The organism is Thermobifida cellulosilytica TB100 (assembly GCF_001517975.1).
GTDB lineage: Bacteria > Actinomycetota > Actinomycetes > Streptosporangiales > Streptosporangiaceae > Thermobifida > Thermobifida cellulosilytica.
The window spans coordinates 314,615-372,285 of the sequence record NZ_KQ950180.1 but is presented as its reverse complement, the minus strand read 5'-3'; the positions used below and the strand labels follow the sequence as shown (position 1 = coordinate 372,285).

Sequence of the window (57,671 nt, the reverse complement as noted above, 5' to 3'; positions counted from 1 at the left end):
GAGGTGGAACCGGGTGTCCTGGAGGAGGCAGCGGGCCCCGGACCTCCGCAGGACGTCGGCCACGGCCCGGGTCACGAAGTCCTCGTACACCTGCCACATGGTCAGGACCAGGCCCTCCACCCGCACCCGGGTGCCGTCCTCCAGTTCGCAGGACTCGCCGTCCAGCACCAGGCGGGCCAGCTCGAGCACGGAGTGGTAGCGGGCGTTCAGCCGGGTGGGCTGCCAGGCCGGGGACGACCCGGGAGGCAGCGGGGTGACCCCGTCCAACCGGATCAGCACCCGGCGCAGCAGGGACCGCGCCGCCTCGCCGATCCCCCGCAGGGCCAGCAGGCGGAGGGCGGCGGTCAGCAGGATGCGGTTCTCCGCAACGTCGGGGGTGTGGTCGTCGTAGCCGACCTCCACCGGCGGCGCGACCCCGAACCGGCGGCGCACCTGCTCGGCCACCCGGATGCGGCCGCGCACCACCGGCAGCGGCTCCTCGACCGACCGGTACCCTCTGAGCACCCCCTTGGCGAGGACACGGTCGGCCATCCTCCCGAACACGTGCGCGAGGGCGGGCAGCAGGCCGGGTTCGGCGCCCACCGGCACCTCGTCGATCCGCCAGTCCACGCCGCGCCGGGCGTAGCCGACGAGGAACAGCAGCCGCTGGATCGGCAGCTTCGGCTCGATGCGAAGCTCCACCGCGCCGGCGCCCCTGCCGAGCACGACCGCGCCCGCCACCCCCTGCTTCACGGTCACGGTCCAGGTGCCGTCCCGCTGCTTCCGCACCGAGGACACCAGTTCCGACGAGTCCAGGGTCTCCCTCTGCTCGGGAGTCAGGGACACTACCGAGCACGACTTGTTCTCGGCGACCGATATGAGCAGCGGAGGCATCAGCCCTCGTCCCCGGCGAGCTGCTTCCGCAGCGCGGCCAGCCCGTACCGCCCGGCCACGTCGGTGCCGTCGCCGTAGTGGTGCTCCTGGAGCAGCGGCAGGATCTGGTGCTCCCACACCCGCTCCAGCCCGCGCGGATGCTCGTGGACGGCGGGACGCATCAGGTAGGCGGGGCCGATGCGGAAGTCGCGGTCCTCGATGCGTTCGTTGAGGGCGGCCAGCAGGCGGGCCGCGTCCTCGTGCACCGGCTCGCCCGCGGACGCGCGGGCGGCGATCCAGCGCTCCAGGACGCCGGCGGCCGGTTCGGTACTGGGGTGCAGCTCCCGGAACCAGAACCGGCGGCGCATCGCCGCGTCGATGAGCGCGATGGAGCGGTCGGCGGTGTTCATCGTGGCGAGCAGGACGAGGTTCTTCGGCAGGGTGAAGCCGAGGCCGCCGTCGGAGCCGTAGAGCAGGTTGACCGACCGGTCGCGGTACTCCAGCAGGAAGTACAGCTCCCCGAAGACCTTGGCGAGGTTGCCGCGGTTGATCTCGTCGACGATCAGCACGAACGGTTCGTCGGGGTGCTTGCGGGCGGCGTCGGCGAGGGTGCGCAGCGGGCCCGGCACCAGCTCGAACCCGCCCGTTTGGCCGTCGCCGCCGGGCCGCGGACGGTAGCCCTCGAAGAAGTCCTCGTAGGAGTAGGCGGGGTGGAACTGCACGAGCTGCATGTTCTCCGGCTTGCCGCCGGTCAGGTGTTTGGCCAGCGCCTGGGCGACGTAGGTCTTGCCGGTGCCGGGCGGTCCGTAGAACACCAGTTGCGGCCGGTCGCGCAGCAGCTCCACGCACTCCTGGAGCCACTCCTCGGGCAGGTGGAGCTCTGCGGCCAGCGCCCCGGTGGCGTCGGGAAGGGTGAACGGCCGCGAGGTGACCGGCTGCTCGGGCTCCTTACCGAGCAGCTTCTCCAGGTCGCCGACGAACTCGGTGAGGTCGACGACGGTCGTGTCGGGGTTGGCCATCCGGTTGGCGGCGTCGGCGGGCAGCGCGTCGGCGTAGTCGAGCGGGCGGCGCGGGTTGTGCCAGGAGACCGCGCGTTGCAGGTTGGCGCGGTTGCCGCTGCTGGCGGTGAAGCTCGCGGGGCCGCCGACGACGCCGATGTAGACCGCGGAGCCGTCGTTGGTGAGCACGATGTCGCCGGTGCGCATGCGGGTGAGGAAGGCGTGGTACTCCACGGCCAGCCGGGAGCGTTCGGCCGCGCTCAGGTGCGCGTAGTCCTCGGCGACCGCGGCCTGCACGTCCTCGCGGCTGCTGCCGGCGGGCAGCTCCCGCAGCCGGGAGGCCGCCAGGGAGCACACGCCCTGCGGCAGCCACAGGGAGCGCACCAGGTTCTCGCCCTGCACGTTGGAGCCGCGCACCAGCCACGCACGGCGCTTGGCCTCGTCGGAGCCGGAGGTGTCCTCGGCGTCCAGGTACTGCGCCATGTCGGCGAGGTCGAGCCGCCGGTGGAGCGGTGCGCGGCCGTCGGGACCGGCTGTGCCGCTCTCGACCAGGAGCTTCTCGAACTCGGCCCGTTCGGCCGGGGTGAGGTGGGCGTCTTTCGGGGGAGTGCCCTCAGGGTCGAGGACCCGGTACCAGCCTTCCGGCTGAAACCGGTGCAGCCGCTGGACCAGCAGTTCCTTGGAGACTCCCAGTTGAGCGGAGAGGGCGTCGGCGCTGATCTAGGAGTCCTCGGGGAGCGAGGAGAGCAGTTTCTCGGCCTGCTCGAACCGGTCGCGTTTCCTGCTCCAGTCCTGGTAACGCTGGTCGATGGCCGCAGCCCAGGCGTCCAGGGACGGATACTCCTCCAACGACCACCGCCCTGCCCCGGTGATCCGCCAGTGTCCCCAGCCGTCTTTGTAGAGCCAGCCGATAGTGGACAGTCCCGAGGAATGCCAGGTCAGAAAGACAAATGGGCCGCTCTTGGCATTGGCGTGCCTTGCCCAGTCCCGGTCGACTTCGGGGTAACGCTCCTTGACCTGGCGCCAGAGGTCGTCCTTGTGCACTCCTCTGCTGTCATCCGATTCGGCGAGTATCTCCATCGCCGTCCGAGCGATCCTGTTCCTCACCTGCTGGTTCGGTGTCAGCACGCGTGGCTCCAACACGGTTGCCGGGGGTTCAGAAGCCGTAGTTGTCGGCATTCTTCACGAAATTCCTGCTCGTGGTATCCGGCCTCAGATAACCAGACGGTGACGACTGTTTTGGAGCCGTTGCGCCGTTCCCACAGGTTCGCCCGCATCACAGGAAGAGCGCTCGGGGCAATCCCCGGCTGCTCCCGTCCGGCAGGACGCGCCGGGGACACATCACGGGCCTGTCCAGGAACAGCCAGGGCTGCTGTGACCAGGGCTGGACGATGAAGCCGGGATCACCTGCTGGGCCAGGAGCCATGGGTGCTGGTGCTGACTGCGGGGAGCCGAGAGAGGCTCAGAAGAGAGGTCCAGGCCCTCGCATCTCCCCGACATCGCGAAGGATGCGATGAACGGTGGGGGCGAAGGCGGCTCAGTGCCGGGAAGGCTTTCGGAGGAGCCCGGAAACACCACTGGAGTGAATGGCTCACCGGATACCTTGGGACTTGACGACGCAGTTTCGCGGTCATTGGCAGGGACGTGATCGAAGAGCTCGGTGGGACGCTGCTGCCCGATGCCAGAGGCGCGGTGAACAAACAGAGCGCCATGCGCATTCCGTTCAATGCCCCGGCAATGATCAGGAAAGACATCCCGGAGGAACAGATGCGACCACCCGGTTGGGCAGTGGACCGCGGCAAGCGGCTCGACCTCGACGCTTTTGCTTCGGAGTTCTCCCGCGCCTGGGCGCAACTGGGGAGGCGGTTCCTCAAGGTCGAGTGCTGGCAGTCCTACCGGGAGAACGTCAACAGCGCCTCCCAGCGCGCCTACGAGCAGGGAGAGTACGACCGGGCCGTGGAACTGCTGCGGGAGGAGGCCGAGGCCGACCGGCCGCTGTACGAGGACGTGCGATCCCGGGGGATCGAGTTCGCGCGCATCCGGGTGCTGCGGGAGCCGCTGACCGACTACCTCCGCTACGAGCTGCTGGCCTACCGGATCCGCGCCCGCATGGGCGAGACCGTCGAAGTGGTGCGCGCCGCCCCCGGCGTGCCGCTACCGAGCCGCGACTGCTTCGACTTCCTGCTGTTCGACCGGGATGTTGCCCTGGTCCACGACTACGGGGAGGGGCCGGTCGGCGAACAGACCGGCGGCTGGCTGGTCCGCGCTCCCGACGCGGTGCGGGAACTGGAGGCCAGAGCCCTGGAACTGCGGGCCGAAGCGGTGCCGCTGTCCCGTTTCCTCACTGAAGCGGGGCTCTGACCACGTCGACGCGCCCCGGCTCTGTCGGCACCGGAAGCGGCCCCGCCGCTCCTGGCCGGGGTCAGCGCCGTGGGCCGCCGTCCGGTGCAGCGGAAAGCCATCCGCTGAGCGCGAGGCTGCTCAGGGAGAAGCTGTCGGTGATGCGGCCCGCGGCGATCAGCGCGGGCACCTCTGCCAGGGCGACGACGCGGGTGCCTTCGAGGTCGTCCCCGCTGTGGCGGGTGGTGGCGGAGTCGAGCAGGGCGTCGTCGACAGTGGCCGAGTAGACCCACACCGACTGCGGGGTGAGGCCGGGGCAGCCGCGGAACACGCCGTGGCAGCGCAGGTCGCCGGGGCGCAGGGTGAGGGCGGTCTCCTCGGCGAGCTCCCGCAGTGCCGCCGCCACGGGCTCCTCGCCGGGATCGATGCCGCCCATGGGCAGTTCCAGGGAGAGCTCCCCGGTCGGATACCGGTAGGTGTGGACGAACAGCAGCCGGTCGCGCTCGGAGCGGACGAGCAGCACCACCGAGTCGGCGCGTTCCACCACGGCGTAGCGGCCGGGCTGGTCGCCGCGGACGATCTCGTCCTCGAACAGGGTCAGCCACGGGCTGGTGTAGACGGTGGTGCGGGAGACCCGTTCGGGGCGCGTCAACGCTGCTCTTTCCCTTCAAGGACGCTGAGGAGTCCTGTGCCGCACACCGCTTCGAGCGTCAGGCCGACGCAGGCGAGCGACTGGGGTTCGAAGTCCTCCGGACGGATGCGGCACTGCCGCCAGGCGCGGGCGACAAGCTCCGGGCAGGCAGGGACCACGAGGTTCTTGTAGGCCCAGACGTATTCTTCCAACGTTTGGACAGCAGCGTCGAACACGGCGCGCTGACAAGAGGTGACCAGACGCATCTGTGCGCTGGCGGGTCGATTGAGGGTCCCCACCCCTGCCTGTCCGGTGTGGAAGCCGGAAGGGGAGAGTCCTCTGCCGCTCTTCTGCCCGCCACTGTTCTCCGAGGAGCCGGCGTGCGGACCAGGGCTTACGGGAACTATGAGCACACCGGAACGGGTGAGGGCTGTCGACTGAGGAGAGCAGAACGGCAAGGAATGTAATCGTTTTGGTCCCGGATGCTGCTGTCATCGTGTGGAATGGAGCCGTTAGGATCTCCGGGGCGCAAGAAGCAGACTTCTGTGCTGGTATGCGGCATCTGCTTCCAGGGTGGCCGATAGTGGACATCCTGGGGGAATCCTTGTCAGACCGGTGGGCAACAGTGCTAGTTGCTTCGGTTCTGGGTAGAACCCAAAAAGAGATGCTCGTCAACACGGCGACACGCCTGAGCGCAGAGTGACTAAGTCAGTCCTCTAGGTCATTAACTGGCCTCCGGAGGTGTACCCCACGCACGGCGAGGAGGGCGACATGGCTGCGACCGCGGACCACGTCAGGGCACTCGTTCGTGCACACGCCCGAGACGACGACCAGGGCTTCTACTCGGTCGCGCTTCAGGTCGCGGCCAAGGCGGCACGGCAGGGGCACACCCGGTTCGCCGCGGATCTGCGTGAACTCATTGACGCTGCGCAGTCCAGGCCGACAGCCCGCAGGACGGGGCCCATACCGGTGGTCAAGCCGAAGGGGGAACTCGCCGAACTCGTCACGGCCGAGTACCCGGAGATTCGGCTCAGGGACATGACGCTTGCCGACGGAGTGCGGGCGCGCCTGGAACGAGTGATCCGTGAGCAGCGGCAGCGGGAGCGCCTGGAGGGCTTCGGGTTCGCTCCCATGCACCGACTGCTGCTGGTGGGGCCGCCCGGGACGGGCAAGAGCATGACGGCGGCCGTCCTCGCCAAGGAGTTGGGCCTCCCCCTCTTCACCATCCGCCTCGACGGTCTGATCAGCCGTTTCATGGGGGAGACCTCGGCTAAGCTGCGCGTGATCTTCGACGCCACGGTTCAGACCCGTGCGGTCTACCTGTTCGATGAGTTCGACGCGCTCGGCGGTGAACGCGGGGCAGGAAACGACGTGGGCGAGGCGCGGAGGATTCTCAACACGTTCCTGCTCTTCCTGGATGAGACAAGTCCGGAAAGTCTAGTTGTAGCGGCGACAAATCATCCTGATCTACTGGATCGGGCGCTTTTCCGGCGCTTCGACATGGTTGTCGCTTACGATCGTCCCAATGCGGAACAAGCCGTGCGGGTGCTCCGTGGACGGTTGGCCGTCATGGACACCTCGGGCGTCGATTGGGAACAGTTGCATGACCACGTGGACGGCCTCAGCCATGCCGAGCTCGTACGAGCAGCGGAAACCGCCGCGAAGAACGCTATCCTGAGCGATTCGGAATCTGTCACCAACACCGATCTGATCAGCGCTCTGGATGAAAGGCGCCTGGCTCACGCATGACCGAGAACCCCTCCGGGGGCTCCCGTTGGTCGGGGCTCCCGCACCTTGTCGTTCCTGGAACCGGCCAGGACAGAGCCTATAAACCCGGTGGGGGAGGACGACCCCCGGCCATACGTCCGATCACGGATCGGCGAGGACACGCCCGCAGTCTCCGTACGCAACTCACCCGTGTCCAAGAAGAGGTACAAGAACGAAAGGCCAGTGTTCCCACCGAGATTCAGGACAAAGGGATCACCGTCTCCGTTGTGGGCTGTTCGGGTTACCAGTTCTCATTGGGAGGGCTGGACAGCACCAGAGCCGACGGCGGAAGACTGCTGGTGGAGCACCCTCAGACCAAGGACGCCCCTCAGCGGGCAGTGGTCTGGCTGCCACCGAAGGCGCAGGAGGATTTCCTCAAGCGGCTCGACGAGTTCGCCACAGAAGACCGTCCGAACGGCAAACCCAGGCACGCCGAAACCGTCGCTCACATCCAGCAGTTGATGACCGCGGCTCTCCGTGACTTCTGGGTGGAGGAGGCGGAGTTCCCCGATGAAGACGTCCCTCTCTGGTGGGAGGTGTGGCTGCTTCGCCGCTCACCGAAACACCAGCCGTTGAAATCGCTGCGGATCGCGGCCCAGCGGTACGGGTGGACGGTCAGCGGAGCGCTCACGATCCACGACCATGTCATCGTCAACGTCTACGCCAGCGCCCGTGACCTCGCCCCGATCGTGGCCACAGACGCCTCCCTCGCCGAACTGCACCGGCCCAGCGAGATCCACGAGCTCGCCGGAGCCGACACCGACCTGCGACGCGAACTTGTCTACGACCTGGCGAGAAGGCTGACTCCACCGGACCGACGGGCGCCGGCCGTCTGCCTCCTCGACACCGGGATTCTGGGGGAGCACCCGCTGTTGCGGCCGTTCCTGGCCCACCCGCCGCTCACCGCGCTGCCGGATACCACTCCTGCGGACGGGGGTAACTACCACGGAACCCGTATGGCCGGTCTCGCGCTGTTCGGGGATAGCTTGGACAAGGCATTGGTGGGATCCGAGGCACCCCTCATACGCACTCTTCTGGAGTCGGTCAAGATCGTCGATGCGAGACGGGCGACGGAACTTCCGTTGTACGGGGAGGTGACGGCTGCGGGGACCGCACTGGCGGAGGCAGCGGACCCGGAACGCAGACGAGCTTTCTCCCTGCCCATTACCGACTTCAAAAGCCCCGCGACACAAGGACTCCCGACCGCGTGGTCCGCATCGCTTGACGCACTGGCGTTCGGTACCGACGTTGCGCGCAGTGACAACGGGATTGAGCTGCTCGGAGACCCCGATCCCGAGGCAGCGCGACTCTACGTCGTCTCTGCGGGAAACGTCGACAACAACAGGTACAGCAGAAACCACGGTTTCAGCGGGGACGACTATCTGGACGTCAATGTCACGTCAGTCATCGAGGCTCCAGCTCAGGCGTGGAACGTCCTGACGGTTGGCGCGTACACGGAACTCATGGGAGATCCGAGCGTTCCGGAGCTCCAGGGCTACACGCCGCTCGCTCCCCGAGGTGAACTGTCACCTTGGAGCCGGACCGCGGTCGAGTTCAGGAAGCCGTGGCCCAACAAGCCCGACATCGTCCTGGAAGGCGGAAACCTCCTGCGGGACAAGAACTTCACCCATGCAGTCGATCACGAGTCGGTGAGCCTGGTGACCACGGGGCCTCCACCGGATCTGCTGCACACGGCGAACGCCACCAGCGCGGCCACAGCTCAGGCCGCCCGCCTCTGCGCGCTCGTGTGGGAACGCTATCCGAAGCTGTGGCCGGAGACCGTGCGAGGACTCCTCGTGCACGCCGCAGAGTGGACCGAGCCGATGCAGGCCAAGTTCAACGGCGCGAAGAGGAAGACGGACAGGAAGCAGTTGCTGCGACAGTACGGCTGGGGGGTCCCACGGGAGAAAGCCGTCCTCAACAGTTTCCGCAACACCGTCACCATGCTGATTGAGGACGAGTTCCACCCCTTTGAGAAAAGCAAGTCTGGCAGGTTCTCCATACGGAAGTTCCGTCTGCACGAACTTCCCTGGCCGGCTGAGGTGTTCCGGCAGTTGTGGGACGTACAGTGTCACATGAAGGTGACGCTCTCCTATTTCGTGGAACCGAACCCCTCCCGCCGAGGTTGGCGAGGCCGCTACAGCTACGCTTCCCACCAGTTGCGTTTCGCGGTCAAAAAACCAGAGGAATCCGATGAGGACTTCGTGAAGCGGATCGGCAGAGAAGCCTCTGATGAGGAGAACAGTCGCTCCAAAAAGAGTCAGGGGGAGGACAAGAACTGGTTTATCGGCCCGGAGAGTCGGAATAAGGGATCCGTGAGCTGCGACATCTGGAGCGGGACCGGGGCTCAGTTGGCAGAGTCGGGCCTTATCGGTGTCGTTCCTGTCAACGGGTGGTGGAAGGAGACCAAGCTCGGCGACCGCCGGGAGCGTGCTGTGCGCTACTCCCTGCTGGTGTCGTTGTCGGCTCCGGACGTCGACGTGGACATCTACACGCCGATCACCAACCAGATCAGCGTCCAGACGCCGGTCGAGAACCGGGTGTGACCGCGTTTCACCGGCGCTCACCCAGGTGGGGCTGGATGCGGGTGTGGACGGTGGTCTTGCCGAGGCCGACGGACCGGGCGATGGAGGCGAGGGACTCGCCCGCGAGGTAGCGGCGGGCGAGCTCGGCGTCGGGGACGCCGACGTCCTTCCTGCGGGGGCCGCGGGGCCGGGGCGGGGTGTCGCGCTGGGCGCGGCGGCGTTCGCGCAGCCGCAGGACGGTTCCGGTGACGGTGCGGGTGGTGGGCTGCTTGCCGCGCACGTCGTGGCCCCAGGGCCGGGACGGGGCCTCGTGCTCGTGCCAGAGGGCGAGGAAGGCGCGCCGGGCCCGCGAGATGCAGGACACGAAGCTGTGGTACTTCAGGCCGACGGCTTCGGCGGCGCGGGTGTAGTCGTCGTGCACGGCCAGGGCGAGCAGGAGTTCGCGGTGGCGGGGGCGCAGCCGGGGCCAGATCTGGGCGAGGGCGAGGCGTTCCACGACGGCGGCCTCGGGGCTGGGGTGCGGGTTGGCGCTCAACGCCCAGTAGCGCTCGAAGCCGGGGCGGGTGACCGCCTCGTAGCCGGGCTGCCAGCCGCGGAAGGCGCAGTCGGCGCGGGCGGCCTGGCGGATGGCGTTCCAGGCGACGGTGAGCAGGGTGTGGCGGGTGGGGGCCTGGTCGGTTGCGTAGAGGTGGGTGGTGATGGCCTCCCAGGCGGTCTGGACGCGGATGTCGCGGTTGAGGTGGCTGCGGTGGTGGACGGTGGCGGCGGCGGTTGCGGCGATGTCGTCGAGTTCGGTGAGGGTGTAGCCGAACCGTAGGGGTTCGTGGCGGGGGTCGGACACGTCGGAGCCGGATGCGGGCGCGGTGTGGGCGGTGTCGGGCATGGCGTCGGTGTCGGGTGCGGTCATAGGCGGACTTCCGGAACTGCGGGAAGGGCTGGGAAGGCGGGCCTCTCAGGGGCCGGGGTGAAAGGTCCTTGAGCTGGCCGGTGTGTGGTCCTTGGGGTGGGCCTGGGATGGGTGTGGAGAGGGAGGGGTTCGAATCCCTCCCGGGCCCGGGGCGACCTCAGGGCTGCCGCGCCTCGCGGCCGAAGCAGAGGGATCGGGTTTCCGGTTGGGGAACCCAAGGTTTTTCGGGTGCGGGTGGGTTTCGGCCGGGAGGCCCGGCAGCCCTGACCTGGGCTGGGGCGCGGGAGGGATCGGGAAGGCGGGCGTTTCCAGAGGGCTGGGGCCTGGGTGAAGGCCCTTTTGGTCGGCCGGGTTGGGGCCTGGGTGTGGTCCTTGGGGTGGGGCGAGGGCGAGCGGCGCGGACGGCTTACGCGCGGGTGCGGCTGCGTGGAGGCTCGCCCCGGCAGGGGACACCGTTGGTCTGGTGCGGGTCCTTGGTGGCGGGTGCGGGGTCAGGGGAGTTGGGTGGGGGTGGTGGTCGGGGGTGCGAAGACGGCCCAGACGGTGGTGCCGCCTGCCTCGGTGGTCCAGTGGCCCCAGTGGGTGGCCAGGGAGGCGACCAGGAGCAGGCCGCGCCCGCCCGGGGTGAGCGGATCGGTGCTCGGCCGGCGGGTGTGGGGGATGTGCGGGAGGCCGGTGTGCGGGTCGGTGTGGGGGCCCTGGTCGGTGACGGTGATGAGGACCAGTCCGGTGCGCAGGGCCGACAGGCTGACCGAGACCGTGCCTTCCTGGCCGCTGCGGGTGTGGCGGCAGGCGTTGGCGAACAGTTCGCAGGCCACCAGTTCGGCGTCGTCGACCAGGTGGGTGAAGCCTGCCAGGCTGGTGCGGACCCGGCGGCGCAGGTCGGGGCAGAGCGCCGTGTCGCCGGGCAGCTCCCAGAACTTCGAGACCGGGCACGGATGCCCAGGGCTGGGCCTGGAGGTGCTGGCGTCGGTGTCGGGGGTGGTGCTCATCAGGCCGCTCCCCTCAACGAGGAACGGCGCGCGGCCACCAGGTTCCGGCGCGGCGCGGAAGCGGTGTCGGCGCACAGCGCCGCAGCGGCCCCTTCGACGTGGCTGACGGGCGCCTGACCGGTGCGGCCCCAGATGAACCACCAACCGCCGGTGATCCCCTGCACCACCACGACCGGCACGAGGCGGTCCGGGGTTCGGACGTAGAGCACCGGGTGTGCGGTCGAGGACAGGGCCAGCAGAGCGGTCCCCCCGAGGGACCGGACCGCCTCGGCGAGCCGGGCGAGGCAGTCGGTGCGGGGATGGGCTTGCAGGCGGTTGACCTGCGGTGTTGTGAGTGAGAGGGCGCTGTGGGCATGCATGGGCGGAGCCATGTCTCCTCCAGGAGTGCTCTGAGCTGTTAGACTCCATTCATAATGGAGTGGAATCTACTTTGCTTCAAGGGAATCCACTAAAAAGGTCGAAGGAGGTTGCCCTAGACTCGCTCCCATGTCCGCTCCCTACAGTCCGACTATCCGTCGACGTCGGCTCTCGGCAGAGCTGCGCCGCCTCCGAAAGTCGCACGGCCTGTCCCTGCAAGAGGTGGCAGAGAAGACGGGGATCAGCAGGTCCAACCTCAGCAAGATCGAGTCGGCGGAGTCCAAGACTGTCTCTGCGGAGATCCTGGACAAGCTGCTCAAGCTGTACGGGGTCACCGACAAGGAAGATCGCGAGAACCTGCATGAGTTGGCCAGGCTTGCCGGTGAGCGTGGCTGGTGGGCCAAGTACAGGAGCATCTTCCCCACTGACTTGGTCGACTTCGAAACGGAAGCTTCAGCGTTCCGTGTCTACGAGGCGCAGGTGGTGCCAGGGCTACTCCAGGTGGCTGGATATGCAGAGGCAGTCATCGGTGCGGACAAGACTCGGTCGGTTGACGAGGTCATGCTGCGAGTCGGTGCCAGGATGAGACGGCAGCAGATCCTGGACAGGGTTGACCCGCCGCTCTACCAGGCTGTTCTCGATGAAGCTGTGCTACGTAGGCCTTTCGGGTCAAAGGACGTAATGCTTATGCAGCTTCGGCGTCTGACTTACATGGCCGTGCGTCACAACGTGGAGATCTACGTCCTGCCCTTTTCAGCGGGGGCGCACCTGGCAACCGAGGGTAGTTTTCTGATCATGGATTTCCCTGATCCGCGGGATTCAAGCGTTGCTTACGTGGAGACGCCTGTGTGTGGCCTTTTCCTGGAAGAAGCAGGAGAACTGGAGTACTTCAACTCCATGTTCTACAACGTCAGGGATTCCTCCTTGGACCAAGAGCAGTCGCTGGCCTTCATCAACGATGTCATCCGGTCATTGGGAGGAGAAGTAAGTGATTGACCGGCGGATATGGAGAAGAAGTAGATACAGTGGCGCGAACGAGAACTGTGTTGAAGTTTCTCTGCCGCACTGGCGCAGGAGCAGCTACAGTGGCCAGCACGACAACTGCTTTAAAGTCGCCAACCTTCCCGGCACCACCGCCCTCCGTGACTCCAAGCACCCCGACGCCGCCGTGCTGACCTTCCCTGCCGCTGAGTGGAGGGCCTTCGTCGCCAGCCTCAACCGGGAAGAGTTCGAGAGCTGACGTTGCCGGACAGCCGCGCAGCCGAGTACCCGCACTCGGCTGCGCGGCTGTCGTGTGTCTGAGGTCGGCCTCAGTCCCGCGCAGGGTGGCGGGGACCTTCGCCGGGGGGCGGGTCGAGGACCGTCTGATATGGCTCACCGGTCTCGATGGCCTTCACCATCGCGTCGTAGATGTCGAGGATCGTGTCCTTGGTGCGATAGAACCGCTCGGGATCATTGTTCCGAAAAGTTCGGAAGCTGTCGATGATGAAACCGACGTCGTTCCGCTCAATTCCATACAGATGAAAGAAAGCAGCGTCCATTTCGCAGCGAATCAGGAACCGTCGTTCGCTGTTCCAGATGAAAGGGGGCATGGAGTCTCCGAGGTCGCGCGCGAAGAGTTCCAAATCCCAAGCGGTGTAAACGAGTTCGAGCACCCGGGAAACGATCCACTTTCGGTCACTAAGAGCAAAATCAGTAAAATTATTTATAGATTCCTTTGTGGGAACTGCTATCTGTTCTGATGTTCCTTGGGGAATGCTTGGTTGGCTAAGGGAATTTCTTAGTAGGTAATCGTAGGGGAGTGAATTGTAGATCGCGGAGAGAGTGGCGAGGTCACATGCATCGGGGCCAGAGGTGATGATCCACCCGTACGAGGCTGCCCCCCATGGAATGATTGCCGATATCACGGTCCGCTCATCGGTGTCACGAGCGACTCGTCGGTGGCCCAGGAGTCCAGATTTGCAGTGGAATTTTCGCCGAGACAAGCGGTTGGTGGTTTCCTTTTCGGATACCCAATACTCAGGCCAAGCAACAGTCTCTGCTGAGAGAAGCTGTTCTTCGCTGATTTTCACCTCGTCGTGTTCGATAGATGTAAAGCGGTGGTTGAACTGGTGTCCCATTCTTCCTTCGTAGAGCCGAAGCATCCGCTCCTCGCCTCGGACGAAGACGTTGCCCTCCAGGCGCCAGCCGTCGGCCTCCAGGTCCTCACGGGTCTTGAACAGGTCGGAGTCGTTGGACATGTCGAACATGCGCATGAACGACACGCCCCACGGATTTTCCTCCTCTTCCCCACGCTTGATGAGGACAGGGGCCTTGTCGTAGATCTTCAACGTGATGTCGGCATCGCGGCGGGAACGGAAGACCGGGCAGGTTCCGGTGTTCGGGTTGAGTTTCAGGATCTCCTCGGCGCTGAGAGTGAAGACCTTCTCCGGGTCGCTCAGTTCGGCTGTACTGTGCAGGAAGAACGCGAACTCGGCGCGCTCAACGTTGGCTGCGCGTCCAGCCAGGGTCAGCAGGGTGAACTTCACGCGGCTGTCAACGGCAGGGAAGATTTTGCTTCGGTTCTCAAAGTCGTAGACAGTCGCCAGAACCCGCCGCTTCACGACGTCCTTGAAGAAATGCTGGGTGGTGGCGTCGGTGACGATCCCGGTGGGAACAATGATGCCGAGCCTGCCGCGAGGGTGAAGCAGCTCCCTGCCGTGTTCCGTGAACACCGAGTAGGTGTTGACGTCGCCGCGTCCGTTCAGCGGGTACTTCCCCGACTCGCGCAGGAACAGGCTGATCCCCTCGGACCGGTGCTTGGCCTCCTGGAATTCGCGAAGCAGGTATGCGCCCTCCTCGGTTTCCCCCAGTTGCTTGATGAGGGCTTCCCGCTTGGCCTTGTTCGGGGCCTTGGCGATCTCCGGGGCGCGCGACTCGAAGAACTCCTTCTCCTGGAGTTTCACCCGCTCCCACGGCGGGTTCCCCAACACGCACGTGAAGCCGCCCTGCCATCCCGTGTCCGGGTTGTAGTCCTCCGCGTCCTCGTCAATCCCGGGAAAGACCTCCGGGAATTCCAGGTGCCAGTGGAAGAAGTGGTAGCTCTTGACCAGGTTGTCGAGCTGCCTGGTCTGCTCCGGGGTGAGGGTTCCGCCTGCCTCTTCGAGTTGCCGCACGGTTTCGGTGGTGATGGCGGCGGGAGCGTCGGGGCGCTTCGGCCAGACGAACGCCGCACACCAGGCGTCAGCGACCCGCTTGCGGCGCTGCTTCTCCGGGGACGCCTCAAGCTCACGCCACTGCCGTGCCTGCTCGCGGATGCCGGCCAGGCCCGGTTTGGCGGTCCGGTTGATCCGGCGAGCCCGTTCGGCGAGTTCCACGTTGCTGGAGAAGCCCTCACCGGCGGCGAGCACGCTGATCTGCCCGGTCTGGCGCTCCTGCTTGTTCTGCTTCTTCAGCACGCCGACGAACTTCTTGTCGTCGCCCTCCAGCGCCTTGAACGCCCCGTCCGGGATGCCGCCGTCCAGGAGTTTCGGCGTCGCGCCCAGCAGCGCGTTGCCGACCTTGACGTGCGCGTCCAAAAACGCCAGCGGCTTGCCGGGCTCCAGCGACGCCAGCCACAGCGACACCTTGGTCAGCTCCACCGCCAGCGGGTTGAGGTCCACACCGTAGATGCAGTGGCGCACCACCTTCGGCATGGCCCTGGTGATGGCGTCGGGGGTGGGCTCCTCGTCCCCGGCTTCCAGGACCGCGTAGGCGCGGGCGATGCGGCGGGCCGCCGCCACCAGGAAGTGTCCGGAGCCGCACGCCGGGTCGCACACGGTGATCTTCAGCAGGTCGTCGGGAACTCCCCGCTCGGAGTACCGCTCGATGACCGGGTTGAGTGCGCTGTCCAGCAGGGTTTCCACCAGGGAGGACGGCGTGTAGTAGGAGCCGGTGGTCTTGCGGTCGTTCCCGGCGGCGCTGCGCAGTTCGAAGGCGCGGTTGGCGGAGTCGACATACGGGATCAGCTCCAGCAGCGACTCGTACACCGACCCCAGTTCCTCGGCGTCGAGGTGCTGGTAGTCCACCTGCTGCCAGCGTCCGCTCTCGTCCTTGACCCGGGTGAGGTGGCGCACCGCGGCCAGCAGCCGCCGGTTGGACAGGGTGATCCCCCCGCCGCGCAGCAGTTCCGGCCGCGCGCCCCCGTCTCCCAACGCCTCGGCGGTGAAGTACAGGCCGCCCAGCGCGGGCAGCGCCAACTCCTTGCGGCCCTCGTCGGAGCCGAGCGCGTCCAGCACGATCAGCAGGGTCCGCCACAGGTCGTCGTGGCGGTCGCCCACCCGCTCCAGGGCGATACGGCGCAGACGCTGCGTGGAGAAGTAGACGCGGTAGCGTTCCCGTGCCGTCTCGTCGGCGTCCGGGTCGAGCAGTACGCCCTTGTCCTCGGCGACGAACAGGAACAGCACCTGGTAGGCCAGCCGCAGCAGCTCGTCGCGCAGGTCGTGGCGGGACACCTCCCCGGCGCGCAGCTTCTCCCGCAGCTCCTCGTTGGCTTCCAGGAAGCCGGTGCCCAGCTCCTCCAGGGCCGCCTGCAAGCCGTCGCGGAGCTTGTCGCGGAACCGGATTCCGGTGCGGTCGCCCTCGACCCGCCACCTCTCGATCCAGCAGTCCGCGACGCTCGCCTTCGCCGGGGCCCGCCCCTCATCCTCCTCCTCGGCCTCGGGGGTGTGCGGCTCGAACCGGGAGGCGTGGGCGAGCGCGAACAGCAGCACGAAGTCGGAGTACAGTTCGCCGTCGAACATCGACTCCAGGTCGAACTCGACGAACGCGGCCTCCGCCAGGGAGGCGGCGTCCCGCAGCAGCCGAAGCTTCTGCCCGTTGCTGACGATGCCCCACAGGTGCGCTTCGCTGGAGTTGAGGAAGTCCTGGAGCATCGACTGGGGGGCGCGGTCGCCGCCCGCGCTTCCGTTGCCGCCGCGTTTCTTGTCCAGGTCGCGTCCCCACGCCACCAGGTGGACGGGCACGTTGTGCCACAGGTGGCTGACCGGGAACGTGCGGCCCTCGGCGGTCAGGCCGCCGCGCCGGTACTGGAGGCGGCCGAAACCGAGCGCGTCGAACAGCGGCAGCAGCCAGCGCTCCCGGGTCAGCGTCACCAGCGACTCGTCCGGTCCGGCCTTGGCGAGCTGCTGCTGGAACGCCCGGTACACGCCGAGCAGCTCCTCCCAGCGGCGGCTCGCCGCCTCACCCAGCCGCCGCCCCGGGACCAGGCCGTAGTCCTCCGAACGCAGGCCCTTCAACTGCGGGTCGCCGGAGCCGATCCGGCCGATCAGGTCAGCGGTCAGCAGCGAACCGACCACGCGCACCGACGAGTAGCCGCGCGGGGTCGCGGCGGCGGCCGTCGCCGCCGTCGTGGTCACAGACGTCACGGTGCTCACTGGGCGCCTCCCAGGGGAAGGTAGACGTACACGCCGAGCACGTCGGCGCGGTCGTGGGGGACGAGTTTGAGGCCGCGCACGCGGGCCTCGGCGGACTTGCGGATGTCGTAGTGGGCCTGGCGCAGCTCCTCGGCGAGGGCGACGCCCAGCTCGTCGAGGTCGCCGCGCACCTCGTCGATCTCGGCGACGGCGCGCTGCGCCTGCCGCTGCACCAGCTCCGGCAGCACGTTCGCGTCGGGGGTGGCGGCGAGCAGCGCGGCGACCTCGGCGTCGTCCAGCCACTCGCGGCCCTGCGCGCCCGACCGGTAGCCGCGCAGGCGGGCGTCCTCCACCACCACGGTGCGCGGCCCGTCCACGCCGGGCAGGGTCAGCAGGAACCGGTAGCGCACCAGCAGCAGCACGGTGCGGGTGGACACCTTCGCGGTGCGGGTGACCCCGCAGCGCTTCGCGGCCGGACGCACCTCCGGTCTCGGGTCGAGCGCGGTCTCCAGCACGTAGCGGGCCAGGGCGCGCACCGCAGGGTCGGTGCGGATCAGCACGTGCTCGCGCGGCCCGGCGGGCAGGTCGCGGCGGAACACTAGATCCTTCCTGACGTCGTCGGGCACGCCCAGCGCGGAGCGCACCCCCGGCGGCAGCACCTGCGGGGAGACGGTGAGCTTCTCGTCGTCGGCGCGCACCTGCACGCCCATCTCCGCGAGCGCGCGCTCCACGAACGCGGCGATGTCGCTGGGGCGGCCCAGCTCGTCGTAGGCGGCGGGCGCCAGCCGCTTCAGCTCCTCCTCCACACTGGTCAGGTCCATGCCGGAGTGCGCGAACTTGGTGATCCGCTTCGACTCGCGCTCCGACAGCAGCTCCCAGTCGCGGTCCAGGGCGCGGCGAGCCTCGGTGACGCCCAAGTCGAGTTCGAGCTGCGCCTGCTGGCCGCGCAGCAGCAGGCCCTCCGCGAGCGCCTGCAGCACCGACTCGCTGGACGCGGGCACCGGCACCGCCACCCCCGTCTGCTCGGCGATCGTGCGGTGCTTCTTGATCAGCACGTCCAGCACGATGCCGTCGATGCCGTTGTCCACCCCGTACAGGGTGACGGCGCGCACCCGTTCGGCGCGCTGCCCGAACCGGTCCACGCGGCCCTCGCGCTGCTCGTGCCGGGTGGGGTTCCACGCCAGGTCGTAGTGGACCACCGCGCGGAAGTGCTCCTGGAGGTTCACGCCCTCCGACAGGCAGTCGGTGGCGACCAGCACGTGGCGGCCCTCGGCCGAGGTGAGCTGCGCGACGCGGGCCTCCCGCTCGGCCGGAGGCAGCTCGCCGGTGACCGCCTCCACCGCGCAGCCCTTCTTCAGGGCCTTGCGCAGCTCGTCGGCGACGTAGCGGGCGGTGGGGATGTAGCGGCAGAACACGATCGGGTCGTAGCCGTCGGCGAGCAGGCCCTTGACCGTTTTGATCAGCGCCTTCAGCTTCGTGTCGTGCTCGACGCCCGTCAGCTTCTCGGCGCGTTCGGCCAGCTCCTGCAGCCGCCGCGCGGCCGCCGGAGGCAGGATCTCGGAGTCGGCGTCCGCGCCGGGCACGGCGTCCACCCCCTCCGTGGCCTCGCTGTCGGTGTCGTACACCGACTCCCGCGCCAGCGCGTCGGCCTCGGCCACGCTGTTCGCGCACAGGGCCGCCGACCGGGTGCGCAGCGTGGCCGCGGCCGCGGCCGGGGAGGACGCCACCGACCGCAGCAGCGCCAGCGCCGACCACCACCGCACCCGCTGCTGCACCCCCGTGCCGCTGGGGTCGGCGACCGTCTCCCGGGCGTAGGCCAGCACGTCGGCGCTGAACTCGGCGTAGGCCGGGCTCATCTCGTACTTCTGGTCGCGGACCTCGCGGTCCTTCGGGAAAGGCGTGTCCTGGTCGAGGAAGTGCCGGATGTCGCGGCGGCGGCGCTGCACGAAGTGGCGGGCCAGCAGTTCACGGCCCTTCCGGGTGCCCAGCTCGTGTTCGACCACGTCGGCCAGCTCCGGTTTGAGCAGGCCCAGCAGGTCGCGGAACGCGTCCTGCTTGCCGCTGTGCGGGGTGGCGGTGACCAGGATCAAGTGCCGGTCCTGCTTGGCGGCCACCTTCTGCAGGAGCTCGAAACGCCGCTGGCGCTGCCCGGCGCCCGACGCGCTCACGCAGGTGTGCGCCTCGTCCACGATCACCAGGTCGGGGCAGTGGTTGAGGAACTGGGCGCGGCGCTGCTCGGACTTGATGAAGTCGGTGGAGACGATCGTGTACGGGTACTCCCGGAAGACCGACTGATCGGTGCGGATCGGTCGCTCCAGGCGGCGCACCGTGGACGGCAGCACCAGCTCGGCCTCGATGCCGAACTTGTCGCGCAGCTCCGCCTGCCACTGCTCGGCCAGTGCCGGGGAGCACAGCACCGTCATGCGGTCCACCTCGCCGCGCTCCAGCAGCTCCTTGGCGATCAGCGCCGCCTCGACGGTCTTGCCGATGCCGACGTCGTCGGCGATCAGCAGCCGCACCGTCTCCATGCGCAGCGCCAGCAGCAGCGGCACGAACTGGTACTGGCGCGGCTGCACGCTGATCGACCCCAGGGAGCGGAACGGCCCCGCGGTGGAGGTGAACCCCACCCGCATCGCGGTGCGCAGCAGCGACGCCGAGGCGTGGTCGCCGATCTGGGCCGACTCCGTGGACGGGGGCGGGAAGTCGGCGGGCTCCACCTCGTCGCGGAAGAGCAGCGCGGTGAGGGCGTCGTCGCCGTTGAGGGGGCGGACCACCACGAAGGCGTCGTCGGAGGAGGGCAGCACCACCCACTCGCGTCCGCGCCCCTTCACCAGGGAGCCGGGTTCGAAGGCTGCCGTACCGGCGGGACTCATGCGGCACCACCTCGCAGAGCAGGGGACACGGGAAACCTCGCAGTCGTCGATCGGGGGATACCAGGTCAGTTTAGAGATTCGGGGGGACAGTCGGGGCGGGTTGAGGGCTTTTGTCGCCCGGGTGCGGAGCGCGGCTGAAGCGGAGGAGTGGTTTTCAGGTTCGGGGTTCTCCAGGTGGATGGGTGGCGGGTGGGCGTCGGCCGGGAGGCCCGGCAGCTTTGACCTGGGCTGCGGTGGGGGAGGGGTTGGGAAGGCGGATGTTTCCAGAGGGCGGGGGAAGGGCGGGCGTCTCCGGAGGACTGGGAAGCGCGGACAGCAGGCGTCGGGATCGACACCGGAGGCCGAGGAGCACGGAGCACCGGCCCCCGGTGCCAAGACCGCCGGAGACGGTCACCTGCCCCGGCCGGGACCGAACACGTTCGGGTGGGCGGCGATGATCTTTCCCCAGTCGGCGTCGTGCGGGAACCGCACCACCAGCCAGCCCAGGTCCTCCAGCCGGTACTGCGCCTGCAGGTCGCGCAGCGCCTGGTGGGCGTCGCCGTGGTGCGGGCCGTCCACGAACACCGCCACCGGGGACTCCGGCAGCCGGTACACGAAGTCGGGGCGGGCCAGTGCCTGCGGCACCGTCACCTGGCCCTCGTCGGGCAGCCGGTGGCCGCCCTCCTCCAGCACCGCCACCAGCTTCCGCTCCAGGCCGCTGCCGGCCAGCCGGTCCAGGCCGGCGCGCTGCTCGGCGCGGTCCTGCGCGCCGCCGCCCGCCGCCTCCACCCGGCTGTCGGCCAGCGCCAGCAGCGGCTCCACCGCCGACAGCCGGTCGACGGCCGTGTGGTAGCGCTGGTTGGAGTAGGCGAGCAGGCAGTCGTAGCAGCCGCGTTCGCAGCGCTCAGAGGAGCCGGGCGCGTGCCCCAGGTCGACGCCGGCGGGGGAGACGTGGATGATCTCCAACGCCTTCTCCGCGACCTTGCCCAGCTGCTCCGGGTCGTCGAGCAGTTGGCGCAGCACGCCCGCGCCGCCCTCGGCGCTCTCCACGAACAGCATGCGGCCGCGCTGCTGCGGGTCGGGCAGGTCCTCGCTGTTCAGTTCGGAGTCCTCCAACTGGAACATCGCCTCGATGCCGCGCTCCAGGGCGTAGCGCAGGGTCACCGCCTGCTCCGGCTTCAGGGAATCGGCCCAGCGCAGCACCAGGATGTTCTTGTGGTCCTCCACGTAGGGGACGACCTTGGTCGGCTTCTTCGCCTTCCCGACCGGTTCGAGCCGCTCCTCCTCGGTGGCGCTCTCCAGCGCCTGGGACTCGCTCAGCCAGCGCCCCGTCACCGAGTCCAACCAGAAACCCACCTCGCTGCGGTTGCGGCGGTAGCGGCGGCCCACGTTGACCACGCGCACCGTCGCCGCGTCACCGTAGACCAGTTCGGCCAGCGGCGAACCGTCCTTGGCGCGGACCGTCGCCGCCACCCGCCCGGACCGCTCCCCGTGGTCGGAGAAGCGGAACGTGGTGCGCAGCTCGAACCCGGCGCGGCGGCGCTCCTCCTCGTCGGAGGAGATGCGCTGGCGGCGCACCGTGAACACCGTCTCCAACCGCATCAGGTCCCGCATGGGGGCCTGCAGCGGCTGGCCGCACTCGTCGCAGGTGTCCGCGCCCGCCCGCCGCTCGTGCCAGTAGCCGCACGAGGCGCACACGTGGGCCTCGGTGGTGCTCAGCTCGCCGCTGCCGTCGGTGGGCACCTGCACGCTGGTGACCTGGTAGCGCTGGCCCTCGTGGTAGATCAGCGCGCCCGGGCCGAACTCCGACACCGCGATGAACCGGGGGCGCTGCAGGTAGGTGCCGTGCTCCCGACGCGCCGGAATGTAGGCGGCCAGCGGCAGCCGGGGGAAGGAGTAGCCGGGCAGGAAGCCCTCGGACGCGAAGTAGCGGTAGGTGTAGAAGTCGCTGAACGGGTGGTTGCTGTCCTGGTTGAGCAGCAGCTCCTTCCGCGACTCGGCGTGCTTGCGGCGGGCCTTCGCCTCGTTCTTGCGCCTCGGGTCGTTGCTCGGGTCGTTGGCGAGGCGGTTCTGTTCCCGCTGCTCCTCGAAAGCGTTCAGGTACAGCCTGCGCCACCGTTCGCAGGCGCGGTCGAAGTTCGCGGGGGCGTTGCGCACCACGTCCTCGATCCAGTGCGGATGCCACCACGGGGCCTCCTCCAGCCCCAGCCCCGACAGCACCGCCCGGGCGCGTTCGGCGGCGCGCAGCCGCGCTTCGAGGTCGTTGATCCGGCTGGTGATGCTGGGGCGCAGCTCCAGCGTGGGCAGCGAGCCGTCCTCCTCCGACACGTCCAGGACGTCGCTCATGCTGCTGTTGAGGTGGACGCCCGTCTCCGCCAGCCAGATGGCGTGCACGTGGGAGCGCACCAGGTCCTGGTTGGCCAGGTCGAGGCGGGGCGGCTCCACGCTGCCCGCGACCATGCGGTCGGAGCGGCGGAAGTAGTACTGGTCGTGGGCGTTGCCGGTGGAGCAGTAGGTGGTGACCAGCGCGGGCTGGCCGCTGCGGCCCGCGCGTCCCGACCGCTGCGCGTAGTTGGCCGGGGTCGGCGGCACGTTGCGCATGTTCACGGCGTTCAGGTCGGAGATGTCCACGCCCAGCTCCATCGTGGGCGAGCAGAACAGCAGCTTCAGCGTGCCGGCGCGGAACGCGTCCTCCCGCTCCTTGCGCTTTTCGCCGGGCACCTGCGCGGTGTGCTCCTTGGCGTCCAGGCCGCGGAACCGGGTCGCGCCCTCGCGGTACAGGTCGCGGAAGAACTCGTTGACGTACGCGCCCGCCTCCTCGTCGACTGTCTTGCGCAGCGGGTCGGACATGCCGGCGGAGCCGTCCCCGGCCCGCCAGATCAGCGACGAGGCCGCCAGCCGGTAGCCGGGCCCCGACGGCCCCTCCTCGATGCGGACCAGCAGGCCCAGGTCGGCCAGCACCCCCACCAGGTCGTTGATGACCAGCTCCGCATCGTCCACCGTGATGCGGTCCGGCTGGACGTGGGAGAACAGGCCGGGGCGGCGCAGGTAGCGGCCGAAGGCGCCGCGGGCGGTGATGTTCTTGACGGAGCGCGACTGGCCGGTGCGGCGCGAGGAGGTGAAGACGGTGACGGGAGCCACCGGGTGCTCGTTGTCGCCCAGCGCCCACGGGCCGGTCAGCAGCTGGCCCGAGCGGCTGCGCAGCCGCTCGAACCCGGCCTCGGTGAGCTCCTCGGCGTCCACCGCGAGCGAGCGGCGCATCTCGTCCAGCAGGATCGTGCACAGCCGCAGCCGCAGCTCGGCGGGGGCGTCGCGGAGGAACGCCGACACGGGAGTCTTCTGCTTTCCGGAAGAACGCTGCTGCCAGCTCTCCTCGTCGGCGGCGATCTCGGGCAGGTCCAGGTAGTCGAACCGGATCAGGCCCGTGCGCTCCAGGTTCGGCATGGTGACCCGCCAGCCGTCCCGCAGGTCGGTGTAGACCCGGTAGCCCAGCACGCCGCGCAGCGCGGCCACGGTCTCCTTGCGGCGTTGGAACTTCACGTCGGGCTGCTGTGCGAACTCGGCCAGCGGCAGGTCCAGTGCCTCGGTGACGCGTTCGGCGACCGTGTCGTAGCGCAGTCCCGCCTCCCCGGCGTCCAGCGCCGCCCGGTACAGCGCCGAACGCAACTGGGCGACCTGGGCGAAGTCGTTGAAGTGGCCCGCCTGCAACGACGCGTCCTGCCGGTTGTCGACGAAGGTCAGCAGCTTGCGGGCCTCGGGCGGCAGGCCCTCCTGGCGTTCCAGGGCGTTGACCACGCTGCCGCTGATCAGGGTGACCGCCGAACTGCGGCCCTCCGCCGCGAACGTCGCCAGCTTGGCGAAGTCGTTCATCCGCGGCTCCTCGTAGGAGACCCGGCAGCGCAGGCAGAACCGGAACGGAGCCCGGACGAACCACGCCCGCAGGCCCTCCCCCCGCGCGGTCTCGCGGCCGGACGGGTCGACCCACTTCTCCTGGGGGAGGCGGTCACGGTGCTGGGACAGCAGTTGGGGGGCGCCGTCGTCGCCGACCGTCACCCAGGAGTCGGGCAGCCGCCCCTCGGCGACCGGGTCCGCCGGCCACGGCAGGTCCTCGCTGACGTACAGGTAGCCGGTGGCGACCTCGTTCTCCCCGCTCTCGTCCTGCTGCTGGTTGCTGGTGTAGAACGCCGGGCCCGTCCGCCCGGTGACGCGGTTCACCGTCAGGTACTCCTGGCCGCACTCGCGGCAGAACGCCAGCGGCAGCAGCACCTTGTCGCGCTCGCCGGGCACGCTCACCTGGTACTTGCCGGTGATGCGGCGCTCCCCGGGCGGCTCCAGGCTCACGTACACCGTGTCGCCCTTGGACAGGAACTGGTGCAGCCGGAACGCGAACAGCGGACGCCCGGTCCCGGGGTGGCGGACCCGGGAGCCCTGCCGCAGCAGTTCGGCGATGGCCTCCTCGCAGCGCCCCCCGTCCACCCCGGTGAGTTCGCTGAGCTGCCGGGCGGCGGCGGGCAGCGTGGTGGGGCGGCGCCGGACCAGGCGGGCGGGCGCGTCGGCCCGCTCCGGCTCCTCCACGGCCAGGCCGAAGGTCGACTCCACCCAGCTCGCCAGCGGGTCCGCGGCCAGCGCCTGGTAGTCGCGCTCCGCGCCCGCAAGCACCGCGTCCATGCCGCGCACCAGCTCCCCCGGCGAGGGGTCGAGGTCGGCCGTGGCGCGCTGCAACGTCTCGCCGATGACCCGCTCCGGTTTGACCTGCGTGCCGAACAGCCGCGACGCCACCTCGGCCACGCGCTGCCGCGCCTCGGCGAACGTGGCCGCCGAGGCCATCGTCGCCGACGTGCCGATGCACTGCAGGTCCGGGGAGGCGCAGGCGTCGCGCAGCCGCCGCACCAGCAGCGCCACGTCGGCGCCCTGGCGGCCCCGGTAGGTGTGCAGCTCGTCCAGGACCAGGAAGCGCAGTCCCCGGGCCGCGACGAGCAGCTGCTGGCGCTCGTGCGGGCGGGTCAGCAGGTACTCCAGCATCACGTAGTTGGTGAGCAGGATGTGCGGCGGGTTGGCGAACACCTGGTCGCGCTGCTGCTGGTCCTCCTGGCCGGTGTAGCTGGCGAACCGGATCCGCTGCTCGCGGCGGGGCAGGCCCCAGCGCAGGTACTTGGTCAGCTCGTGGTGCTGGCTGTTGGCGAGGGCGTTCATCGGATAGACCACGATCGCCCGGATCCTGCCGCCGTGCGGCTCGGTCGGCTCGCGCAGCACCGCGTCCACGATCGGCAGGATGTAGGAGAGGCTCTTGCCGGAACCGGTGCCGGTGGTCAGCACGTAGCTGTCGCCGGTGCGGGCCGCGTCCAGTGCCTCCCGCTGGTGGCGGTGCAGGGTGAGCGGGTCCTCGCCGGGGTCGTCCTCGCGCTTCTTGTTGCGGAAGAAACGCTCGCACTCGGGGCGCAGCACCCCCTCGGCGACCAGTTCGGATACGGTGCCGCCGGAGGCGAAGTTGGGATTGAGGGACAGCCACGGATCGGGCCAGCGGAGTTTCTGCTCCTTTTCCTGTTTCAGATAGTCGGCGATCCGCGGATCGCGGACGTGGACCAGCGAACTCGTGTACTCACTGTAGTGCTTGATCAGTTCACCGTGAACGGAGAAGACGTCCATACCACCCAGATCCCGTGGTGTCTCGCGGCAGTCCGCCGTGACGTCGCACGACGGTCGAACGCTATGGGTAGCACAGGGGGCAGACAAAACGGAATTAGCGAACAGGTGTTCGAGAAATAAAGCGAGTGCGAAAAGCAATCGGAATGTCCTATTCGGCTGCTACGGTTCCCACGTCTGGAAACCGGTTGTAGGGAGCAGGCCCCGTGCTGAGGGACAGGGAAGCGCTTGAGGAGTACAAGGAGCTCAAGAAACGGCTGAACGCCGAATTCGTCGCCCTCGACCAGCCGCTCACCGAGATCTCCCGGCGCATCGGGGCCTACGCGGCGCGCATCGGCGACGACCTGGACGACTACCGCTACCCCCGGATCAGCCGGTACGTCGACGACCTGTGCGCCACCGTCCGCGACCTCGACGAGACGCCGCTGCGGGTCTACGCGGCCCTGGCACGGGTCGCCAAGGACGTGCTGCTCGACGACTGGGGCACCGACTACTGGGCCGTGCCCGGCAAGGTCGGCTACACGCCCAGCGGGGAGATCCCCCGGTGGGCGGAGGACGAGGAGCAGGACGCGCTCTTCGCCGACGACGACCTCCCCGAACCGGCGGCCGACGGCGAAGAGCAGGAGGACGCGGACCGGGAGGAGACCGCGGCCGAACTCCTCGACCGGATCCACCGCTGCGCCGCCCACCTCCGGGACCTGTTCGCCAGCTTCGCCGAGGTCTGGACCGCGGTGCGCTCCGCGGCCGAGATCGGCGACGACTCCGCGCTCACCTTCGAACTCGCCAAGCTCCGGCGGCTCCCCGACGCGCTGCGGTCGGCCTTCGCGGTGTGGACCGACGACGTCGACCTGCTCTACGAGGTGTCCCCCGAGACCCTCGGCCACATCAGGGCCGTCGTGCGGCCCACCCCCGGACAACTGGAGATCTTCTGACCGGCCCCGGCCCGGCGGGCGCCGCACAGCCGGCCGGACAGGACTCAGGAACGACGAGCACCGAATCCCCCAACGAGGCCACCGATGACCAAACTCTCCACCATCCTCGACCACATCGACAGCGGGGCGATGCTGCTGCCCGAGTTCCAACGCGGCTACGTGTGGAACCGCGACCAGGTCAGAGGACTGATGCGCTCCCTCTACCTGGGGTACCCCGTCGGTTCGCTGCTGGTGTGGGAGACCGAGGTGGACCCGGAAGCAGTCCGCGGCGTCACCGCCAACGTCTCCGGCACCCGGGCGCTGCTCCTCGACGGGCAGCAGCGCATCACCTCGCTGTACGGGGTGATGCGGGGGCGCCCGCCCGCCTTCTTCGAAGGCGACGCCACCGCCTTCACCGGCCTGCACTTCAACGTCGAGACCGAGGTCTTCGAGTTCTACACCGCGACCAAGATGCGCGGCGACTCGCGCTGGGTGGACGTGTCCCGGCTGTTCACCGAAGGGCTGCGCGCCGCGCTCTCCACCTTCGACCCGAGCGCCCCCGGCACCGACATGATCGCGGTGATGGAGCGGCTGACCAAACTGCACGCCATCCAGGAACGCGACTTCCACGAGGAGAAGATCACCGGCCGGGACAAGACCGTCGACGTCGTCGTCGACATCTTCAACCGGGTCAACTCCGGCGGCACCAAACTGTCCAAGGGTGACCTCGCGCTCGCCAACATCTGCGCCGAGTGGCCGGAGGCGCGCGGCATCATGCGCGGCCACCTCGCCCGCTGGGAGGAGATGGGCTTCTCCTTCAGCCTCGACTGGCTGCTGCGCTGCGTCACCGCGGTCGCCACCGGGCGCGCCTTCTTCTCCGCCCTGGAGGAGGTCAGCCCGCAGCAGTTCCGCGACGCGCTGGACGCCGCCGTCGACTACATCGGCAAGTTCCTCGACACCGTCTCCGGACGCCTCGGCCTCGACCACGACCGGGTGCTCATGGGCCGCTACGCCGTCCCCGTCGTCTGCCGCCTGCTCCACCTCAACGGCGGCGACTTCGACGACGCCCGGCACCGGGACCGCGTCCTCTACTGGTACGTCCACGCCGCCCTGTGGGGACGGCACTCCGGCTCCACCGAGACGATGCTCGCCCAGGACTACGCGGCCGTGCAGGACGACGGCGTCGACGGGCTCATCCGGGTGCTGGAGCAGTGGCGGGGCGGCGCCCTCACCGTCCGCCCGGTCGACTTCTCCGGCTCCACCATGGGCTCCCGCTTCTACCCGATGCTGTACCTGCTCACCCGGGTCGGCCAGGCCCAGGACTTCGGCTCCGGGCTGCCGCTGCGCAAGGAGATGCTGGGCCGCCTCACCAGCCTCCAGGTGCACCACATCTTCCCCAAGGCCCTGCTCAAGCAGCACTACAACCGCCGCCAGGTCAACGCGGTCGCCAACTTCTGCTTCCTCACCCAGGACACCAACCTGAAGATCGGCAAGCGCGAACCGCGCGAGTACTTCGCCGAGGTCGAGCAGCGCAACCCGGGAGCGCTGGCCTCCCAGTGGATCCCCCTCGACCCTGCGCTGCGCGAGGTGGAGCGCTACGAGGACTTCCTCAGCGAACGCACCCGGCTGCTCGCCGACGCCGCCAACCGCTTCCTCGACGAGCTCCGCGAGGGGCGCTCCGAGGCCGCGGAGAGCGTCGCGCTGGGACGGGTCGCCGTGGTCGAGGAGGAGGACACCGAGCGCGACGCCCGCGCCGCCCAGCTCGACGCCCTCGTCGAGGAGCTGGCCGCGCTCGGCTGCGCCGCGCCGCAACGCAACGTCGAGATCGCCGATCCCTCCGACGGGCGCCCTCTGGCCGTCGCCGAGGCGTACTGGCCGGACGGGTTGCAGACCGGCCAGGACGACCCGGTGGTCCTGGAACTCGACCCGGAGGAGGCCGACGAAGCCGCCCTGGAAGGGCTCGGATACCGCGTGTTCACCTCCGCCGACGCGCTGCTGGAGTACGCGCGGCGGCGCAACGCCAAGGCCGCCGGGGAGACGGAGTCGGCCCCGCCCGCCGGAGCGGGGGCCGCCGACGGGGGAGCGGACCCGGAGATCCTCGCCGCGTTCGACGAGGCCCTCAACTCGGTGTGCGACCGCACCTGGGCGGAGACCGGGTACCGGCCCACCTACTTCCGGAAGATGCTCAACGAGCGCGGCGCCCTGGCCACCGCCAAACTGCTGCTGTCCAAGCCGACCATCTCCGACGGCTTCGTCAAGCTGTGGGAGCTGGGACGGCCCGACCTGACCGTCGAGGCGGTCGTGCTCAGCCACCCCGCCTACGCCAAGCTGTTCACCCCCGAGGAGCTGGAGACCGCCCGCCGCCGCGTCCGCGACCTCCTGTGACCGGCAGGTGGGGGCGGGCCGCACCCGCCCCCACCGCCGTCACGGCAGGAACGGGCTCGGCTCGCCGCTGTACGACACGTACAGCGCGTCGCGTGCCCGGGTGCACGACACGAACAGCAGGTTCCGCTCCCGCTGCAGGTCGTGGCCGTGCGCGACGGGGTCCTCCGCGCGGTCGGTGACCTGGGCGGTGTAGGGCACCAGGTCGGCGTCCACACCGACGACCGCCACGCACCGGAACTCCAGGCCCTTCATGCCGTGCATGGTGCCCACCCGCACCCCCGGAACCCCCGGTCTGTCCGTCAGGGAGCAGCAGTCGACGCCCGCCTCCCGCAGCCGTTCGGCGACCTCGTCGGAGAGCAACCGGGTGCGCGCGGCGATCCCGATCGAGGCGGCCTCCACACCCTGCGTCAGCCACTCCTCCACCTGGTCGACCAGCGCGTCCAGCTCGGCCCCGCGGTCGGCGAAGCCCCGCACCACCGGCCGCCGCCCGTGCAGCGGGGAGGTGTAGGAGTCCAGGCCGTCGGCCAGGTCGTCCAGGCCGGTGACGGGCGCGGCACCCAGCACCCGCACCGCCCACGACAGGATCTCCTGGGTGCTGCGGTAGCTCACCGTCAGGCGGCGGCTGCGCCCCCGCACGCTGATGCCCAGCGAGTTCAGCGACACCCGGTGGTCGTAGATGCGCTGGTGCGGGTCACCCGCGAGGAACAGGTCGTCAGGCCCCTCGGCGACCAGCGCCCGCACCAGCCGCCACTTCGCCGGGTGCAGGTCCTGGGCCTCGTCCACCACCACGTGCCGGTACCGCCGCTGCCCGGTGCGGTCCAGGATGTCGGCGGCCTCCGCGGCGATCTGCGTGAACGACCACAGGTTGGACTCGGCCATCCGGCCGGTGGCGGCCAGCACCGCGCGCCACACCCGGCGCCGCTGGTCGGGGCCGAGCCGCCCGCCCCGGCCGCGCCGCGGCGCCTCCAGGTAGTCGCGTTCGGTGCGCAGGTTCTGGGCGAGGATCACCTGCTCCCACTCGGTGAGCAGGAACGCGCCGGAGAACCCGCTGTCCGCGCCCGCCTCGTCCCACAGCGGTTCCAGGACCGTGGCACGGCACGGCTTGGGGTCGGTGCCGCGGTCCTCGGCCACCACCTGGTAGGCGACCTTGTCGAGGTTGCGCACGTCCACCCGGTCCCGCTGCCCGGGATCCTTGACCAGCAGTTCCAGTTGCGCGCGCAGCGCCGCGTCCAGGGACTTGGTGAACGTGGTCAGCAGGATCGGCCGCCCCGAGTCGTAGCGGGCCGCCAGGTGGGCGACGCGGTGCAGCGCCGTCACCGTCTTGCCGGTGCCCGCGCCGCCGGTGACCATCGCCGGTCCGTTGTAGTCGCGGTAGGCGATCCGGCGCTGCTGCGGGTGCAGGAACACCCGCCACAGGTCGAACGGGGCTTCCAGCAGTTCGCGCAGGCTCTCCGGGCCCTCCACGAACACCGCCCGGTCGGGGGAGCGTCGGATCGCCGCGGTGAGGTCGTCGGGGTCGACCTGCTCGGGCGCGGACTCCTCCGCCAGGTCCCGGCTGAGCTGCTCCCACGCCTCCTCCACGGTCATCCCCGAGGCCAGCGCCACCAGGGCGTTGTGCTGGGCCTGGGGCAGCAGGGCCTCCAGCGCGTCCAGGTGGGCCTCGTCGGTCAGCAGCCGCACGATCGACAGGACCTGCTGGTCGACGCCCAACTGCAACAGGTGCTTGTCGGGCACGTGGTCGAACAGGCGGGTCTCGGTGGTCTCGGCAACCGAGGCGAGCACACCGCTCATGGTCTCCAGCCCGGCCTCGTCGCGGACCTCCAGCACGCCCAGCGCCTGGTTGACGGAGAAGCGCTTGTTGCGGATGTAGGCGTAGGCGTCGTCGTGCGGCAGCACCGTGACCAGCAGGTAGGTGTCGCCCTTCTCCGGAGCGAGCACCACGCCCCGGTAGCCCTGGGTGATGCGCAGCGTGCGGACCCGGGGGTCGCGTGCGTCGGCGATCTTCTCCAGGTGCCCGCCGGCGTAGTAGTTGGTGGCGAACTTGTGGAGCGCCTCGTCCACGGCCTTCTGCACGCGCTTGTCGAGCTTCGCGTACCGCTGCAGGAAATCCTTGTCGATGGCGAGCTGCGGCATGATGGGGGGTCTTCTCCAGACGTCGGGCGGAAACGCTGCCTTCGGAGGGCGGGGAAGGCGTCTCCTACCTTACGAGCGGAGTGTCCGAAGCGGTGCTGAATCGAGGGGGTTGGGGAGAAACGGCCTTCTGTCGCGGAAATCCATTCCGACAGCATCTGCCCTGGGGAGAACTCGGGTTCCAGCGCGGGTGCGGGGTGCGACAGGGGAGTGACGGTCGTCAGTGGGCTCGCGGCCGGAATCGACACGGCCGCGCACACCGCGGCGCTGCGACGGGGCGGACGGACCGTGGCCGTCATCGGCACCGGGATCAACCGCTGCTATCCCCGGGAGAACCGGAGGCTCCAGGACGAGATCGCCGAGCGGGGGATGGTGCTCAGCCAGTTCCTGCCCGACGCGCCGCCCACCCGGCACAGCTTCCCGATGCGCAACGCGGTGATGAGCGGCTACGCCGCCGCCACCGTCGTCGTCGAGGCCGGGGAGCACAGCGGTGCGCGCATCCAGGCACGGTTTGCCCTCAAACACGGACGTCCGGTGGTCTTCCCGCGGGAGCTCCTGGCCAACCAGTGGGCACGCGACTACGCCCAACGCCCCGGGGTGTACGTCGTGGCGGGGATGGCGGACCTCATGGACATCGTGGACGACATCCTCGCAGAGTCCGCCGCGGCGGCCACGTAGGCGGGAGCGGTGCACGTCGGCGGGCGAGGCGCGCCGATGCGGGAGGAACGGCCGGGCAGCCCGCGCCTGGGCAGCTCCGGGTAACGCACAGTGCGCACAGCGGTGGCGGGGATTGTGATCAGCGATCTCCAGGATCGAGGAAGAAGGAAAAGGGACTTCCGAAAGTCTCCGAGTCCGGCAGAGCCCCGGAGACCGTTGTCCCCCCGACCCCGAAGCCGGAGGCCAGGCGGTCCCGCTACCGCGATTCCCCGAGGCCGGGACGCGTTGAAGCGGTCCTCCGACACCGTGGCCGAAAAGGTGTATTGGGGGACAATGTAGGAGAAAAGGCAGCCTTCCTGTTGGCTCAAGAGGGCGCACTGCCCGCCTTGAAAATCATGAAATTTGAGTAATTCGAGCTGTTTTCCGGCTCGCCCGGCTTGGTTGGCCCTAACATCAGCAGCCCTTGACTTCCCCCGGTCAGAGGTAGGACTCCATGCACGGTGGCGGACACACGCGGTCTTCAGCGGCACGCATCGCCGGAATCGTCGTCCTCGGGATTCCTGGTGTGCTGGGCGCGTTGCTGGGAGGAGTGTTGTGCCTCGCTGCGTTCGGCGGCCTGCTGGTCGGAGACGTGGCCGCTGCCTTCGCCACGATGGTCGTGGGCTCGGTCTTCGTCGCCGTCGGCGGGGCGGCCGTGTGGTTCGCGTTCCGCATCGGCAGGAACCGGCCGGGCCACGGGCCGACCGGACCGCAGGCGCCTCCCCGGCACTGGCCCACGGCTCCGAACAGCGCGGCGGCGCTCGGCGGCGGCCTGCCTCCCGCACCGAGGCCGCCCCTCGACCCCCACGCGGGCCCTCGACCCCGGCACGGACTGCCCCACATCCCCGCACCCGCGGCCCCGTCCCGGGCGGAGACCGGTACGGACAGGCCGCGGCCGTCGGCACCGCCCGCAACTCCTCCCGCCACGGCGAAACCGCCCCGTCCTGCTGCCGTGCAGCACTCCCGTCCCCCCTCGACGCCGCGCCCGAAACCCGCCCCCGAGCAGGCGGCGCCCCGACCGCGGACCGACCAGGTCCCCAAGGTCGGCCGGTGGATCCCCGCCGGAGAAACCGTGCACGTCCAGGGATACGACATCCCCGGCGGGATGCTGTACGTGGGCAGGGAACTGTGGGCCGACAACGGCAGCACGGAACCCGCGCTGATCAACCCGCAGCTGCGGGTCAACCGGAACAGCCCGGACCGCACCGGCCGGACCATGGACTACTGGCCGTCCTACGACTCCATCACGCCCAGCGCACGCGCCGCCTACCTCTCCTGGTTGGCGGGCGGCCGCCGCGACCCCCGGGCCTCCATCGGATACGTCTTCCTCTTCTTCTACGGTCTGGAACGGCGCGTGCTCTGCGACATCGGCGCGCAGAAGCACCTGCGCGGAGAGCTTCCGGGAATCCGCGCGGAAGTGCTCCGGCTGCTGTCGATCTACGGGGAGAACTCGTCGTTCCACGGCTACGCCACCGACTTCCTGACCGTCCTCGACATCCTGACAGAGGACGAGGAGGCGGAACGGACTCCGCCGCCCTACGGCGGGGAGCGGTGGCCGACCCCGTTCCGGCTGCGCCTCGCCCTCGGCCGGATGGCACAGGAAGGCCGCCGGGTCCCCGCCGACTGGGCGCTCTCCTGGGCCTGGTACCACCCGCAGATCCACCCCAGGACACCGCAGCAGCGCTGTCCCGACGAGTTCCAGAGCCTGTTCCGCCTCCGGTTCGCCGAACGCCACCCCCGGGGCCTGGCTGTGCGCCCGGGGAAGACCCGGCTGCACTGGCACTACCGGCCCGCCAGCGAGGGCTTCCTGGGGACGACGGTCGACGTCACCGGCCTCGACGTGCCCGACGTCGTGGAACAGGCCGCCCCCACCCGCAAGCTCGCCGAACTGGTCGACCAGGTCACGGCCGAACTGGAACCCTACAGCCGCTGGCTGGGCCGCCACCCGGAGAGCGCGGGGACCCTGGCTGCGGCGGCGCTGCTCCCCGCCGAACTGGTCGACACCTCCGATGGCGAGGTCGGCGCGTTCCTCGACTGGGTCCGGGGCCGGCTCACGGGAGACGCCCCGGCTGTCGTCAACGCCGCCGAACTCATCGCGCGCTGGCCCACCGCCGCCCCGAACAAGATGACCAAGCGGGAAGCGACCGCCCTCACCGGGTTCCTGGCCCGCCACGGGATCGGCGTGGAACCCGACGTGCGCTGGGGCGGCCCCGCGCTGAAACCCGGCCCCGCGGTCCTGTTCCCCACGGGCGAAGCCGCTTCCGACGCCCCGTCCCCCGCCTACACGGCGACCGCGGTCCTGGTGCACCTGGCCGCGGCGGTCGCGATCGCCGACGGGGAGTTCCACGCGGACGAGCAGCGCCACCTGGTCCGCCACCTGCAGACGGCGCTCCACCTCACCGAGGCGGAACAGACCCGCCTGAACGCCCACCTGACGTGGGCGGTCGAGTCGGGGGCCAAACTCGCCGGCATCCGACAGCGGCTGGAGGCCCTGACCCGGGCCCAACGCACCTCCATCGGCGACTTCCTCGTCACCGTCGCCACCGCCGACGGGGTCACCTCCCCGCGGGAGGTGAAGACGCTCAGCAGGATCTACGAGCTGCTGGGACTCGACCCCGACCGCGTCCACCAGCGGCTGCGCCCCACGCACACGCTGGGGCGGCCGCCCGGAAGCACCGCGACGACGGGCCGGAAACCGACGGCGGGCATCGGCCTGGACCAAGCCGCCGTCGCAGCGAAGCTGCGCGAGAGCGAAGAAGTGGCCGCCCTGCTCAGCGCCGTGTTCACCGACGAGGACACGCCGCCGGACACCCCTGCCCGGCAGGCGCCCGCCGCACCGGCGGCCCCGCAGCAGAACGGGCGGCCCCCCGCCCCGCAGAACGCGCCGCCGACGGTCGCGGGCCTGGACGCGGCGCACTCCGCGCTGCTCCGCTCCCTCGCCGAACGGTCGACGTGGCCGCGAAGTGACTTCCACGCGCTCGCCGCCCGCCACGGGCTGATGCCCGACGGCGCGGTCGACACCCTCAACGAACTCGCGCTCGACGTCACCGGAAACCCGGTCATCGACGGCGACGACCCGATGGACATCGACACCGACGTGCTGCAGGAGCTGTTGGATGAGTGAAGCGCACCACCGCACCACACACCGGGGGGCCATCCGCCCGCGAGAACGCGACGCGGTCGTCCAGTCCCTGCGCGCGGGCATGGTGCCCCGCCGCGGACAGCACCTCATCCAGGTGGGGCGGGTCGAGGAGATCAAGGCCCTCATCGACGACATCAACCGGATCGCCGGCGGGGGAGCGGGCAGCAGGTTCGTCATCGGCCGCTACGGCTCGGGCAAGACCTTCTTCCTCCACCTGGTCCGGTCGATCGCCCTGGAGAAGCGCCTGGTCACCGTGCACGCCGACCTCTCCCCGGACCGGCGGCTGCAGTCCACGGGCGGACAGGCCCGCAGCCTCTACGCCGAGCTCATGACCAACATGGCCACCCGCGCCAAACCCGAAGGAGGAGCCCTCGCGAGCGTGGTGGAGCGGTTCGTCTCCCAGGCCCTCACCCAGGCCAGGGACGAGGGCGTCGACGTCGAACAGGTGATCCGCTCCCGCCTCGACCAGCTCGGCGAACTCACCGGCGGCTACGACTTCGCCGAGGTGGTCGCCGCCTACTGGCGCGGCCACGACACCGGCGACGAGCAGCTCAAGAGCAACGCGGTGCGCTGGCTGCGCGCCGGGTACGGTACCCGTACCGAGGCCCGGCAGGCCCTGGGCGTGCGGACGATCATCGACGACGCGTCCTTCTACGACCACCTCAAACTGCTGGCCAGATTCGTGACCATGGCGGGCTTCGGCGGGCTGCTGGTCTGCCTGGACGAGATGGTCAACCTGTACAAGATCACCCACACGCAGTCGCGTAACGCCAACTACGAGCAGATCCTGCGCATCCTCAACGACAGCTTCCAGGGGACCGCCACGCACCTGGGCTTCCTCTTCGGCGGGACCCCCGAGTTCCTCACCGACCCGCGGCGGGGCCTCTACTCCTACACCGCCCTGCAGTCGCGGCTGGAGGAGAACGCCTACGCCGACGCCGACTCCGGGCTGGTCGACCACTCCGGTCCCGTGCTGCGGCTGGAGAACCTCTCCCAGGAGGACTTCTACGTCCTCCTCACCAAGCTGCGCCACGTCCACGCCTACGGAGACCCGGAACGCTACCTGCTTCCCGACGAGGCCCTCACCGCCTTCATGGACCACTGCGCGCAACGCATCGGCGAGGCGTACTTCCGCACCCCGCGCACCACCATCAAGAAGTTCCTCGACCTGCTGGCGGTGCTGGAACAGAACCCCGGCGCGGACTGGAGGACACTGCTCGGCCGACTCGACATCGCCCCCGAGACCGCACCGGAGCCCTACGACAGTGGAGACGGCGGGGAGGCGGCCCCGTCCCCCGGACGGTCGCCTCGGGGCAGCGGCGGTGACGACCTCGTCGACTTCCGGCTCTGACATGGCGGCCAGCGGCACCGTCCCGGGCTACCGGCGGCTCCACCGCGGTGTCCAGCGTTGGCTCTGGGAACAGGGCTGGACCGGGCTGCGCGACATCCAGGAGCGGGCCATCGGCCCGGTGCTGGACGAGCGCTCCGACGTGATCCTCGTCGCCGCGACCGCCAGCGGCAAGACGGAGGCGGCCTTCCTGCCGGTCTGCTCCGCCCTGGCTGAGCGGAGCGGCGGACACGGGATCCGCGCCCTGTACGTCAGCCCGCTCAAAGCGCTGATCAACGACCAGTACGCGCGGCTCACCGACCTCTGTCGCCACATCGACGTGCCCGTGCACCGCTGGCACGGCGACGTGGCCGAGGCGGACAAGAAGGCCGTCCTGCGCACCCCGGACGGGATCCTGCTGATCACCCCGGAGTCCCTGGAAGCCCTGTTCGTTCGCCGGGGGCACGCCGCCGCCCGGGTGTTCGCCGGGCTGGACTACGTCGTCGTCGACGAGCTGCACGCCCTGATGGGCACCGAGCGCGGCGCCCAGATGCAGTCGCTGCTCCACAGGGTTGAGCTGCTGCGCCGCCGCAGGGTGCCGCGGATCGGCCTGTCCGCGACGCTGGGCGACTTCTCCGCGGCGGCCGACTTCCTCCGGCCGGGCGAGCGGGACCGGGTGCGGGTCATCGTGGGCAAGGACGCGGGCCAGCGGGTCAGGCTCGCGGTCCGGGGCTACCTCGACCGGCAGGCCCCGGGCGACGACGGGGGAGGGCCGGGCAGGCCCGCGGCGGAGTCGATCGCCGACGACCTGTGGGCGGCCCTGCGGGGCGGCCACAACCTCGTCTTCGCCAACACGCGTGCGGCGGTGGAGGAGTACACCGACCGGCTGGCCCGGCGCTCCCGGCGGCACGGGCTGCCCGACGAGTTCCTGCCCCACCACGGCAGCCTCTCCAAGGAGCTGCGGGAGGAAGCGGAGGCACGCCTCAAGGACGGCACCCGCCCCGCCACGGCCGTGTGTACCGCCACCCTGGAGATGGGGATCGACATCGGCCTGGTCGACACCGTGGCGCAGCTCGGGGCCCCTGATTCGGTCGCCGGACTGCGGCAGCGGCTCGGCCGCTCGGGGCGGCGCGGCCGACCCGCAACCCTGCGCGTCTACGTCGCCGAACGGGAGAACACCCCGGAGACCCCTCCCGGGGACATGCTCCGGACCGGGTTGTTCCAGACGGTCGCCATGGTCGACCTGCTGCTGGAACGCTGGTACGAGCCGCCGGACACCGGGCGGCTGCACCTGTCCACCCTGATCCAACAGGTCCTCTCCGTGATCGCGCAGCGGGGCGGCGCCCGCGCGCGGGAGTTGTACGACACGCTGTGCGGCAGCGGCCCCTTCCACCGGGTGGACGCCTCCGCGTTCGCCCGGCTCCTCCGATCAATGGCCCGCCACGACCTGCTCGTCCAGGAGGAGGACGGCCTGCTGCTCCCGGGAGAGGCAGGGGAGGAACTGCTCAACCGGCACGACTTCTACGCCGCGTTCACCACGGTCGACGAGTACCGCCTCGTGAACGGCGCGCAGACCCTGGGCAGCATGCCGGTCGACAACCATGTCGGCCCGGGGAGTCTGCTGGTCTTCGGAGGGCGCCGGTGGCAGGTCGTCGAGGTCGACCCCCGGCAGAAGGTGGTCGTCCTGCGACCGGGAGGCGGAGGACGGCCGCCCGTGTTCACCGGGGCCGACACGGACGTGTCGGACGGGGTGCGGGCCCGGATGCGGCGCCTGTACACCGGCCGGGACGTGCCCAGGTACCTGGACGCCACCGCGCAGGACCTCCTCGCCGAAGGCCGCGGGCACTTCCACCGGATGGGACTGGCCGACAGGACCGTGTACGCCTGGGGGAGCGACCTCCTGGTGTTCCCGTGGCGCGGCGACCGGGTGATGAACACCCTCGCCCTTCTGCTCAGACGGTGCGGTCTGACCGTCGGCGACGACGGCGCTGCGCTGACGGTGTCGGACACCCGTCCGCAGGACCTGTGGCGGACGGTCCGGGAACTCGCGGCGGGCAAGCCGCCGGAGCCGTGGGAGCTCGCCGCCCAGGCCGTGGACAAAGCCGTCGACAAACACGACCGGTACCTGGACGACGAGCTCCTCGTGCGCTCCTATGCGGCGCGTGCTCTGGACCTGGAGTCCGCCTGGGAGGTGGTGCGCGCCATGGCCGCGGAGGGCGCGGCCGTATCGGGAGGGTGATGAGCGGCTTGCGGTCGGCTTCCCGGGCGCTGCCGTGGCGATAACGGTTGCGCCGCTGTACCTGGCTTCCCGACCCGGGGCGCCTCGTAGAAGCGGAGCGGCGACCTGTGAAGGCCACCGCTGTCGGTGATCTGTTCCCCCTCCGGGAGAAACAGTCTTCTGACTCTGCGGTCCATTCCAAGCGGTATCCGCCATATGTTAGAACATATGTTCTAGGAAAATGGTGGGATCAGAGCAGGCTGGGAAGGAGGGAGCCCAGGTGTCGGGATTTGCTGCTCGGCGGGAACGCTCTACCCTGGAAGCCGTGCGGCGGGACGAGGAACGGGCTGCCCTGCTCGCCCTCCTGCTGGGCAAGAGCGGCGGATGGTCGAGGATTGTCGAGGACATTCTCGACACCGACAGTGTCTGGACGGTCCTGGAGAGAACGTTCGGCTCCCGGGACGCCCTCTTCGACGTCGCGGATTCCCCGGTCGAGCGCGCGCTGGCCCGAGCCCGTGCCCTTCTGGAGCAGTGCGAGTCCCGAGGCGTCGCCGTGCGGGCCTTCTGGGAGGACGACTACCCCGCCGCGCTCCGCGAGATCCACGAAATGCCCCCGGTGGTGTTCACCAGAGGGGAGAGGGTCGACGACCGGCGCGCCATCGCCGTCGTCGGTGCGCGCAGGGCGTCCCCGCGCGGACGGGAGATCGCGAGCAACATCGCCGAAGTGCTCGTGGACAGGGGAGTGACGGTCGTCAGTGGGCTCGCGGCCGGAATCGACACGGCCGCGCACACCGCGGCGCTGCGACGGGGCGGACGGACCGTGGCCGTCATCGGCACCGGGATCAACCGCTGCTATCCCCGGGAGAACCGGAGGCTCCAGGACGAGATCGCCGAGCGGGGGATGGTGCTCAGCCAGTTCCTGCCCGACGCGCCGCCCACCCGGCACAGCTTCCCGATGCGCAACGCGGTGATGAGCGGCTACGCCGCCGCCACCGTCGTCGTCGAGGCCGGGGAGCACAGCGGTGCGCGCATCCAGGCACGGTTTGCCCTCAAACACGGACGTCCGGTGGTCTTCCCGCGGGAGCTCCTGGCCAACCAGTGGGCACGCGACTACGCCCAACGCCCCGGGGTGTACGTCGTGGCGGGGATGGCGGACCTCATGGACATCGTGGACGACATCCTCGCAGAGTCCGCCATGACCGCCGACGAACTGGTCGATTCGCTGGAAACGGTGGAACTTGGCTGGTGAGGTGCGCCGCCACCCGATAGACAGCCGGGTGGACGTCCAGGTCAACTACCTGCACGCCGGGCCCCGCCACGGTGAAGGCGTCTGCCGGACCTGCTTCGGCGCAACCACCAGTCCGCGGTACCAGCTCTGCTACCAGTGCCAGAAAACCCGGGACAGGGCGGGCGGCCTCCTCGCCGACCTGGTCGTCCCGATCACCTACCGCAACGGGAGTGAAGGGCAGCACAGCCGTGACCTGAGGATGTACAAGAAGACCCCGGCAAGCGAAGCGGCACGCAAGAACCTGACCGTGCTGTTCCGGGACTTCTGCATGCGACACATCCGCTGCGTCAAGAACGCGGCAGGAGTAGCGTCCTTCACCCATGTGGCTTTTGTGCCCAGCACTAAGAAACCCGACCAGATCCATCCGTTGCAGGCCCTGCTCACCCCGACTGTCCAGAGCCTCCGAAGGATCGACCTCGGCGTCAACACCGACATCTCGGCCGAATCACGGGAGTTCAACCAGGACTGGTTTCTCCTCGACAGGATTCCAGACCCCAAGCCGCAGACGGACGTCCTGCTCATCGACGACACGTGGGTGAGCGGCGCGAGGGCGCAGTCAGCGGCGCACCGGCTCAAACGGGCCGGGGCGCGCAAGGTCGTCACGGTCGTGCTCGCCCGGCAGCTCGAACCGGGCTTCGCGCCAGCGCAACCGCTGGTCAAGCGCATCACCAGCAGCCCGTTCGACCGGGCCACCTGTGCTGTCCACGAGGAAGACGCTGCTGGGTGAGACCGCTGCCCGGAGGCGGTCTCCACCGTATCCGCAGAGCCCGCGCCACCACGGGAGACGACGAATCTCCATGACTCCGGAGGGCGCTGACCGGCTGTCCTTCTCGGAGCACTGCCGACTCCCTCTCGCCGAGCACACGCCCGGAAGCCGAAGTACACCCGCCCCGCGGCGGGCTCACCCGTCCAGGTCCACCTCGCCGCGCAGGAACTGGATGTACCGGTCGGCGCAGACCTCCAGGACCCGTTTGGCGTCGCGGCGCAGCACCGGCAGCCACCAGCCGCCGTAGATCCGGTCGAACCAGTAGGGGCGCAGCGCCGCCACGATGCCGCGCACCCAGCGCTCCGGCAGCGGCAGCCGGTTCGGCGCACTCCACATGAAGGTGATGCGGTCCTCGCCCGGGGTGACCATGACCGTGTCGCCGACCAGCAGCGCCCCCGCGCCGTCCGCGCCGTCGGCCCAGTGCAGGGCCGCGCTGCCGGGGAAGTGCCCGCCGCACTGCACCAGCGTCACGCCGGGCAGCACCGGCAGCGTGCCCGACCAGGTGCGCACGGCCGACGACGGCCGCTGGAGCCAGTGCGCGTCCACCTCGGGCAGCAGGATCTCGGCGTCGAAGGCGTCACTCCAGTCGACGATCGCCCCGTACATGTGCGGGTGGCTGGCGGTGACGGCCCGCAGCCCGCCCGCGTCCCGCACCGCCCGGACCGCCTCCTCGTCGAGGAAGGCGGGCGGGTCCCACAGCAGGTTGCCGCCGCTCGTGCACACCAGCAGGCCGCGCTGGCCGACGCCGATGTGCCGGCGCACCCCGACGCCGAGCAGGCCGGGCTCCACCTCGCGGACCTCGGTCGCATACCCGTCCGCGGCCAGCCCTGCCAGGGTCGCCCACCGCTGGCCGGTCGGCGGCACCCACTGGCGTTCGTCCGTGCAGAACCGGCAGGAGGCGGGCGGCTCCTCGGCGGCGGGGTAGTGGCCCCCGCAGGTCAGGCAGATCCACGGCGAACGGTCCACGGCATCCCCCGTCGTTGCGCGGTTCCCAGGGCTAGGGGGACGCCTACCCGCGTCCGCGCCCCGGACACGGAAGACCCGCGGCCCGGGACCTCAGTGTCCTCGGCGGCCGTCCGGGGCGGCGTCCGGCGGGTCCTGCCGGTCGGTGCCCTGCGGCGGCCGGGGCGGGGTGCTCTGCGGCCTGCCGCGTTTGCGGCTGGCCTGGTACTGGTTGGTGTAGATGCTCTTGGCGGTGCGGTTCACGTCGTCGACACGGGCCTGCGCGGCCAGGGAGTCGAGCTCCGCGATCTGGGTGCGCAGCTCCCCCGACGGGTCCAGGGGAACGGAGGCGACGAGCGAACCGCTGGCCTGGGCCAGGATGCCGGTCGCGGTCTCGCGGTCGCCGCGGCGCATCGCCTCGGCGGCGCGGCGCTTGGCGGTCTGCGCCTCCTGGTAGGCCAGTTCGGTGCGCACCTTCGGGTCGGGCACCCGGCCCGCGGCGTCGTCGCCCGGAACCACGTTCACCGACACCGGAAGCGACACCGTGTACGTGGTGAGCGACGCCGGGTCCACGTAGCCGACCTCCACCTCCGCCACCTGCGCGGGGCCGAGCTGCGCCACTCCGGGGACGTCGACGCGCAGCAGCAGCCTGCGCTGCTCCCCGGAGTAGAAGTCGCCGAGCTCTACCATGACCGTCCCGTCGGGCAGGCGGGAGGAGGGGAGCTCGCCGACGACGGACACCTCGCGTGCCGCGCCCACCGGACGCGCCTGAAGCGACGCCGCCTGCACGGTCTTGGCGAGCAGGTTCTCCACCTCGCCGGCGATGAGCGCGCCCGCGGTGTCGGGGTCCTCGGCGAACAGCGCGCTGCCGGTCCCGCCGTCGGAGATCGCGCCCAGCAGCTCCTCGTCGTAGCCCAGGCCGTAGCCGAGCGTGGTGGTCGACACCCCGTGGTCGTGCGCCGACCGGGCGATCCCGGCGAGCCGCTCGTGGTCGGTGATGCCCTGGTTGGCGTGCCCGTCGGAGACGAGCAGCAGCGTGGCGCCGCGGTCCGCGGAGGCCCGCCGCGCCTCCTGCACCCCGCGCAGCAGCCCGCTGGACAGGTCGGTCAGCCCGCCCGGGCGCAGCGCGCGGATGCGCCGGCGCACCGCGTCCTTGTCGGTCAGCGGCCCGGCCGGGACCTCCACCCGCGCGGTGCTGTCGAAGGTGACCAGCCCGAAGTTGTCGGTCGGGTCCAGCCGGTCCACCAGGCTCAGCAGCGCACGCACCGCCCCGTCCAGGCGCTCACCGGCCATGGAGCCGCTGCGGTCCAGCACGACCTGTAGGGTCGCGGGCGGGCGGTCCTGGCCGGGCAGCTCCGGCGCGGTGATGTCGAGCAGGAGATGCACCGTGTCGGCGGAGTCCACCGGGACGGCGTCGAATTCCAACAGGGCCGAGACGTGCATGGGGGGAGTCCTCCTGAGGGGGCGGTGGAACCCAGCATCGGCGATGCGGGGCCCGCAGCCCAAGCACACGGGCGCAGGTGGCCGGGGTCGGCCAGGGGGTCCGGCAGGACCGCTGTCGCACGGGCGCCGCCCGCGGCCGTCCGCAGTGACGTGCCGCCGTGTCCGTCAGTCCAGCGGCAGCTCCAGCTGCCCGCCCAGCGGGGGCGGCCTGCGCGCGCCCTCGGGGACCGGGAGGACGCCCGCCGCGGTGAGGTCGGCGACCGTGACCAGCGGGGCCGAGCGGATACGGGACAGCAGGTCCGCCTGGCGGGGGGCGAGCCGCACCAGGCAGGTCAGCACGGTCAGCAGCGTCACCAGCTCCTCGGTGCGGCGCGGGCTCCAGCGGTCGGGGCGGATGCCGTCCAGCGGCGAGGTGCCGCCGCCGCGGGGGGTGCGGCGGCGGGCGGCGAACCAGTTGTGGACCACGCGCATTCCGCCCACGTCGTAGCGCCACACCTCGGGGCGGACCGGGGCGATGACGCCGCCGCCCACGTACAGCCGCCTGCCGCCCGCCCCGGTGTCGCAGTCGTGCCGGATCCGGTTGGGGAACGCGGTGGGGGAGCCGGGGACCGCCACGGCCACCTGCGGTCGTTCGCTGACCGGAAGCCGGAACAGCCCCGGCGGGTCGGCGGCCGCGGGGTCGGGGGAGCGCTGCCCGAAGGTGTGGTGGCGCACCACCTCGCGGCCGAGCGCGACGGCCTCCCGCCACAGCCGCGGGTCGCGGGTCAGCGGCACCCGGACGCCGGACACCGCCAGCCGGTCGCGGAACGCGGCCGAGTAGCCGGGGTGGGCGACCACCGCGGCCAGGTAGGCGACCAGGTCGCCCGGGGAGACCGGCGTGCCCAGCCGGGCCGCCAGGTACGGCAGCAGCCCCGGGGTCAGGTTGGGGACGCCGCCCTCGGGGTCGCGGTACAGCGGCAGCACCCGGCCGCCCTGGCCGTCGAAGCAGTCCGCGTCCGGGACGAGGGCGCTGAAGAGCAGTCCCGGACCGGTGGTGACGGGGCGGGTGTGCTGTTCGACCACGAAGATCTGCCGGGGGCCGCAGACCTGCCACAGGTGGGGGCGCGGCCGGTCCAGGCAGAGCTCCTCGGCGAGCAGGTAGCGGCGGTCGAAGGCCCGGTAGAGGACCGGGCGCACGGCGGGGGAGGCCGCCGGCCCTCCCGCGGTGCCGGGGCGGGGCGGCGACTTGTCCGTGCGCAGCAGCAGGTCCTGCTGCCTGGGCGGGGCCGAGACCAGTTGCTGCCAGCGGCGCCGCAGCGTCCGCGCTTCGGGGGCGTACATCCACGCCCGGCGCGCCGCCACACCGGGCTGGTGCCACGGCAGCAGGTCGTCCACGGTCGGCAGCGACCGCCACTGCGGCGGCCGCGGCGCGGTGCGGGGCGCGGTGCGGGGCGCGGGCAGCTCCCGCGGTGCCCGGGAGGTGGTCCCGGCGCTGTCGTCCGGGGGGAGGGTCGGCCGGGGGACGCGCACTTCTCCCTGGTCGGAGGCGTCCGGCCGCGCCTCGCCGCGGGGGTTGCGCAGCAGGACGGAGGCCGGGCGGTCGCCGTCCGGCCGCCACGACAGGAATTCCCAGAGCAGCACTTCGAACTCCGCGGCGGGAATACGCGCCGCCGGCTCCCCGGGGAATTGCGGGAGGACCACGGTCGGCCCCCGCTGCGTTCCGCGGCGGAAAAGCGACCACTCGGAACCGTCGGTGCAGAGAATGTTGGGCAGCTCCCAGAACCCCTCCCACCGGTTCCCGCCGTCTCCGTCCGCGGGGGCGCCGGAGAGTTCCGGACTTCCGGGGGAGCGGATTTCCACATCGCCGATGCGGTAATCCGGACCGCTGGAAACACTATTGGCGTACACCCCGAAAACCAGCCGCCCCCCGGGTACGGAGAGCCGTTCCTCCTCGTGCAGGGTGACGGGAATCCCCAGCAGAGCGCCCATGCTCCGCAGCAGTGTCCGCAGCGGCCCGCGCAGCCGCTCCCCGTCACCGGATGCGGACTCCCCGCAAGCGGAGGCGTCCAGCAGGAAATTGGCGGCGATCTGTTCGGTGAATTTTCGGTTCCTCGGCGGCTGTCTGTGGGTGAGGGGGGCTCCGTGGGAGAGAGCGGTCATCACGTCTCCGCGGTCCAGAATCGTTCGGACAATTCCAGGAGACGATTTCCCGGGAGTTCCGTCAATACTTTTTCTTCGGAAAAGGAAAAGGAGCGCCGCCCGGCGCGGGCAGCACGCCCGTGCCGGGCGGCACTCAGGCCGCCGGGCGGGACGTGCCGACCGGCGCGGCTGCGGCGGCTGTGCGCCGCGGCCGCCGCAGCAGGGCCGCGACGAGGACGAACGCCGCGGCCACCAGGCCCGCGGCGGTCCCGAAGGCGAGCGTGTAGCCGCCGGTCAGCGCCTGCGCCGTGGACTGCCCCGCGGCGAGCAGGGCATCGGCGCGTGCGGCGGCCAGCGTGGACAGCACCGCGACGCCGAGTGCGCTGCCGACCTGCCGACCGGTGTTGAACAGCCCCGAGACCACTCCGGCGTCCTCGGGGGAGGCCCCGGACATGCCCAGGGCGGTGAGCGAGGGGAGCACCAGGCCGAAGCCGCCCAGCAGCAGCATCGTCGGCAGCACGTGCGTCACGTACCCGGCGTGCGGGGTCAGGCGGGTGAACAGGACGAACGCCGCGACCAGCAGGCCCAGTCCGGTGAGCAGTACGGTCCGCTCGCCGAGGCGGGCGATGAGGCGGGGCGCCAGGAAGAGGGAGGCGGCCCCGATCGCCACGGCCGCCGGGAGCATCGCCGCGCCGGTGGCCAGCGCCCCGTAGCCGAGCACGTCCTGAAGATAGAGGGCGGCGAGGATCTGGACTCCGAACATCGCGGAGAGCGTCAGCAGTTGGGCCAGGTTGGCGACGGGGACCGCGCGTGTGCGGAACACGCGCGGCGGGAGCAGCGGGGCGGCCGCCCGGGACTGGCGGACCGCGAACGCCGCGAGCAGGGCGACCGCGAGGAGTCCGCCGCCGACCGTGCGCACCGAGGCCCAGCCGTGCGGGTCGGTGGCGACGATCGTGGCGATGCCGAGCATCAGGCCGCCGGTGGCCAGGACCGCGCCGAGCGCGTCGGCTCCCGCGCGCAGTCCCGGGCCGCGCCCGAGGTCCAGCACCCGCAGGGACAGCAGGCCGACGGCGACGCCGAAGGGCAGGTTGACGAAGAAGATCCAGGGCCAGCCGAACGCCTCGGTGAGGAGGCCGCCGAGGACCTGGCCGATCGAGGCCCCGGCCGCGCCGACGAAGCCGAAGACGCCGAACGCCTTCGCGCGCTCGCCCGGCTCGGGGAAGAGGGTGGCGGTCATGCCCAGGCCCACGGCCGAGACCGCGGCGGCGCCCACGCCCTGGAGGAACCGCGCGGCGACGAGCACCGCCTGGCCGGTGGCCAGGCCGCACAGCAGCGACGCGGCGGTGAACAGCAGCAGGCCCGCCACGAACACTCTGCCGTGGCCGAGCAGGTCGCCGAGGCGTCCGGCGAACAGCAGCAGGCCGCCGAACGCGATCAGGTAGGCGTTGACGGTCCAGGTGAGGTCGGCGGGGGAGAAGGCCAGGTCGCGCTGGATCTGCGGCAGGGCCACGGTGACGACGCTGCCGTCGAGGACGATCATCAGCGTTCCCGTGCACAGCGCCGCCAGCGCCAGCCAGCGCGCACGGGGAGGGGAGGAGGGCATGGCTGGTTCCTCTCTGTCGAAAGACAACAGAAGGAACCGTAGCAGATTGTTTTGTTGTAGACGATCTAGTTCGGAACTAGTTTCGGCGTTGGCGGCTCCGCCGCACCGGTGTCGGCGTCTCCACCGGGGTGGCCAGGTACCCCTCGGCCAGGCGGGTGAGCGCGGACAGGAACACCTCCCGCTGCTCCTCGGGCAGTGAGTCGAGGACCTCGCGGTGCACCCGGTCGGCGATCTCGGTCGCCCGGGCGACGAGCCGCTCCCCCTCCGGCGTGACGTGGATGATCCGCGCCCGCCGGTCCCGGCTCGACGGGCGGCGCTCGGCGAGCCCGGCCCGCTCCAGCTCGTCCACGGTGACCACCATCGTGGTCTTGTCCAGGTCGGAGAGCTCGGCCAGTTCGATCTGCGTGCGCTCGGCCTCCATGGCGTGGTACAGCACGCAGTGGACGCGGGGTGTGGTCCCGATCTCGGTGAGGGCGGCCGCCAGCCGGGTCGCCAGCACGTAACTGGTGTGGGAGAGCAGGTAGGACAGGTCCGCGACAGTCCGGGTGGGCACGCTCGTGGTCATAGGACGAGGCTAGCAACCAGGTCTTTTCCGGATTGTCCGGTGAACGGACCATCCTCTTCCGCCCCTTCCGCGGATGCTCCCGTGTCCCCCGGGTAGTGGCGCGTCCACCACAACCGTCGACCCCCCAGGAGGAACAGTGCGCGGTCTGGCAACACTCATCGTCCTCGTGTGGCTGGCCATCGGAGCCCTGGCGGCCTGGCAGCGCGGCTACTTCAGCACCTCCGAGCAGAACTGCGCGTCGATCGGCACCACCTTCGTCACCGTCGTCGCGGGCCCGCTCAACTACATGGGGGCCAACCCCCAGGTCGACTGCGGAGACCTGCCCGAACCGTCGGAGTGAGCGGCCGCGGTGCGGCGGGAGACCGCTCCGGGCGGACCCGCCCCTGACCCGTCGCCCCGCGACCGCGCTGCCGGGAGTGCTGCGGACACGGTGCCGGCCGCAAGAGAGCACGCGCCCGGCGGACAGGACGGGGCCAGCCCGCGCACCGGCCGCGAGGGTCCTGTCCGAGCCGCCGGGGTGGCCGCTCGGCCCCGACGGGATGGGCAAGGGGAAGGCCCCGGCGGGCCCGGACGGCCCCCGTGATAGCTTGCTGCTGCCAGTCGACCCACGGTTGGGCCAGGGAATCCGGTGCGAATCCGGAGCTGACGCGCAGCGGTGTGGGGGACGGGCGGGACATCGGCCACTGGAGCAGTCTCTGGGAAGGCGTCCCGCTCGGATGAACCCGAGCCCGAAGACCTGCTGGCACCCTCCGGCCGCCCGCGCGGCGGACGGAGACCGAACAGCCGCCAGGCTCCGCGCACGAGCCTCACGCACAGAGGAACAGCCATGCCCTCACCGCGACGTGTCCTGTCCGCGCTCGCCCTGCCTCCCCTGCTCCTGCTCGCCGCGTGCGGCACGGAAGCGACCGAATCCCCCGCCGGCACCGCCGAAGGCTACCCCAGGACCATCGAGAACTGTGGTCGGGAAGTCACCGTCGAAGCCCCGCCCGAGCGGGCGGTCTCCCTCAACCAGGGCTCCACCGAGATCCTGCTCTCCCTCGGCCTGGCCGACCGCATGGTGGGGACCGCGACCTGGACCGACCCGGTCGCCGAGGGACTGGAGGAGGCCAACGCCACCGTCCCCCGGCTGGCGGACAACGCGCCGTCGTTCGAGCGGGTCCTGGAGGAGGAGCCCGACTTCGTCTCCGCGTCGTTCGTCTCCACCCTCAGCGAGGGCGGGGTCGCCACGCGCGAGGACTTCGAGAACCTCGGGGTGCCCACCTACCTGTCCCCGGCCGACTGCGTCAAGTCCAACGAGGGCGCCGGTGACGGCGTCCGCGAGGAACCGCTGGCGCTGGACACCGTCTACGGGGAGGTGCGCGACCTCGCGACGGTCTTCGGGGTCGAGGAGCGCGGGGAGGAACTCGTCGCTGAACTCCAAGAACGCGTCGACACCGCCACCGCCGGCATCGACGCCTCCGGGGTCACCGTCCTCTACTGGTTCGCCAACTCCGAATCCCCCTACATGGCGGGCTGCTGCGGCGCCCCCGGCATCATCACCGAGGCGGTCGGCGCCGAGAACGTCTTCGACGACACCTACGCCGAGTGGCCCCAGATCAACTGGGAGACCGTCGCCGACCGCAACCCGGACGTCCTCGTCATCGGCGACCTCACCCGCGAGAGCCAGACCGCGGAGACGGCGGAGGCCAAGATCCGCTTCCTGGAGGGCAATCCGGTCACCCGGCACATGGACGCGGTCCGCAACGAGCGCTACATCCTGCTCAGCGGCGCCGCCATGAACCCGTCGATCCGCACCGTCGAGGGAATCGAGAAGGTCGCCCAGGGCCTGCGCGACCTCGGCCTCGCGGACTGACCCGGTGGCCAGGCTCGGACTCCGGGGGGTTCTGCTGCTGTGGGCGGGCGGTCTCGCCCTGCTCGCGCTCTCCGTCGCCACGGCGATCACGATCGGCCCCGCCGACATCGCCGTCCGCGACGTCTGGGCGGTCGTCGTCTCCCGGCTCGGCGGGGGCGAGTCCTCCCTCACCCCCATCCGCGAGGGGATCATCTGGGACCTGCGGCTGCCCCGCACCCTGCTCGCCGCGGTGTGCGGGGCGGGGCTGGGACTGTGCGGAGCCGTCCTGCAGTCCCTGCTGCGCAACCCGCTCGCCGACCCCTTCCTGCTCGGTGTCTCCTCGGGCGCCTCGACAGGGGCGGTCCTGGTGGTGGTCCTCGGAGTGGGCGGCGGGGCGGTGTCGCTGTCCGTGGGCGCCTTCGCGGGAGCGCTGTGCTCCTTCGCCTGCGTGCTGCTGCTCGGCTACGCCTCCGGCGGCACCACCGACCGCCTCGTCCTCTCCGGGGTCGCCGCCATGCAGTTGTTCTCGGCGTTGACGTCGTTCATCGTGATCTCCTCCGCCGACGCCGAGCAGACCCGCGGCGTGCTGTTCTGGCTGCTGGGCTCGCTCAGCGGCGCGAACTGGAACGACGTCATCACGGGCGCCGCCGTCCTGGGCGCGGTGCTGGCCGTGGCCGTCTACACCGCCACCGCGCTGGACGCGTTCGCCTTCGGCAGCGACGCGGCGGCCTCCCTCGGGGTCTCCGTCACCCGCGTCCGGCTGCTGCTGCTCACCGCCACCGCCCTGCTGACCGCGGTGCTGGTGAGCGTGGCCGGAGCGATCGGGTTCGTGGGGCTGGTGCTGCCGCACGCCGTGCGCGCCGTCGTCGGTTCCGGGCACCGGCGCCTGCTGCCCACCACCGCCCTGGCGGGAGCGGTCTTCCTGGTGTGGGTCGACACCGTCGCCCGTACCGCGATGGACCCGCAGGAGATCCCCGTGGGGGTGGTGACCTCACTGGTCGGGGTGCCCGCCTTCGCGGTCGTCCTCTACCGGGTGCGGAGGGGAACGTGAACGTGCCGAAGGAGGTGACGGCGTGGGACTGAGCGCCGAGAACGTCTCGTGGACGGCAGGCGGCAGGATCATCGTCGACGGGGTCAGCCTCGAACCCCGCCCGGGTGAGACCCTGGGGCTGCTCGGCCCCAACGGTTCGGGCAAGTCGACGCTGCTGCGCCTGCTCGCCGGAGTGCGGCCGACGTCGTCAGGGGTCGTCCGGCTCGACGGGAACCCCCTGAGGGAACTGGGCCGCAGGGCTGTCGCGCGGCGCGTCGCCGTCGTCGAACAGCACGCCACCACCCAGGTCCACATGACCGTCCTCGACGTGGTGCGCCTGGGGCGGACTCCCCACCGGCGCCCCTGGGGGGTCCTTTCCGCCAGGGACGAGGAGGCGGTGCGCGAGGCCATCCGGCGGACCCGTCTGGAGGAGCGGGCCGAACAGTCCTGGCACACGCTCTCCGGCGGAGAGCGCCAGCGGGTGCAGATCGCCCGGGCCCTCGCCCAGCAGCCGCGCGAACTGCTGCTGGACGAGCCGACCAACCACCTGGACATCCAGCACCAACTGGAGTTGCTCGCGCTCGTCGCGCGGCTGCCGCTCACCAGCGTGGTCGCGCTGCACGACCTCAACCTCGCGGCGATGTTCTGCGACCACCTGCTGGTCCTCAAGCACGGCCGCGCCGTCGCGGCGGGCACGCCCGGGCAGGTGCTCACCGAGGAGCTGATCGCCGACGTCTACGGCGTCCGGACCGTGGTGACCCGCGACGGGCCGGACGGCAGGCCCTCCGTTCGGTTCCTGCCCCCGGTGCCGGACGCGCCGACGCCGCCGCAAACGGGCACGGTCGGGGGCTTCTCGTCCGCCACGGGGTGACGGCGGCGGGAGTCCTCCGCCGAGGACTCCCGCCCGCGGCGGTCCTGTCGAGTGGCGCCACCTGCGGGAGGACGGTCGGGTGTGACGGTCCCGTCACGGAAAAGAGTTTTCCGTACTGTTATGTCTTGATTACGCAGAGCTTACGGTCCTACTATCCCAGCGGGAGCACACCACCGAAAACCCCGCTTCGGAGGAGGTCCCTTGCCTTCCGCAGGACAGATCCGACGCCGCCTCGGGCGGCGCGCACTCGTCGTGGCCTCGGCGGCCACGCTGCTGCTCTCCACCGTCATGGTCGGCACCGCGTCCGCGCACGGCTCCACCATCGACCCGCCGTCCCGCAACTACGGCTGCTGGGAGCGGTGGGGCAGCGACTTCCAGTCGCCCGACATGGCCACCGAGGACCCCATGTGCTGGCAGGCCTGGCAGGCCGACACCACCGCCATGTGGAACTGGAACGGCCTGTACCGCGAGCACGTCGCGGGCAACCACCAGGCCGCCATCCCCGACGGACAACTGTGCAGCGCGGGCCGCACCGGCGGCGACCGCTACGCCGCACTCGACGTGCCCGGTGAGTGGCACGCCACCGAGGTCGACAACGACTTCACCGTCACCGTGCACGACCAGGCCCACCACGGCGCCGACTACATCCGGATCTACGTCACCGAGCAGGGCTACGACCCCGTCACCGAACCGCTCGGCTGGGACGACCTGGAACTCGTCGCCGACACCGGCCTCCTCGCGCCCGGCGAGGGACGCCCCGAGAACAGCTACCCCCTCAACGGGGTGTCCATCGACATCGACGTACACGCCCCCGGACGCACCGGCCGCCACGTCGTCTACATGATCTGGAAGGCCAGCCACTACGACCAGACGTTCTACGCCTGCAGTGACGTGGTCTTCCCCGGCTGATCCCCGGGCAAGCCGCCGCGCGGCCCCCGTTCGGGTCTTTCCCCACGGCGAACGGGGCCGCGCGGCCCTCACCCCAGGAGGGTGGCGCCGTTGACCACGAGCAGGTCGGCGACCAGGCGGCACACCCGCCCGTCGGCGTCCCGGCCCGCCCACACCGGGTAGCTGCCGTCCCCCCATCCCGAGGAGAACGCGACGAGGTTCGCGCCGCTGTCCGGGTCGGTGATGCTGAGCGTCCGCTCGCCCTGCACCTCGATTCCCTCGGGGTTGTCTCCGAGGAAGACGTCCGTGTACCGGTCGAAGTCCTCCATCAGCTTCAGGAAGTGGGGCAGGGCGGCGGCGTCGAAGAAGCAGCCGATGCCGCCGTCCACACCGAACCCGAAGAACTCGCCGTCGTCGAGCCGCCTCGGGTCCTGCCCCGGCAGCGTCGCCGGCTCCCACGAGGCCACGGGGACGTCGGCGAACACCACCCGCGCGGCGGCGGCGCGCACGTGCGTGGGATCGTCGTCGAACCGGACCGCCGACAGCGCCACCGGGTGGTCGCCGACCGGGACGGGCACGGTGTAGGGCTCGGTCCTCTCCCAGACGCTCGTCGGGTCGCAGGCGACGACGCGGCCGGTGGGAAGCCGCAGCACGCCCGCGTCGTGCACCTCGACGCGCGCGGTCCGCCCCGTCCAGTGGCCGGACCGGAACACCGCCCCCGGTCGGAACAGGGCGTCGGCGTGCTCGAACCGCAGCGGCCGCGGGGGAGACCAGGGCGCCTCGACCGGGGCGTCCTCCGCCGCCGCCTCCGTCAGGGCGGGCGGGGATACCACGGCGGGGTGCAGCATCGCCAGGTCCGCCCAGTCCCCGAAGGCCGGGGTGCGACGGTGGACCGTGCTGTCGGGGTTGCGGTCCCGGTCCTGCCGGAAGCTGCCCCGCTCACCGTGCGGGCGGAGCAGTTGGGTGTGGGAGCCGTCCACCTCGTACTCCCGCTCCCGGTACCACGCCCCGTCGTGGAACTCGGGGTCCTCCTCGGCGTAGCGCCACTCGCGGCTGCGGATCAGCAGCAACCGGTCGCCGTCGCGGACGAACCGGTGGTGGGCGGTGCGGCGGCGCCCGTCCAGCGTCCACACCCCGCAGTGGGCGTCCCGCCAGGAGATCTCCAGCAGGACCAGCGGTGTGCCCGCCGCGTCGCCGAGCACGACGGCGTACGGCTCGCCGCGCGAGTCGCGCTCCCGGGCCGTGGCCGGACTGATCGGGCCGACGATCGAGGCGGTCGACGCGGACCAGCCCGCGCAGTAGGCGACCTGCGAGAAGAGGGGGAGTGCATGCGGTTCGCTCCTGGGACGCGGGGCGAACGGCGGCGGCACTGGAGCGGTAGCCGGCGACAGCCGAACGGAAGCCCGCGCACCGGGAGCCGGAGAAGAACCGGGGCGGTGGGGACAGCGGCCCCCGTCCCGCACCCCCGATCCGCCCGGAAATCCCGTTGAGCCGCCAACCGCGGTTCTGGAACGCTCACCGGGTGAGCAACGAAACGGAACGCGACACTTCCCTGGTGCTGCGGCGGCACGGACGGCTGGCACCCCCCGTCGAAGGCGACGTGCTGGTCTCCGCCGACCTCGGACCGCAGGGGACGATGGTCGCGCTGTGGGCCCGCCCCGAGGACCGGGAGGCGCTGTTCGGCCGGACCCGCGGCAGCGGCGGGGCCTCCTTCCCCGACCCCCGGACGGCACGGCCGGTCGAAGTGCGTGTCGCCGAGTACGCGCCCCGGATGCAGCGGGTCGTGACGCTGCGGGAGCTGCGGATCGGCTTCCCGAGCGTGCAGCCGCTGCCCGACGGCCGCCTCCTGGTCGTGGGGGCACGGTGCCGCAGACGCGGCGGCGACCCCGAGCACAACGCCGCCGTCCACGACCCCGACGGCACCCCGGTCCGCACCGGTGTCCTGGGCGACGGCATCGAACACGTGCGCACCACCACCGCGGGGGACGTCTGGGTCGGCTACTTCGACGAGGGCGTGTTCGGCAACCTGGGGTGGGACGACCCGATCGGCGCGCCCGGCCTGGTCCGCTTCGACGCCGACCTGCGGCAGACCTGGCGGTACGAACCCCCCGAGGAAGCGGGGTTCATCGCCGACTGCTACGCGCTGAACGTCACCGACACCGAGACGTGGACCTGCTACTACGACGCTTTCCCGGTGGTGCGGATCTGCGACGGCCGGGCGGAGGCGTGGCCCGCGGGCGTGCCCGCGCAGGCCCTCGCGGTGCACGGCGACCGCGTCGCCCTGGTCGGGGGTTACGACACCGACCACAACCGGGTCGTGTTCCTGGAACGGTCCGCCGGGAAGGCGGCCACCACCGGCACCGGCCGGGTCCGCCTCCCCGACGGGAGCCCCGCCCCGGCACAGACCCGGTTCACCGGCCACGGCGCCGAACTGCACGCCCTGTGCGGAACCGACTGGTACCGGGCCGACCTGGAAACCCGGTGAGGCCGCGGCGGGATTCGGGCCGCCCCTAATCCCGCCCGTTCCGGGAAACCGGTCACACCCGACCGTGCGCGTCGCCATCATCGAGGCGGTGCCGGCAGCGCAGGAGGGTGCGTGCGATCCCCGCAATCCGCAAAAGAACCGACAACCCCGGCCACCGGGGCGGCGACCGGGCTGGAACTGCCCGAACTGGTCGAACCCGAGTGGTACCGCTACGACCGGCAGGTCCTCCACACCGGGTGGGCGCGCATGATCGGGCAGCTCCCCGGACTCGTGGGCAGAGCGCTGGCCCTGGCGTGGCGGGCCTCACCCGGCAACACCGCGGCCACCCTCGCCCTCAACCTCGCCGCCGGGGTCTTCACCGCGGTCGCGCTGGTCGCCACCGCGGGGGTGCTCGACGAACTCTTCGCCGCCGGCCCCACCCCCGACCGGGTGTACGCCGCAGTGCCCGCGCTGGTGCTGGTCGCCTCCGCGACCGTGCTGCGCGGAGCCCTGTCCGCGGCCGCCGGATGGGCGCAGGCGCGCCTGGAACCGCACGTGGAACAGGCCGCCGAGACCCGCCTGATGGAACTGGCCACCGCCGTGCAGGTGCTGGCCTTCGACGACAACGACTTCCACGACCGCCTGTTCCGCGCCTCGGTGCGCGGCGCCAGCGAGACCAAACGCCTCGTCACCTTCACCGTCGACATCCTCACCGGGGCCATCGGCATCTGCGCCGCCGCCGGGGTGCTCGGCGTGCTGCACCCCGTGCTGCTCCCGCTGCTGGTGCTCACCGTGGTGCCCGAGGGGTGGGCGGCGGCGCACGCGGCCCGCATGCGCTACACCTGGCTGATGGCGATCACCGACGTCCGGCGCCGCCGGGCCATGCTCGACGACCTGATGACCTCCCGCAACACCTGTGCCGAGGTCCGCTCCTACACCATGCGCGAACCCCTGCTCTCCGAGTTCGCCGCGATCGCCGGGCACGAGCGCGACGTGCAGTTGGACCTGGCCCGCCGCCAGGCCCTGGTGCGGCTGTTCGGCGACGGTGCGAGCGGCGCAGCCACCGCGCTGACCTACCTCGTCCTGGGGTTGCTGCTGGTCAACGGGGTGATGCCGCTGGCGGTGGCGGGCACCGCGGTCCTCGCCATCCGCACCGGCCGCTCCGAGCTGGCCGTCACCCTGCGGGCGGTCAACAGCACCTACGAGTCCGGCCTGTACTTCCGCGACTACCTGGACTTCTGCGAACACGCCCAGCGGTGGCTGCCGCCGCCCCCGCGACGGCCCGCCCCCGCCGGCTTCGACCGGATCACCGTGGACGACGCCACCTTCACCTACCCCGGCAAGGACCGGCCCGCCCTCGCCGGGGTGAGCCTGCACCTGGACCGCGGCGAGACGATCGCGCTGGTCGGCGAGAACGGGTCCGGCAAGACCACCCTGTCCAAACTGCTCGCCGGGCTCTACCAGCCCGAGCGGGGCAGGGTGCGCTGGGACGGCACCGACCTGGCCGAGGTCGACACCCACGAACTGCGCCGACGCATCGCGGTGGTCGCGCAGGACCACACGCACTGGCCGCTGTCGGCCCGCCGCAACGTCACCATGAGCAGCCCCGACGACGAGCGGCGGCTGGGGGACGCCGCCCGCCTCTCCGGCGCCGACGAGGTCGTCGCGGAACTCGCGTACGGCTGGGACACCCTGCTGGACCGCCGTTTCGCCGCGGGACAGGAGCTGTCCGGCGGGCAGTGGCAGCGGCTGGCCGCCGCCCGCGGCTTCTACCGCGACGCGCCCCTGCTGATCTGCGACGAGCCCACCGCCGCGCTGGACGCCCGCGCCGAGCACCGGCTGTTCGCGTCCATCCACGAGCACGCCCGCCGCACCGGCAGCGCGGTCGTGCTGATCACCCACCGCCTGGCCAGCGTGCGCATGGCCGACCGCATCTACGTCCTCGACCGGGGCAGGGTCGTCGCCCACGGCACCCACGAGCAGTTGATGGCCGCCGGAGGACTCTACGCCGAGCTGTACGCGCTCCAGGCGTCCGCCTACCGGAGCGTCCCGGACACGCAGGACGACGGGCTGCGCTCGGCCTGACCCTGGGGCGGCAGGGCGCAGGCGACCAGGTCCTCCAGCATCGCCGCCAGGTTCGGGCAGGTCAGGAAGTCCTCGGCGGTGCACTCCAGGGTGTGCTCCACCAGCGACCGGGCCAGTTGCAACTGGGCGATCTTGGTGTCCAGCGCGGCCAGGTGCTCGGCCAGCATCGCGCGGCGCGCGGCGCCGTCGGGCGCGGTGAGCAGCTCCCGCATCTGCTCCAGGCTGAACCCGGCGTCCTTGCCGCGCAGGATCAGCGCGACCCGCGCCAGGGTGTCGGGCGTGTAGCGGCGGCGCCCGTTGACCCGCCGGGACGGCTGGAGCAGACCCACCGACTCCCAGTGCCGCAGCACGTGCGGGGCGAGCCCGAACCGCTCGGCGAGCTCCCCGATGGACAGCTCCACGCTGCTTGACTTCATGTTGACATTAACTTCCACACTGGGGGTCAGGAGTCAAGGACGAACGCGGGACGGGGGTCGAGCGATGCGCGAACAGACCAGCAACGCCAGGCAGGACCGGGCGGTCGCCACCACCCGGCGGCTCTGGGACCGCAGAGCCGCCGGATACGACAACGGCGCCCGGGCGGAGCGGTGGATCATCGGCGACACCCGGCAGTGGCTGTGCCGACAGGCCCGCGGCCGGGTCCTGGAGGTGGCCGTGGGCACCGGCCGCAACCTCGCCCACTACCCCGACGGCGTCACCGAGGTGGTCGGCATCGACCTGAGCCCCAACATGCTGGCCCGCGCCCGCACCGCCGCCGCCCGGGTCGGCTTCCCGGTGGAACTGCACGAGGGAGACGCCCGGAACCTGCCCTTCCCCGACGCCGACTTCGACACCGTCGTCTGCACCCTGGCGCTGTGCGAGATCCCCGGCCAGGCCGCCGCCCTCGCCGAGATGCACCGCGTGCTGCGCCCCGGCGGACGGCTGCTCCTCGTCGACCACGTCGAGTACGCCCGCGCCCCGTTCCGCTGGATCGAACCGCTGCGCGCCCGGCGGCGCGGCACCGCGCCCCGCCGCCGCCCCGTGGACGTCGCCCGGGACCAGGGATTCGTGATCGACCGGCACGAGCCGCTGGCGCTCGGCTTCTTCGACCGGGTGGCCGCGCACCGGCCGTGACCCGCACGCGCCGGGCGGACCGCTCCCGGCCGCCCGGCGCGGCACCCCGCTGCGTCGGACCGGCCGCCGCGGCGCCGCCGGGCGTGGCACGCTCACCCTGTCGGCCCCTGCTGCTTGACTGGGGGCAGCCCTGGCATACACCGACAGGAAAGCGACCATGAGCTTCTTCGAGCACCTCACCGAGTTCGGCGGGCTGCCCGTCGTGGACTACCCCTGCGCCGACCTCCAAGAGGAGCAACTGAACAGAGCCCGGCAGTGGGCGCGCCGGACCGGGCACCCCCTCCCCGAGCGGCTGGAACCGAGCGAGGCATACACGGCGGCGCTCGCCGCGCCGGGCACCGCGGCATGGCGGCTGCGCGTGATGTACCCCGCCCGCCAGCCGTTCGCCGACCTGTTCGCGCACTTCCTCGACGAGGTCGACACCGCGCAGGTCAGCGCGCTCGTCGTCGGCTGCTGGGGAGAGGAGACCGGGCAGGGGCCGCGCGACCTGCTGGTTGAGCACGCCGACCGGTTCCCCGCGCTGCGCGCCCTGTTCTTCGGCGAGTTCGTCCAGGAGGAGGCGGAGGTCTCCTGGATCGAGCAGTGCGACGTGGCCCCGCTGCTGGCCGCCTTCCCCCGC

The 57,671-nt window shown here is 70.8% G+C and carries 40 protein-coding genes, 1 pseudogene and 1 riboswitch (1 of these 42 cut by a window edge); of the genes and pseudogenes, 22 read left to right on the top strand and 19 right to left on the bottom strand.

The window, feature by feature from the left end:
• From AC529_RS01570 to AC529_RS01560, 3 genes are all read right to left on the bottom strand, one after another.
• Positions 1-873, bottom strand: partial view of an McrC family protein gene (locus AC529_RS01570; protein WP_068753138.1) — the 5' portion only. It extends 363 nt beyond the left edge of the window; the window shows 873 of its 1,236 coding nt (coding positions 1-873); it begins with the start codon at positions 871-873; its stop codon lies off the left edge, out of view.
• Positions 873-2,333, bottom strand: coding sequence for an McrB family protein (locus AC529_RS01565; protein ID WP_068753137.1), 1,461 nt, complete (start codon positions 2,331-2,333; stop codon positions 873-875). The genes AC529_RS01570 and AC529_RS01565 overlap by 1 nt, the downstream gene beginning before the upstream one ends.
• Before the next feature lie 237 nt (positions 2,334-2,570).
• Positions 2,571-2,978: a hypothetical protein gene (locus AC529_RS01560; RefSeq protein ID WP_068753136.1), complete on the bottom strand. Its 408-nt coding sequence runs from the start codon at positions 2,976-2,978 to the stop codon at positions 2,571-2,573.
• Between the two features lie 639 nt (positions 2,979-3,617).
• Here AC529_RS01560 and AC529_RS01555 point away from each other — a divergent pair.
• Positions 3,618-4,211 carry a DUF6879 family protein gene (locus AC529_RS01555; RefSeq protein WP_068753135.1) on the top strand — a complete coding sequence of 198 codons (594 nt, stop codon included), beginning with the start codon at positions 3,618-3,620 and terminating at the stop codon, positions 4,209-4,211.
• A 61-nt stretch (positions 4,212-4,272) separates the two neighbouring features.
• On the opposite strand, the gene AC529_RS01550 is transcribed toward AC529_RS01555, so the two are convergent.
• On the bottom strand, positions 4,273-4,842 hold the full coding sequence (locus AC529_RS01550) for an NUDIX hydrolase (RefSeq protein ID WP_068753134.1): 570 nt from the start codon (positions 4,840-4,842) through the stop codon (positions 4,273-4,275).
• The gene (locus AC529_RS01545) at positions 4,839-5,087 is read right to left on the bottom strand and encodes a hypothetical protein (protein WP_068753133.1); all 249 of its coding nucleotides are present in this window, start codon (positions 5,085-5,087) and stop codon (positions 4,839-4,841) included. The genes AC529_RS01550 and AC529_RS01545 overlap by 4 nt, the downstream gene beginning before the upstream one ends.
• Positions 5,088-5,592: 505 nt before the next feature.
• On the opposite strand from AC529_RS01545, the gene AC529_RS01540 reads away from it, so the two are divergent.
• Positions 5,593-6,570: an AAA family ATPase gene (locus tag AC529_RS01540; protein WP_068754378.1), complete on the top strand. Its 978-nt coding sequence runs from the start codon at positions 5,593-5,595 to the stop codon at positions 6,568-6,570.
• A gap of 272 nt (positions 6,571-6,842) precedes the next feature.
• Entirely contained in the window at positions 6,843-9,134 is a 2,292-nt protein-coding gene (locus tag AC529_RS01535; RefSeq protein ID WP_198156258.1) for a S8 family peptidase, read from the top strand.
• 7 nt (positions 9,135-9,141) lie between these two features.
• Here AC529_RS01535 and AC529_RS01530 read toward each other — a convergent pair whose 3' ends face one another.
• The 3 genes from AC529_RS01530 to AC529_RS01520 all read right to left on the bottom strand — a co-directional run bounded on the left by AC529_RS01530 (position 9,142) and on the right by AC529_RS01520 (position 11,371).
• Positions 9,142-10,020 carry a hypothetical protein gene (locus AC529_RS01530; protein WP_068753131.1) on the bottom strand — a complete coding sequence of 293 codons (879 nt, stop codon included), beginning with the start codon at positions 10,018-10,020 and terminating at the stop codon, positions 9,142-9,144.
• Between the two features lie 491 nt (positions 10,021-10,511).
• Positions 10,512-11,012 (bottom strand): ATP-binding protein, encoded by a 501-nt coding sequence (locus tag AC529_RS01525; protein WP_068753130.1) that lies wholly within the window; start codon positions 11,010-11,012, stop codon positions 10,512-10,514.
• The gene (locus AC529_RS01520; RefSeq protein WP_068753129.1) at positions 11,012-11,371 is read right to left on the bottom strand and encodes a hypothetical protein; all 360 of its coding nucleotides are present in this window, start codon (positions 11,369-11,371) and stop codon (positions 11,012-11,014) included. The genes AC529_RS01525 and AC529_RS01520 overlap by 1 nt, the downstream gene beginning before the upstream one ends.
• Positions 11,372-11,498: 127 nt before the next feature.
• On the opposite strand from AC529_RS01520, the gene AC529_RS01515 reads away from it, so the two are divergent.
• Together AC529_RS01515 and AC529_RS19310 are read left to right on the top strand one after the other, a co-directional pair.
• Complete coding sequence (locus AC529_RS01515) at positions 11,499-12,365, top strand: helix-turn-helix domain-containing protein (RefSeq protein ID WP_068753128.1); 867 nt, start codon at positions 11,499-11,501, stop codon at positions 12,363-12,365.
• Positions 12,358-12,609 (top strand): DUF397 domain-containing protein, encoded by a 252-nt coding sequence (locus tag AC529_RS19310; protein WP_083947853.1) that lies wholly within the window; start codon positions 12,358-12,360, stop codon positions 12,607-12,609. Before AC529_RS01515 ends, AC529_RS19310 begins: the two co-directional genes overlap by 8 nt.
• 70 nt (positions 12,610-12,679) lie before the next feature.
• Here the strand turns inward: AC529_RS19310 and AC529_RS01510 are convergent, their stop codons facing one another.
• The 3 genes from AC529_RS01510 to AC529_RS01500 all read right to left on the bottom strand — a co-directional run bounded on the left by AC529_RS01510 (position 12,680) and on the right by AC529_RS01500 (position 25,239).
• Positions 12,680-16,744: an Eco57I restriction-modification methylase domain-containing protein gene (locus tag AC529_RS01510; RefSeq protein WP_068754376.1), complete on the bottom strand. Its 4,065-nt coding sequence runs from the start codon at positions 16,742-16,744 to the stop codon at positions 12,680-12,682.
• Between the two features lie 14 nt (positions 16,745-16,758).
• Entirely contained in the window at positions 16,759-19,614 is a 2,856-nt protein-coding gene (locus AC529_RS01505; protein WP_068753127.1) for a helicase-related protein, read from the bottom strand.
• A gap of 390 nt (positions 19,615-20,004) precedes the next feature.
• The gene (locus AC529_RS01500) at positions 20,005-25,239 is read right to left on the bottom strand and encodes a DEAD/DEAH box helicase (RefSeq protein ID WP_068753126.1); all 5,235 of its coding nucleotides are present in this window, start codon (positions 25,237-25,239) and stop codon (positions 20,005-20,007) included.
• Positions 25,240-25,442: 203 nt separating this feature from the next.
• Between AC529_RS01500 and AC529_RS01495 the strand changes: the two genes are divergently transcribed.
• On the top strand, positions 25,443-26,168 hold the full coding sequence (locus tag AC529_RS01495; protein ID WP_068753125.1) for a hypothetical protein: 726 nt from the start codon (positions 25,443-25,445) through the stop codon (positions 26,166-26,168).
• A gap of 84 nt (positions 26,169-26,252) precedes the next feature.
• On the top strand, positions 26,253-28,532 hold the full coding sequence (locus AC529_RS01490; RefSeq protein WP_068753124.1) for a GmrSD restriction endonuclease domain-containing protein: 2,280 nt from the start codon (positions 26,253-26,255) through the stop codon (positions 28,530-28,532).
• Between the two features lie 39 nt (positions 28,533-28,571).
• Here AC529_RS01490 and AC529_RS01485 read toward each other — a convergent pair whose 3' ends face one another.
• Positions 28,572-30,665: a UvrD-helicase domain-containing protein gene (locus AC529_RS01485; RefSeq protein WP_068753123.1), complete on the bottom strand. Its 2,094-nt coding sequence runs from the start codon at positions 30,663-30,665 to the stop codon at positions 28,572-28,574.
• A 207-nt stretch (positions 30,666-30,872) separates the two neighbouring features.
• Between AC529_RS01485 and AC529_RS01480 the strand changes: the two genes are divergently transcribed.
• The 6 genes from AC529_RS01480 (at position 30,873) to AC529_RS19305 (ending at position 40,060) form a co-directional block, all read left to right on the top strand.
• On the top strand, positions 30,873-31,340 hold the full coding sequence (locus AC529_RS01480; RefSeq protein WP_232306522.1) for a DNA-processing protein DprA: 468 nt from the start codon (positions 30,873-30,875) through the stop codon (positions 31,338-31,340).
• Between the two features lie 472 nt (positions 31,341-31,812).
• Positions 31,813-34,482: a TerB N-terminal domain-containing protein gene (locus AC529_RS01475; RefSeq protein ID WP_083947851.1), complete on the top strand. Its 2,670-nt coding sequence runs from the start codon at positions 31,813-31,815 to the stop codon at positions 34,480-34,482.
• Positions 34,475-35,851, top strand: a complete 1,377-nt coding sequence (locus AC529_RS01470; RefSeq protein WP_068753121.1) for an ATP-binding protein — start codon at positions 34,475-34,477, stop codon at positions 35,849-35,851. Before AC529_RS01475 ends, AC529_RS01470 begins: the two co-directional genes overlap by 8 nt.
• A gap of 1 nt (position 35,852) precedes the next feature.
• Positions 35,853-38,066 (top strand): DEAD/DEAH box helicase, encoded by a 2,214-nt coding sequence (locus tag AC529_RS01465; RefSeq protein ID WP_068753120.1) that lies wholly within the window; start codon positions 35,853-35,855, stop codon positions 38,064-38,066.
• Positions 38,067-38,370: 304 nt separating this feature from the next.
• Entirely contained in the window at positions 38,371-39,294 is a 924-nt protein-coding gene (locus tag AC529_RS01460) for a DNA-processing protein DprA (protein WP_068753119.1), read from the top strand.
• Positions 39,295-39,322: 28 nt separating this feature from the next.
• Positions 39,323-40,060, top strand: a complete 738-nt coding sequence (locus tag AC529_RS19305; RefSeq protein WP_157080021.1) for a phosphoribosyltransferase — start codon at positions 39,323-39,325, stop codon at positions 40,058-40,060.
• 174 nt (positions 40,061-40,234) lie between these two features.
• On the opposite strand, the gene AC529_RS01450 is transcribed toward AC529_RS19305, so the two are convergent.
• The 5 genes from AC529_RS01450 to AC529_RS01430 form a co-directional block, all read right to left on the bottom strand.
• Complete coding sequence (locus tag AC529_RS01450) at positions 40,235-41,065, bottom strand: MBL fold metallo-hydrolase (RefSeq protein WP_068753118.1); 831 nt, start codon at positions 41,063-41,065, stop codon at positions 40,235-40,237.
• 90 nt (positions 41,066-41,155) lie between these two features.
• Complete coding sequence (locus tag AC529_RS01445; protein WP_068753117.1) at positions 41,156-42,484, bottom strand: vWA domain-containing protein; 1,329 nt, start codon at positions 42,482-42,484, stop codon at positions 41,156-41,158.
• A gap of 165 nt (positions 42,485-42,649) precedes the next feature.
• Positions 42,650-44,104, bottom strand: a complete 1,455-nt coding sequence (locus AC529_RS01440; RefSeq protein WP_157080020.1) for a type ISP restriction/modification enzyme — start codon at positions 44,102-44,104, stop codon at positions 42,650-42,652.
• 652 nt (positions 44,105-44,756) lie between these two features.
• The gene (locus AC529_RS01435; protein WP_068753115.1) at positions 44,757-46,205 is read right to left on the bottom strand and encodes an MFS transporter; all 1,449 of its coding nucleotides are present in this window, start codon (positions 46,203-46,205) and stop codon (positions 44,757-44,759) included.
• 76 nt (positions 46,206-46,281) lie between these two features.
• Entirely contained in the window at positions 46,282-46,770 is a 489-nt protein-coding gene (locus AC529_RS01430) for a MarR family winged helix-turn-helix transcriptional regulator (RefSeq protein WP_068753114.1), read from the bottom strand.
• A 136-nt stretch (positions 46,771-46,906) separates the two neighbouring features.
• On the opposite strand from AC529_RS01430, the gene AC529_RS01425 reads away from it, so the two are divergent.
• The 5 genes from AC529_RS01425 (at position 46,907) to AC529_RS01405 (ending at position 51,411) form a co-directional block, all read left to right on the top strand.
• On the top strand, positions 46,907-47,110 hold the full coding sequence (locus tag AC529_RS01425; protein ID WP_068753113.1) for a hypothetical protein: 204 nt from the start codon (positions 46,907-46,909) through the stop codon (positions 47,108-47,110).
• A gap of 240 nt (positions 47,111-47,350) precedes the next feature.
• Positions 47,351-47,528, top strand: a riboswitch (cobalamin riboswitch).
• 68 nt (positions 47,529-47,596) lie between these two features.
• On the top strand, positions 47,597-48,622 hold the full coding sequence (locus AC529_RS01420) for an ABC transporter substrate-binding protein (protein WP_068753112.1): 1,026 nt from the start codon (positions 47,597-47,599) through the stop codon (positions 48,620-48,622).
• Positions 48,623-48,626: 4 nt separating this feature from the next.
• The gene (locus AC529_RS01415; RefSeq protein ID WP_068753111.1) at positions 48,627-49,652 is read left to right on the top strand and encodes a FecCD family ABC transporter permease; all 1,026 of its coding nucleotides are present in this window, start codon (positions 48,627-48,629) and stop codon (positions 49,650-49,652) included.
• Positions 49,653-49,674: 22 nt separating this feature from the next.
• Positions 49,675-50,502, top strand: a complete 828-nt coding sequence (locus tag AC529_RS01410; RefSeq protein ID WP_083947848.1) for an ABC transporter ATP-binding protein — start codon at positions 49,675-49,677, stop codon at positions 50,500-50,502.
• 201 nt (positions 50,503-50,703) lie between these two features.
• On the top strand, positions 50,704-51,411 hold the full coding sequence (locus AC529_RS01405; RefSeq protein ID WP_232306521.1) for a lytic polysaccharide monooxygenase auxiliary activity family 9 protein: 708 nt from the start codon (positions 50,704-50,706) through the stop codon (positions 51,409-51,411).
• 68 nt (positions 51,412-51,479) lie between these two features.
• Here AC529_RS01405 and AC529_RS01400 read toward each other — a convergent pair whose 3' ends face one another.
• Positions 51,480-52,760 (bottom strand): DUF4241 domain-containing protein, encoded by a 1,281-nt coding sequence (locus tag AC529_RS01400; protein ID WP_068753110.1) that lies wholly within the window; start codon positions 52,758-52,760, stop codon positions 51,480-51,482.
• A 152-nt stretch (positions 52,761-52,912) separates the two neighbouring features.
• On the opposite strand from AC529_RS01400, the gene AC529_RS01395 reads away from it, so the two are divergent.
• Together AC529_RS01395 and AC529_RS01390 are read left to right on the top strand one after the other, a co-directional pair.
• On the top strand, positions 52,913-53,875 hold the full coding sequence (locus tag AC529_RS01395; protein ID WP_068753109.1) for a hypothetical protein: 963 nt from the start codon (positions 52,913-52,915) through the stop codon (positions 53,873-53,875).
• A gap of 111 nt (positions 53,876-53,986) precedes the next feature.
• The gene (locus tag AC529_RS01390; RefSeq protein WP_068753108.1) at positions 53,987-55,939 is read left to right on the top strand and encodes an ABC transporter ATP-binding protein; all 1,953 of its coding nucleotides are present in this window, start codon (positions 53,987-53,989) and stop codon (positions 55,937-55,939) included.
• Here the strand turns inward: AC529_RS01390 and AC529_RS01385 are convergent.
• On the bottom strand, positions 55,891-56,355 hold the full coding sequence (locus tag AC529_RS01385) for a helix-turn-helix domain-containing protein (RefSeq protein WP_068753107.1): 465 nt from the start codon (positions 56,353-56,355) through the stop codon (positions 55,891-55,893). The two genes, AC529_RS01390 and AC529_RS01385, sit on opposite strands and share 49 nt — an antisense overlap.
• A gap of 64 nt (positions 56,356-56,419) precedes the next feature.
• On the opposite strand from AC529_RS01385, the gene AC529_RS01380 reads away from it, so the two are divergent.
• Positions 56,420-57,052 carry a class I SAM-dependent methyltransferase gene (locus AC529_RS01380; RefSeq protein ID WP_068753106.1) on the top strand — a complete coding sequence of 211 codons (633 nt, stop codon included), beginning with the start codon at positions 56,420-56,422 and terminating at the stop codon, positions 57,050-57,052.
• Positions 57,053-57,209: 157 nt separating this feature from the next.
• Positions 57,210-57,671, top strand: a pseudogene (locus AC529_RS20280) (STM4015 family protein); the annotation flags it as partial.

What these genes read in the sequence shown, in the direction of transcription:
- AC529_RS01565 (WP_068753137.1), bottom strand. Translation starts at nt 2,333, where the DNA reads ATGGCGCAGTACCTGGACGCCGAGGACACCTCCGGCTCCGACGAGGCC.
- AC529_RS01555 (WP_068753135.1), top strand. Translation starts at nt 3,618, where the DNA reads ATGCGACCACCCGGTTGGGCAGTGGACCGCGGCAAGCGGCTCGACCTC.
- AC529_RS01545 (WP_068753133.1), bottom strand. Translation starts at nt 5,087, where the DNA reads ATGCGTCTGGTCACCTCTTGTCAGCGCGCCGTGTTCGACGCTGCTGTC.
- AC529_RS01540 (WP_068754378.1), top strand. Translation starts at nt 5,593, where the DNA reads ATGGCTGCGACCGCGGACCACGTCAGGGCACTCGTTCGTGCACACGCC.
- AC529_RS01530 (WP_068753131.1), bottom strand. Translation starts at nt 10,020, where the DNA reads ATGACCGCACCCGACACCGACGCCATGCCCGACACCGCCCACACCGCG.
- AC529_RS01525 (WP_068753130.1), bottom strand. Translation starts at nt 11,012, where the DNA reads ATGAGCACCACCCCCGACACCGACGCCAGCACCTCCAGGCCCAGCCCT.
- AC529_RS01520 (WP_068753129.1), bottom strand. Translation starts at nt 11,371, where the DNA reads ATGCATGCCCACAGCGCCCTCTCACTCACAACACCGCAGGTCAACCGC.
- AC529_RS01515 (WP_068753128.1), top strand. Translation starts at nt 11,499, where the DNA reads ATGTCCGCTCCCTACAGTCCGACTATCCGTCGACGTCGGCTCTCGGCA.
- AC529_RS01505 (WP_068753127.1), bottom strand. Translation starts at nt 19,614, where the DNA reads ATGAGTCCCGCCGGTACGGCAGCCTTCGAACCCGGCTCCCTGGTGAAG.
- AC529_RS01500 (WP_068753126.1), bottom strand. Translation starts at nt 25,239, where the DNA reads ATGGACGTCTTCTCCGTTCACGGTGAACTGATCAAGCACTACAGTGAG.
- AC529_RS01490 (WP_068753124.1), top strand. Translation starts at nt 26,253, where the DNA reads ATGACCAAACTCTCCACCATCCTCGACCACATCGACAGCGGGGCGATG.
- AC529_RS01485 (WP_068753123.1), bottom strand. Translation starts at nt 30,665, where the DNA reads ATGCCGCAGCTCGCCATCGACAAGGATTTCCTGCAGCGGTACGCGAAG.
- AC529_RS01475 (WP_083947851.1), top strand. Translation starts at nt 31,813, where the DNA reads ATGCACGGTGGCGGACACACGCGGTCTTCAGCGGCACGCATCGCCGGA.
- AC529_RS01470 (WP_068753121.1), top strand. Translation starts at nt 34,475, where the DNA reads ATGAGTGAAGCGCACCACCGCACCACACACCGGGGGGCCATCCGCCCG.
- AC529_RS01465 (WP_068753120.1), top strand. Translation starts at nt 35,853, where the DNA reads ATGGCGGCCAGCGGCACCGTCCCGGGCTACCGGCGGCTCCACCGCGGT.
- AC529_RS01445 (WP_068753117.1), bottom strand. Translation starts at nt 42,484, where the DNA reads ATGCACGTCTCGGCCCTGTTGGAATTCGACGCCGTCCCGGTGGACTCC.
- AC529_RS01435 (WP_068753115.1), bottom strand. Translation starts at nt 46,205, where the DNA reads ATGCCCTCCTCCCCTCCCCGTGCGCGCTGGCTGGCGCTGGCGGCGCTG.
- AC529_RS01430 (WP_068753114.1), bottom strand. Translation starts at nt 46,770, where the DNA reads ATGACCACGAGCGTGCCCACCCGGACTGTCGCGGACCTGTCCTACCTG.
- AC529_RS01420 (WP_068753112.1), top strand. Translation starts at nt 47,597, where the DNA reads ATGCCCTCACCGCGACGTGTCCTGTCCGCGCTCGCCCTGCCTCCCCTG.
- AC529_RS01385 (WP_068753107.1), bottom strand. Translation starts at nt 56,355, where the DNA reads ATGAAGTCAAGCAGCGTGGAGCTGTCCATCGGGGAGCTCGCCGAGCGG.
- AC529_RS01380 (WP_068753106.1), top strand. Translation starts at nt 56,420, where the DNA reads ATGCGCGAACAGACCAGCAACGCCAGGCAGGACCGGGCGGTCGCCACC.